Source organism: Pseudomonas sp. B21-053 (assembly GCF_026016365.1).
Taxonomy (GTDB): Bacteria; Pseudomonadota; Gammaproteobacteria; order Pseudomonadales; family Pseudomonadaceae; genus Aquipseudomonas; species Aquipseudomonas nunensis.
In genome coordinates this window covers 3327287-3384957 of sequence record NZ_CP087205.1, presented here as the reverse complement: position 1 = coordinate 3384957, position 57671 = coordinate 3327287, and the positions used below count along the sequence as shown (strand labels likewise).

Below are 57671 nucleotides of genomic sequence, written 5' to 3'. Positions count from 1 at the left end.
GAATCACCATGAAACCTTCGATGGCAATCAAGCCTCTGGTTTTCGCAATTGCTGCGGTCATGGCTGTTGCTGTACAAGCTGGACAGCGTGATGACGATCACAATGGTCACCACAATGGCCATAATAACAACGGTCAACACACCCCTCCTCCAACCAAAATCCCTGTGTACGCGACGGCGAATGCGTGGGATACCCAAAGCAGCACCAACAACCGCATCAGCAATAACGGGACGATCAATGAAGCAGAGATGAACAACTCTGCTACAGGCACCAGCGGCAACGTCGGCGTCAACGTGGCAGCCGGCGACGGCAACCAACAAGACAACGCGGCTGCTATTGCCAACGCCGCCGCTGCGGCCCCCGATAACGCGTTCGTGTTCGGCACTGCCAGCGCCACCGCCGAGGTCACGCAAACCAGCAGCAATAACCGCGTCAACAACTATGGCAGCACTGCTTCTGCCACGATGAGCGGTTCGGCTAATGGCGGCAGCGGCAACATGGGTGTCAACATTGCTGGTGGCGATCTTAACCAACAGAAAAACACCATGGCCATTGCTAACACCAATGCTCCACTGGGTAACGCAACCGCTACTGCCTCTGCCAATCAAAGTGGTCCTGGCCTGGTCGTCAGAAACGACGCCGACCGGACATATCGCGTGGATACGATTACCGTCACCAGAACGGCCAGCGGTAGTGCCGATTACAGCAAGTCAAGCGCAGCGGCCGGCAGTAAAAGCTCTTCTTCGAGCTTTGACGTAAGCGGTTCGAAAAGCTTCGATGCCAGCGGTTCAAAAAGCTTCGAGAAGAGCAGTGCTTCTAACTCTTCTTTGAATGCTTCGTTGAACGCTACGCTGGATGCTTCCGCCGAGGCTTCGAGAAACGCTTCCTGGGACTATGGCCGTCACCACTCGGGCGAAAGCAGTTCGTCTTCCGATGCTTCTCTGAACGCATCACTTGATGCAACGCTCAACGTAACGATCGATAAATCGCACGAAAAATCGGGCAGCTCGTCGTTCGATAAATCGTTCGATTCCTCGTTCGAGAAATCGGGCAGCAAATCTCACGAGTCCGAGTACGCAAAAGCGAAAGCCTACACCGAGAGCAGTTCATTTGATCTGAGCAACACCTATTCCTATCAAGTGCTGACTCCAACTGGCTGGGCTAACCCTGTGACCAATACTGCAACCCTTAGCGGTTCGGTAAATGGTGGCAGCGGCAACCTGGGCGTCAACGTAGCTGCTGGTGTGGGCAACCAACAAAGCAACTCGCTGGCCATTTCCAACAACTCGTTCTAATGACTGTCTTTGGGGCCCCCTCACGGGGGCCTTTTTCAACAACAACCAGAAGGCATCCCACCATGCGCATTATCGCCTTGGCAATTTTGCTTTGCGTGGCCAGTGTGTGCGAGGCAGCACGCATGCCGCTTTCCGTCCTGCCGGGCGGCGCGGTGGTGTACAAGCCGATCCAGAGCGTACGCGAGCGTAAATTTGCCGATCTGGTGCAACAGAAAACCGACTTCAGTTGCGGCGCCGCTGCGCTGGCAACCATCTTGCGTCAGGCCTATTGGCTTGATGTGAATGAAGATCAGATCATCGAAGGCATGCTGGCCCACTCGGACCAAAATCTTGTCCGCGTCCAGGGCTTCTCCATGCTCGACATGAAGCGTTACGTGGAAAGTATCGGCATGCGGGCCCGTGGCTACCGGGTAGCGACGGAAACCTTGAGTGACATCAAGATTCCGGTCGTGGTGCTCATGGACATCCGTGGCTACAAACATTTTGTGGTGTTGCAAAGGGTTAGTAAGGGCTGGGTCTATATCGGCGATCCGGTACTCGGTCACAAGCGTTTCACCGTCGATGACTTTGTCAAAGGCTGGAACGGCATCATCTTTGCCGTCATCGGCCAGGGCTACGACAAAAACAACGCGTTGCTCGACCCTCCAATGCCGCTGACCGCCAAGAACCGCATCAACGCATTCAGCCCGGTGCAAGACGCAGAGTTGATGGATTTCGGATTCATCCAAAGCGACTTCTTCTAATAACAAGGGAGCACGAAGCTCCGGGAGCATCCAATGAAAACTTCAACCTGGCTGGCTGTGGTTTGCCTGGCCGCCAGCCTTCCCACCCAGGCAGAGATATTCAAACCCATTGAACTGAAGGATCAGGAATTGGCGAACCTGCGAGGCCGGTATGTGATGCCGGGGCGGATCGTCAGTTTTGGCATCGTCATGACCACCACTTGGCAGAATGCCAACGGTGCATTGATCGGGGCGACCACCGCGATGCAAGTCCAGCAATCGACCATCAAACCCCAGTTCTATGTGTCGATGATCGATGAAAAACCCGCTAGTCCAACAAGCTCGCAAAGCTCCGTCGCAAACACAAACACAAGCACTAATACCAACATCAACACCAATACGAACATCAACACAAATACCAACACCAACACCAACACTAATACCGGGACCGGTATCGTTTCTGGCGGCAACGGCCTCAACAGCACCGAAGGCGTTACTCAAGTCGTGCGTGCGGCCGGCGACAACAACACCGCCTATAACAACGTTGATATCAACGTCGCGAAAGCCAGCCAGGTCAATCAGGCACCGGTAACGCAACCACAGGGCCAGGCATTGACCGCAGGTTCGACGCTGGTCGGCAACAATGAAGCGGGCTCGCTCGCGGTTTCCTCAACCAATGCAGGAGTGCAACTTAACATCGTCGCAAACAACAACCAGGGCAGTACCGTGCAACGCCTGGCCCAGGGTGGACTGATGCAGAACACGACTTTGCTCGGCAGCAGCAACCAGGTGCGCAACCTCACTTCCCTCAATGTCGTGCTGCGTGACAACGTGCCGACAGCCGGGGCTTTGAGCGGCAATCTGGAGCAGCTCAAAGGTCTTCGCACAATCGGATTCTGATCTACGCTCAGTCTCATCGGATCTAATCAGAAGGGACGGCTAACCCATGCACCGATCGTTAACGTTCAGAGCTATCGTCTGTTTGAGTAGCCTGACCCCGGCGACACTGCTTTACGCAGCCCCGGACCCTCAGGTCGAAGCATTAAAACAAGAACTCATGGAGTTAAAACAACGTTACGAAGCACAACAGAACGCGTTGATGGTTCTTGAGCAACGTGTTCGCCAGGTCGAAGCAGCACCTGCGGCACCGGCTCCCAAACGCCTGACCAAATCCCCCGCCGAACCGGTAAGAGGCCAGACGGTGGCCGCCGGTGCGCCTGGCACCACAGGCAGTTCTTACGGCCAATCGCTAAAGGATGATTCGGAGCCTGCACAAAGCGTATCCAACCTGTATGACGAAGCCAGCGGATTCTTCGGTGGTGGCAAGTTCAGCGTCGAAACCGGCCTGACCTACACGCACTACGATACCCGGGCATTAACGCTCAATGGCTTCCTGGCACTGGATTCGATTTTTCTCGGCAACATCAACCTCGACCGCATCAAGGCCGATAACTGGACCCTGGACCTGACCGCCCGCTACAACGTGGCGCAGCGTTGGCAGTTCGACATCAACGTGCCGATTGTATATCGCGAATCGACGTATTCCTCCGGTGGCGCTGGTGGCGCAGGCCCGGTGACGTCTGACGCAAGCGTCACCCGCGATCCGACCATCGGCGATGTGAACGTTGGCGTGGCTTACAAGTTTCTGGATGAGTCGGCCAACTGGCCCGACGCGGTCGCGACACTGCGCATCAAGGCCCCGACCGGCAAGGACCCTTACGGCATCAAGCTGGTCAGCGACCCGACCAACGACAACCTCTCGGTACCCGAGGACTTGCCTACCGGTAACGGTGTCTGGGCGATCACGCCGGGGATCTCGCTGGTCAAGACCTTCGACCCGGCCGTGCTGTTCGGCACATTGTCCTACACCTACAACATGCAGGACTCTTTCAGCGACATCAGCCCTCAGGTCGGCTCGAAGGTGAAAGGCGATGTGAAACTGGGTGATTCCTGGCAGATCGGCGCCGGTATTGCGTTCGCCTTGAACGAGAAGATGAGTATGTCGTTCTCCTTCACCGATCAGTTCGCAAGCAAGAGCAAGATCAAGCCGGACGGTGGCGAGTGGCAATCGATTTCCAACAGCGATTACAACTCGGCCAACTTCAACATCGGCATGACCATGGCGGTTTCGGATAACCTGACGATCGTGCCTAACCTGGCCATTGGCCTGACCGAGGACTCTCCAGACTTTTCCTTCAGCCTGAAATTCCCTTACTACTTCTGATCCATAACAACGGCAAAGCCCCGCCAGGACTTCAATCCTGGCGGGGCTTTTTTGTGTGGGTCGTTAAAAGATCGCAGCCTCGTTGCACTCGACAGCTCCTACACGAATCCGGGTAGACCTGTAGGAGCTGTCGAGTAAAACGAGGCTGCGATCCTTTGATCTTGCGTCTAACGAATCTGATGCTTGTGCAACAACCGGTAGAAGGTAGGCCTGGAGATCCCCAGTACCTTGGCAGCAATACTCAAATTGTCGCTATGGCGGTTAAGCACATCGCACAACGCCTGGCGTTCGGCGCGGGTTTTGTAGTCTTCCAGCGTGCCCATCGGCGCGGCAATGGTCTGTTGGCTGATCAGCCCCAGGTCTCTTGCTTCGATCTGGCGCCCTTCGGCCAGTACCAACCCGCGACGTACCCGGTTGGCCAGCTCACGAACATTGCCCGGCCAGTCATGCTTGCCCATGGCGATCAGCGCGTCTTCGCTGAAGCTGCGCGGGCGGCGACCGGTTTCATGGCTGTAAAAATGCGAAAAGTGGTTGGCCAGCATCGATAGATCGCCGTGGCGTTCACGCAGCGGCGCGGTGACCACTTGCAGCACGTTGAGGCGATAGTACAAATCTTCGCGAAAGCGTTTCTTCTCGATGGCCGCCTCAAGGTCGACGTGAGTCGCGGCCAATACCCGCACATCCACCGGAATCGGCGTACTGCCGCCCACATGCTCGATGTGTTTTTCCTGCAGGAAGCGCAGCAGATTGGCTTGCAGTTCCAACGGCAGATCGCCGATTTCATCAAGAAACAGCGTGCCGCCATTCGCGGCTTCGATCCGTCCGATCTTGCGTTGATGCGCGCCGGTGAAGGCGCCTTTCTCGTGGCCAAACAGTTCGGACTGGATCAGGTGTTCGGGAATCGCACCGCAGTTGATCGCCACGAACGGCTTGCTGTGGCGTTGGGATTGTCGATGCAGGGTGCGGGCGACCAATTCTTTACCGGTGCCGCTTTCGCCGCGGATCAATACCGGCGACTCGGTGGGCGCCAGTTTGCTCAATAACTTGCGCAGCTCACGGATCGGTTTGCTGTCACCCAGCAACTCGTGCTCCGGCTGATCGATGTGAATCGTGCCCTGCCCGCGCAGCCGCGCCATGCCGAATGCGCGCCCCAGAGTCACCTGGACCCGGGAGACGTCGAACGGCAAGGTATGGAAGTCAAAAAACCATTCGCATACAAAATCCCCGACGTTTTGCAGTCGCAGGACTTCCTGGTTAAGCACGGCAATCCATTCGGTGCCGCTGCGGCTGATCAATTCTTTGACGGCTTCGGGCCGTTCCAGGTGAAACGGCTGCAACCGCAAGAGCCCGACATCGCAGGTCCGATCAGCGGCGTTTTCCAGCGTGCAGCTGTCAACGTCCCATCCTACAGAGCGCAATCCCGGCAAAAGACGATGGCAATCATCGCAAGGATCAACCACTAACAGACGTCGTAAGGCAGGCGCTTCGATCATGACTGTTCCTTGGCGCCAAATTTAAGGAAATATTATTAAAAACAGTCATTTGGCGGACCTGGCTGTAACATTAGCAAGAATTTGACGTGAGCTTGTATCGTTTGATTATAGGAGTCTTAACTAATTAGTTATAAGAAGGAAGTTTGTTAGTTACCTAACGACTGAAGCTTTCAGCCAGCTTTCAAAAACTGCCTGAATATTGAGTATATGAAAGAAAGTTGAATTTTCTTTGGATTGTGTGTGACCCAACCCCCCATTGAGGGCATCAGTACAAGTAACCAGCCGAACGGTAAGCCCAACCGACGGCACATCACTTGATTGGGCATATAGAGAGAAGATCCCATGACCGCCCCGCTCCGTATCAACGAAGCTCTTTTGATTGCCGACCGCGCGTTCAAGCCATTTCAATGCGTGGCCTGGGCCCCACAAGACGGCAACGGCGAACTCTGCCTGAGCGTGATCGACCGCACCAATACGCGCATTGGCCGCGCGCAGATCCCAAGCAGCGCTTACTCCGATCCGGTGCAACTTGAACATCTGCTGGAACAGGCGCGTGCTGCACTCAGCGAAGATGGCTACACGTTGCAATCGTGGTCCATGCCTCATTAATTAAAGATCAAAAGATCGCCGCTTTCGGCAGCGCCTACAAGGAAACGCGTATTCCAATGTAGGCGCTGCCGAAAGCGGCGATCTTTTGCTTTATAAAGGCTCGATTGTTGGCACCCTCTTCAGTGGTTCCAAAAGACACTGTTCTGGCACAAAGCGACCCTCCGCCTGTTAGTTATGACAGTTGTGCATCCAGGCATTCAGGGATTGAATGTTTCGCACGCACAGTCACCCTCCCGGTTACCGGAATGAGGTCGACTGGCAAGGAGATGCGTGCATGTCAAACCAGACCGCTTTCGCCTGCCCCGCCACCGTCAATTCAGCCGGGCACCTCGATCCGGAATTTGCCGCCGCCGGCAAGACCCAAGTCTATTTCGCCGGCAGTTCCTCAAGCATGGCCAACGGTGTCGCCATCGATCCGCAAGGCCGTTTGCTGGTCGCGGCCAAGGTCGGCACCCATGCCGGCAGCCGCTTTGGCCTGGCCCGTCTGCTGGAGGATGGCTCTGCGGACCTCGGTTTTGGCAATCAGGGAAGCCTGATCGGCCAATTCGCCCTGGGCTTTGAAGCCATGGGCAGCAACGTGCATGTCTTGCCCTGCGGCTCTATTCTGCTGGCTGGCCTGCACTACGAAGACGCTCACCGCACCCTGCCCGCTCTGGCGCTATTCGATCCCCACGGCCAACCGGTTCGAAGCTTTGGCGACAATGGCCGCCAGGTTGTGCGCCTACCTGGTGAGCTGTCCCGGGGCTTGCGCGACGACTGGCTGCCACCGGGCGTACCGGGCGCCGAAGTCTGCGCTATCGCCGTACAGCCGGACGGTCGAATCCTGTTGCTGGCCAATCATCATTTCGAACTCGCCGATCACGTCGGCCTGCTGATCCGCCTCAACGTCGACGGCAGCCTGGACAGCGATTTCAACGGTCGTGGGTTCGTGGTTGTCAGGCATTTGATGATGAACACCTGGCTTGCCTGCCTGATGCTGCAACGGGACGGGCGAATCCTGGCGGGTGGCTCGATCAATTTCCCTGCCGAAGGCTTGCTGGCGCGCTATCACGCCGACGGCCGACTGGACGACAGCTTCGCCGTGGATGGCTTCATGACCTTCATGGCACAGGGGCGCGGAGCTCAGGTCAGCCAGATTGTCCAGCAGGACAATGGCGACTTGCATTGTTTGGGCAGCAGTCGCGACCCAATGCATTGCCTGTCGCTGAAACTGCACAGTAACGGTCGCCCGGACAAGCATTGCAACGGCGGTCAACCGCAACACCTGGAAATCGGCCACAGCGGCAGCCAATGGACCGCCGCCCAGGTTCAGGCGGATGGCAGCGTACTGGCGGTCGGTGCAACGATTGGCGGGGTCGAAGCCGATTTCATCCTGGCCCGCTATCTGCCCCAAGGTACGCTTGATCGCAGCTTTGCCAATGGCATCGGCTGGGTTCGTACCCGTCTGGGCCGCAGCCTGAATACCGCCACTTCCGTGGCCGTGCAGGACAACGGTCGAATCGTCGTCGGTGGCTACTCGCTGGATGGCAACTATCGGGCGGTGGTGGCGCGCTACCTGAGCTGATACGGGTTGATCTTCCCCGACGCTTCCGGCAAGTTGCGCGCTTCTTAATACAAGGAGTAGCCGATGTCCGGTTCAATGGCCCAGGCGTTCGCGCATAACTTTCTCGGTCACTCGCCCCGCTGGTACAAGGCGAGCATTGTCGGCTTCCTGATTCTTAACGCGCTGGTGCTGTGGACCGTAGGGCCGGTGGCTGCGGGATGGTTGCTGGTCCTGGAGTTCATTTTCACCCTGGCCATGGCGCTCAAGTGTTATCCACTGATGCCCGGCGGCCTGTTGCTGATCGAAGCGCTGCTGCTGAAGATGACCACGCCCCAGGCGCTGTACGACGAACTGGTGCATAACTTCCCGGTGATCCTGCTGCTGATGTTTATGGTGGCAGGCATCTACTTCATGAAAGACCTGTTGCTGTTTCTGTTCTCGCGCCTGTTGCTCGGGGTGCGTTCCAAGGCGTTGCTGTCCTTGATGTTCTGTTTTCTCTCGGCCTTCCTGTCGGCGTTTCTAGACGCTTTGACCGTCACTGCGGTGATCATCAGCGCGGCCGTGGGGTTTTACTCGGTTTATCACCGCGTCGCCTCGGGCAACGATCCGCGTCAGGACAGCCAATTCAGCGACGATCAGCACCTGCCGACTCTGCACCATGAAGACCTCGAACAATTCCGCGCCTTTCTGCGCAGCCTGCTGATGCATGGCGCCGTGGGCACGGCACTCGGTGGTGTGTGCACGCTGGTTGGCGAGCCGCAGAACCTGTTGATCGGCCATGAGATGGGTTGGCATTTCACCGAGTTCTTCCTGAAGATTGCCCCGGTTTCATTGCCGGTACTGGCCGCCGGCCTGGTGACCTGCGTACTGCTGGAAAAGCTGCGTTGGTTCGGATACGGCACGCTGCTGCCGGACAATGTGCGCGCCGTACTGGCCAACTACGCCGCCGAAGACAATGCCGAGCGCACCGCGCGCCAGCGTGCGGCGCTGCTGGTCCAGGGCGCGGCGGCGTTGATCCTGATTGCCGGGCTGGCGTTTCACATTGCAGAAGTCGGGCTGATCGGTTTGATGGTGATTGTGTTGATCACCGCGTTCACCGGCATTACTGACGAACATCGTATTGGCAACGCGTTTAAAGATGCGATGCCGTTCACCGCGCTGCTGGTGGTGTTCTTCGCCGTGGTGGCAGTGATTCATGACCAGCAACTGTTCACACCGCTGATTCAGTGGGTGCTGGCCCTGCCGGCGGAGCAACAGCCGGGCATGTTGTTTATTGCCAATGGCTTGTTATCCGCGATCAGCGACAACGTGTTTGTGGCGACGATTTACATCACCGAAGTGAAACAGGCGTTCATCGCCGGCCATATGAGCCGCGAGCATTTCGAAACGTTGGCGATCGCGATCAATACCGGGACCAATTTGCCGAGCGTAGCGACACCGAATGGTCAGGCAGCGTTTCTGTTTTTGCTGACCTCGGCGATTGCACCGCTGATTCGCCTGTCGTATGGGCGGATGGTGTGGATGGCGTTGCCGTATACGGTGGTGATGGGGGTTTTGGGGTGGTATGCGGTGAGTTATTGGCTGTAAACACCGGCCCAATGTGGGAGCGGGCTTGCTCGCGAAGAGGCCGTGTCAGACAACATTGATGTTGAATGACATACCGCTTTCGCGAGCAAGCCCGCTCCCACAGGGTGAATGGGGTGTTATTGGGGGAGAATGTACTTCTCAATCGCCTGCGCCGCGCCGTCTTCGGTGTTGGCACCGGTGACCACATCGGCCTGGCGTTTCACCGCTTCCTCCGCCTGGCCCATGGCAATCGACAAGCCGGCGCGATGGAACATCGCCGGGTCATTGCCGCCGTCGCCCAGTGCGGCGGTCTGCTCCAGCGGCACGCCGAGAAACTCGGCCAGTGTCGCCAGCGCCGCGCCCTTGTTGGCTTGCATCGCGGTCACGTCGAGGTAAATCGGCTGTGAACGGGACACCTGGGCCTGGCCTTCAACCTTGGGCAGCAACAGCGCTTCGAGTTCGATCAACAGGTCAGTGTTGTTGCTGGTGGCGACGATCTTGTCGATGTGTTCCAGATACGGCTCAAAACTCTCGACCACCACCGGCGGATAACCCAGACCGTGCTGTTCACGAGGCACCATCGGGCCGTTCGGATCTTTCAGCAGCCAGTCGCCGCCACTGAACACCCAGATTTCGATGTCTGGCCGATCAGCGAACAGCGCCAGTGCGGTCAGCGCAGCGGTGGCCGGCAAATAATGCGCGACCAGCAAACTGCCGTCCGGGTTGACGATGGTGCCGCCATTGAACGCAGCGGTCGGAAGGTCCACGCCCAGGGCTTCGATCTGCTGCAACATGGCTTTCGGCGGCCGGCCGGTAGCCAGGCTGAACAGCACGCCGGCCTCACGCAATGCGCGAACCGCGTCGATGGTCCGCTGGCTGAGGCTGTGATCGGGCAGCAGCAAGGTGCCGTCCATGTCACTTAGCAGAAAACGGATGGGTTGTTTCAGCGCTTCACTCATCCGAGGCTGTGCCAGACGCGACCGTCACGGGTCAGCAGGTCTTCGGCGGCTTGTGGGCCGTTCTCTCCCGCCGGGTAGCTCTCGACGCTCGCGTCCTGCTGCCAGGCGTCGAGGAACGGCTGCACGGCGCGCCAGCCGTTCTCGATGTTGTCAGCGCGCTGGAACAGCGTCTGGTCGCCGGTCAGGCAATCGTAGATCAGGGTTTCGTAGCCGGTGGACGGCTGCATCTCGAAGAAGTCCTTGTAGGCGAACCCCAGCTCGATGTTGGCCATCTTCAGCGCCGGCCCCGGCCGCTTGGCCAGCAGGTCAAACCACATGCCTTCGTTGGGCTGGATCTGGATCCGCAGATAGGTCGGCTGCAACTCCTCGACTTCGGTGTCGCGGAACTGCGCGTACGGCGCCGGTTTGAAGCAGATGACGATCTCGGTGTCGCGCACGCTCATGCGCTTGCCGGTGCGCAGGTAGAACGGCACGCCGACCCAGCGCCAGTTGTCGATCATGACTTTCAGCGCGACGTAGGTTTCGGTGTTGCTGTCCGGCGCCACGTTGCCTTCCTGGCGGTAACCGGCCAATGGCTTGCCATCGACTTCGCCAGCGGCGTACTGGCCGCGCACCGAGTTGGCCCGCGCATCTTCAACCGACCATGGGCGGATCGCGCCGACCACTTTGGCTTTTTCGCCACGTACCGCATCGGCGCCAAACGCGGCCGGCGGTTCCATGGCCACCATCGCCAGCAACTGGAACAGGTGATTGGGCACCATGTCCCGCAAGGCGCCGGTGTGCTCGTAAAAACTGCCACGGGTTTCCACGCCGACGGTTTCGGCGGCGGTGATCTGCACGTGGTCGATGTAATGGTTGTTCCAGAATGCTTCGAACAGGCTGTTGGAGAACCGGCTGACCAGAATGTTCTGCACGGTTTCCTTGCCCAGATAGTGATCGATCCGGTAGATCTGCTTTTCCGACATGACCTTGAGCAAGCATGCGTTCAAGGCTTCGGCGGTTTGCAGGTCGGAGCCGAACGGTTTTTCGATCACCACCCTTCTGAAAGCTTCCGGGGTTTCTTCGAGCAAGCCGGCGCTGCCGAGTCGGCGCACCACTTCACTGAAGAAACGTGGCGCGGTGGCCAGGTAGAACACCGCATTGCCAGTGCCGCTGTCGGCGATTTTTGCCGCCAGGGCTTGATAGGTGCTGTCGTCCAGGAAGTCGCCCTGGACGTAGCTGATGCCTTTGGCCAATTTGGCCCACAAGTCCGGATCAAGGGCTGCATCGCCCTTGCCGATCTTGGCGGCCGCTTCGGTGCGAATGAAGTCTTCGAGCTTCTGCGCGAAGGCTTCATCGCTGATGGCGTTGTGGTCAACGCCGATGATCCGCAGTCCATCGCCAAGCAGGCCGTCGCGACTGAGGTTGTACAGGGCCGGCATCAACAGACGCTTGACCAGATCACCATGGGCACCGAACAGGAACAGCGTGGTCGGTGGTGCGGGTTCTGCCTTGGATTTCCTGCGGATCGTATTACTCATTTTTTCGATGTCTCCACATGGCCGCCGAAGCCGAAGCGCTGGGCCGAGAGAATTTTGTCGCCAAAGGTGCCTTGGCCGCGGGAACGGTAGCGCGAGAACAGCGAGTTCGACAGCACAGGCACCGGCACCGATTGCTCCATGGCGGCTTCGATGGTCCAGCGACCTTCACCGCTGTCAGCCACGGAGCCTGAGTAACCGTCGAGTTTCGGGTCGCTGGCCAGGGCATCGGCGGTCAGGTCAAGCAACCACGACGACACCACGCTGCCACGACGCCAGACTTCGGCGATGTCAGCGACGTTCAGGTCGAAACGCTGGTCTTCCGGCAGGTTTTCGCTGGATTTGGTCTTGAGGATGTCAAAACCTTCGGCGAAGGCCTGCATCATTCCGTATTCGATGCCGTTATGGATCATCTTCACGAAATGGCCAGAGCCTGCGGGGCCGGCGTGGATGTAGCCACGTTCGGCGCGATCGTCGTCGGACTTGCGGTCCTTGGTGCGCGGGATGTCGCCCAGGCCCGGGGCCAGGCTTTCAAACAGCGGATCAAGGCGCTTCACGGTCTCGGCGTCACCGCCGATCATCATGCAGTAACCGCGTTCCAGGCCCCAGACGCCGCCGGAGGTGCCGACGTCGATGTAGTGCAGGCCTTTTTCCGACAGGGTCTTGGCCCGGCGGATGTCATCTTTATAGAAGGTGTTGCCGCCGTCGATGATGGTATCGCCGGCTTCGAGCAGGCTGCTCAGGGTGTCGATGGTGTCTTCGGTCGGTGCGCCGGCCGGCAGCATGACCCAGATCGCACGCGGTTTGGCCAGGCCTGCGACCAGCGCCGGCAGGTCGGCAACGCCGGTGGAGCCTTCTTCGGCCAGGTTCTCGACGAAGGCGGTATTGCGGTCGTAAACAACGGTGGTATGCCCGTTGAGCATCAGGCGCCGCGCAATATTACCGCCCATGCGGCCCAGTCCAATAATCCCGAGTTGCATGTGCTGATGCTCCTTACTGCAAATAATGTGTGTCAAAGGTTATAGCCCAACGCGACTAATGTGGGTTAGTCCAGAGCGCCGGGATGAAGTTTCCGGGCATTGTGCCCGATTCACACTGATAACGTCGGGAATCGTGTTGAAGACACACCGACCATGAAAAATAAAAAAGTTCCCATCATGGGCAAAAGAAATCAAAATCGGTGCCGATAGTGTTTATGTCGCTCGCAAGAACGGCACAACCACAGTTGATGCAGGCCATTTGCGAGGTGAGCAATGGACACAATCGTTACCGCACGTCCCCCACAAACTCTCTACGTCACGATTCGTCGTGATGAACTGCGCCAATTGAAAGATGAGCGTGACACCTTGAAGACTCAGGTGGCCCAGCTCAGGCAATTGTTGCAGCAACAGGCTCAACTCTCCGGGCAACCGATGCCCTCGCTTAGCGCCTGATTCCCCCTCAGTACCCCCGCCATCCCCTGTGAGAGCGGGTTTGCTCGCGAAAGCGGTGTGTCAGCTATACAAATGCTGACTGACCGGAGGCATTCGCGAGTAAGCCCGCTCCCACATGAAATGCCATCGACGCCTGCGCTTCCTGTCGCGTTCCTGAACGAAACTCACAAAGTTTTCACATCCCCCTAGCGATACTCCCGATCCTTGTGGCTGTTCGGTTCTCGGGCAGCGGTTTCTCGTGGGTTCGTTTGATGACGCCGGTGACTCCATGACGCCGGTGGGAGTACGTACTTAATGGCATTGCTCAAACGCAGCAAAACGTCTGCGACAGGTTTCGATTGGGCCGGGTTCATCTGGCTATTTGTATTCTTCTGGTACTTCTCCGGCATTACCCAGCTGCTGATCCAACTGACAGGCACCTCCGGTTTCACCGGGTTTCGCCAGGCGTTTGTGATGAGTGCCATCTGGCTGGCGCCGATGCTGCTGTTCCCCAAGCGCACCCGCCTCATGGCCGCGCTGATCGGCGTCGTGCTGTGGGCCTGTTCGATGGCCAGCCTGGGCTACTTCTTCATCTATCAGCAGGAGTTTTCCCAGAGCGTCATCTTCATCATGTTCGAGTCGAACATCTCTGAAGCCGGCGAGTACATGACCCAGTACTTTGCCTGGTGGATGGTGGCGGCGTTCCTCGCTCACACCGCGTTCGCCTACTTCCTGTGGACCCGCCTGCGCCCGGTGTACATGCCGCGCGGACGAGCGCTGGTCGCGGCAACCGCCATCCTGGTGGCCGTTGTCGGTTATCCGCTGATCAAGCAAACCGCCCGCACCGGCAGCCTTGCCGGCGGCTTCGAGAAATTCGAAACCCGTATCGAGCCAGCCGTGCCTTGGCAGATGGCCGTGGCGTATCACCGTTACCTCGACACCCTGGCCGGCATGCAAGACATGCTCGACAGTGCGAGCAAGATCGCGCCGCTGAAAAACCTCAAGAACACCATGGCCGACCAACCGTCGACCCTGGTGCTGGTGATCGGCGAGTCCACCAACCGTCAGCGCATGAGCCTTTACGGCTACAATCGCGAGACCACGCCGGAACTGGACAAGCTCAAGGATCAACTGGCGGTCTTCAATAACGTCATCACCCCGCGCCCCTACACCATCGAGGCGTTGCAACAGGTGCTGACCTTCGCCGACGAAGAGAACCCGGACCTGTACCTGACGACGCCGTCGCTGGTCAGCATGATGAAACAGGCAGGCTACAAGACCTTCTGGATCACCAACCAGCAGACCATGACCAAGCGCAACACCATGCTCACCACGTTCTCCGAACAGGCTGACGAGCAGGTGTACCTGAACAACAACCGCAACCAGAACGCCGCCCAGTACGATGGCGACGTGATCGAGCCGTTCAACAAGGCCCTGAGTGATCCGGCGGCGCACAAGCTGATCGTCGTGCATCTGCTCGGTACGCACATGAGCTACCAGTACCGTTACCCGCCGACCTTCGACAAGTTCAACGACCGCACCGGGGTTCCGGCCGGCGTAAAAGACGCCGAAGTGCCGACCTACAACAGCTATGACAACGCGGTGCTGTACAACGACTTCGTGGTGTCGAGCCTGATCAAGGATTACGCCAAGGCCGATCCGAACGGCTTCCTGATGTACCTCTCCGACCACGGCGAAGACGTCTTCGACTCCCCGGGCCACAACACCCTGGGGCGTAACGAGAACAAACCGACGGCGCCGATGTACACCATTCCGTTCATGGCCTGGGCTTCGCCGAAATGGCGTGACACCCACGACTGGAATTTTGCCGCCGACCTGAGCCGCCCTTACAGCAGCTCGCAGTTGATCCACACCTGGGCCGACATGGCGGGCCTGAGTTTCGATGAACTGGACCACAGCAAGAGCCTGGTCAGCGACAGCTTCAAGCCACGACCGTTGCTGATCGGCAACCCGTACGAGCGTCAGCAGCGTCCGCTGATCGACTTCAGCCTGATGAAACCCAAGGCTGCCGTGACGGAAGTGCCAGCGGTCGTCAAGCAGTAACAGCGCAAAACCCCCATGTGGGAGCGAGCCTGCTCGCGAAGGTGCCAGCACATTCAACATTGATGTTGAAGCTGCCGACCTCTTCGCGAGCAAGCCCGCTCCCACATTTTTTTGCGCGCCGAAACATCCAGAGATGACAATTATTCTCGTTTAACGCTAAATCCCCCCGCTCCCCTTCGTCTTTGAGCAAACGGAATTTTTCCCTCGAAGACAAGGAGTCGGCTGCGATGTTCGCGCCTATCACCCGTTCCATGACCTTGACCCTTGGGCTGTGCAGTGCAGCCTTGAGCCCGGATTTGCTGGCCGAAACCGACCCCGACAAGGATCCGGCCACCAGTGCGCTGGAACTCGCCAGCACCAGCGTCACCGCCGAAGGCTTGGGCAGCACCACCGAAAATACCGAGTCCTACACCACCGGCGCCATGAGCACCGCCACGCGGCTGAACCTGTCGATCAAGGAAACCCCACAATCGGTGTCCGTGGTCACTCGCCAGCAAATGGACGACTTCAAGCTCGGCACCCTCTCCGAAGCCATGAGCCAGACCACGGGCGTGGTGGTCCAGCACAACGACTCGGACCGTGTGAGCTATTCGTCCCGTGGCTACGAGATCAACAACTTCCAGATTGATGGCATGCTCAACACCTTCGGGCGCATGAAGTCCGATTCCGACACCATCATCTACGACCGCATCGAAGTGGTTCGCGGCGCTACCGGGTTGACCACCGGCGCGGGCGACCCATCGGCCACCATCAACATGGTGCGCAAGCGACCGACCGCGCAATGGCAAGCCCAGACCGGCGTCAGCGGCGGCAGCTATGACGATTACTACAGCTACGTGGACATCGGCGGCCCATTGGCGTTCGACGGGCGTTTGCGCGGGCGCAGCGTGCTGGCCTATCGCGACAGTCAGTCGTTCCGCGATCACTACCAGTTGCAACGGGAAGTCGGTTACGGCGTGCTGGAAGCCGATCTCACCGACGACACGCTGCTGGCGGTGGGTTACGACTATCAGGATAAACAGGTCCAGGGCACGTCCTGGGGCACGGTGCCGTATTGGAACTCGTCCGGTGGCAAGGCCAACCTGGGGCGTTCGACCCACATGGCGACGTCGTGGAGTTCCTGGCCGCTGAAGGACAAGACCGCTTTCGCCAACCTCGACCAGCAACTGGGCGGCGGCTGGCACCTGAAAGCGGCCTACACCCACCGCGACAGCGATACCGACGGCAAGGTCTACTACGGCGGCGGTGGCTTCCCGAATGACGACCGCAGCGGCATGAGTGCTTACAGCAGCCACATGCTCGGCACGCAGAAAATGGACACCTATGACATCAACGTGGCCGGTCCTTATGCGCTGTTCGGGCGGGAGCATGAACTGATGTTCGGCTACGGCGAGGCGGAGCGCAGCTCGGAATCACCCCACACCGTGGGCGGCGCCGTGCCTGCGGGCTACGGCAACATCCCCGACTGGAAATACATGGGCGGCATCGCCAAATTTCCCGACACCGTCACCAGTCTCACCGGTGCATCGGACAGCACCCGGCAAAAGGCGGGCTACCTGGCCACGCGCCTGAATCTGACGGACCGCTTTCACGCGGTACTCGGCAGCCGATATGGCAGCTGGAAAACCTCGAACAAGAACTACAGCTACGATAAAAACCTGCAACTGACCGGCGTCGAAATCACTGCCCAGCAACAAAGCGATATCTGGACGCCGTATGCCGGATTGCTCTACGACCTCACGCCCGAGTACACCGTCTACGTCAGCTACACCGACATTTTCAAGCCTCAGGACAATCGCGACGCCAACCGCAAATACCTGGAACCGGTGGTCGGCAGCAACTATGAACTCGGTCTGAAGGGCAGCTTGCTGGACGAACGACTGAACGTCGCCACGGCGTTGTTCTGGAGCAAGCAGGATAACGTCGCCGAGCTCGACGACTCGGTGCCGCAAGACCCGCTGACGGGTGAACAGTTCTATAAATCCGGGGGCAAGGGGCAGAAAGTCCAGGGCTTCGAAGTCGAAGTCTCCGGCGAAGTCATGACCGACTGGAACATGACCGCCGGCTACACCTACACCCACGCGGCGAACGGCGATAAGCAGCGCGCGAACACCAATGAACCGTTGAACATGCTGCGGCTGTCCACGGCCTATCGCCTGCCCGGCGACTGGCACGCGCTGACCGTCGGCGGTGCGGTGAACTGGCAGAGCGATATCTGGGGCAATTCCAATCGCCCGATCGGTCGGGACGCCCAGGGAGACCTGATCACTGAAAACGCGAAGATCCGCCAAGGCGCCTACACCGTGGTCAAGTTGATGTCGCGTTATGAGTTCGACAAGCACCTGTCGGCCTCGCTGAACGTGGATAACCTGTTCGACAAAAAGTATTACGACAACGTCGGCTTCTACAACGGCGTGTTCTGGGGCGACCCGCGCACGGTGACGTTGAGCCTGGACTGGAAACTCTGAGCTGTAACCGCAATCTACCGAGGGAGTGAGCTTGCTCACTCTCACAGGGATCTGCGTCGAACGCAGTACTGATGTACACCAAAGATCCACTGTGGGAGCGGGCTTGCTCGCGAAAGCGGTGTGTCATTCAAATAAATGCTGGCTGACACACCCCCTTCGCGAGCAAGCCCGCTCCCACAGGTTGATCCCGGTTAACCCCGGCTTAATGAACTCTGCCGATACTGCGCCCACGCCCTTGAATCACGGATGAAAGGCACCCCGTCATTCTTAGTGGGAGATACACCATGAAACGAGTCAGCCTGATCTTCGCCGGCCTGCTGCTTGTCGGTTCCGCCAGCGCGTTTGCCGAAGGCGGCGCAGAGCGGATGAAGCATCATTGGGACAACTTTCCGGTCCACACGGCGCAAAGCCAGACCGATCAACGACAAAGCCATGAGCTGCGGGTCCCGGACGATCAAACCGCGCAAGTGACCGAATATTACAAACCCTGAACCCATGGACCTCTGACGGCCCCTGCTCCGCCGTCAGAGCTGACACTTCGGGCGTCCTGATGGACGCCCTTTTTTATGTCCGGGATTTACAACGCCTTGATCCAGAACAGCATGCGCCCATGGGCTGGATCAAACATGCCGGGGCAAAACCGAACTTGGCATAGGACGCCTGGGCGACGTCATTGCCTTCCAGGACTTCGAGGGTGATCTTGCAGCAACCGCGCTGGCGGGCGATGTCTTCGACCTTTTGCAGCATTTTCTGGCTCAGCCCCAGGCCGCGAAATTTCGGCACCACCGCCACATCGTGCACGTTGACCAGTGGCCGGCAGGCAAAGGTCGAAAAGCCTTCAAAGCAATTGACCAGCCCCGCCGGTTCGCCGCCGACGAACGCCAACACGCTGAACGCAAAGGATCGCTTGGCCAGTTCCGCCGGCAGTTGCCGCAGGACTTCGGCGTCCAGCGGTTCGCCGCCGCCCATCGGGTCTTCGGCATAGCTGTTCAACACCAGGCAAATAGCCTCGGCATGCACCGGGTTGGTGTAGCTGGCTTGAAGGACAAGTATTTCTGCGGATTCCATTTCCACCCTCGATCACACATCAAATTGGCCACGGACATTAGCGTGATGGTGGCGCGGGGACAACCGGGGCAAGATCAAAAGATCGCAGCCTTCGGCGGCGCCCACAGGCGCGTAAGAGCTGCCGAAGGCTGCGATCTTTTGATCTCAGTGGCCCCACACCAACTCTTCAGTCCAACCCAACTCGGCAAAATCCTTCGCCCGCAACCCCGCCTCCCCAGCGCAAAAAAACTCGTCCAGTTGCGGCGGTTTGACTGATGTGCCGCTGAGCATGGCGTGAACCTGCCCACGGTGATGAATCTGGTGTTCAAACAGATGAGAAAGCATGCGTAAACGGCTGTCGTGTTGCGGCGTATCCCGGGCGATGGTCACCATCTGCCCGAGATCCGCGTCACGCAGTTGTTCGCAATAAGCAATCAGCCGTCGGTCCACGCTGGCCTGCTCGTGCTTGAGGTCATCGGCGTCCGTGAACGGTTGTTCATCCTTGAAAAACACGTAGCAATCGGGATGCGGCACATCACCGCGCAACTCGCGCTCCAGTGCGTCCACGTAGAACCAGTCACAGGTCAGAATGTGATTGAGGGTCGCACAGAGGCTCGGGAAAAAACTGACACGCGGCGCCGCCAATTCCGACGCGCTCAACTGGCCCCAGGCCTTGGCCAGTCGATGATTGGCCCAGGCGTTCTGGTAGGCCATGGTCAGCAAGTGGTGAGACAGAGGCTGATTCATCGTCGCTCCTCCTGGTGCTCAAGCGTCGGCAAAGCGTTGCAGCTGCATTTCCTGCAAACGGCTGAGGGTGCGGCGGAACGGGAATTCCAGGTAACCCTCGGTGTACAAGGCGTCCATCGGCACCCGGGCTTCGAGGTACAGCGGCACCTTACGGTCGTAGCATTCGTCCACCAGCGCGATGAAGCGCCGCACGCCGTCATCGTGTACCGACAACTGCGGCAGCTCGCGGTCGCCGGCCACCACCCGTTCCACCCCGTCTTCCGTGCCCCGGGCAATCCGCCCGTCGCGTTTTTGCGCGCTGAGGTTGGGCACTTCACTCATCAGGATAGCGCTGAAGGTGTCGCACAGGGCCATGAAGTCCATGGCGGCAAAAGGTTGCTCGCACAGGTCGGCGTAGCGACACCAAAGCACCGTGGCACTGGCCTGCACCACGTGGACGCTACGGTAACCAACCTGGATCGGATCACTGGATACCGACTGGCCAGCGGTCAGGGCCTTGAACGCTTCGGCCAGGCCGCTGGGCTGATCGAGTGCCCCGACCCAATACCGCTGCAACGCCGTGCCGGGATGCAGGCGATGATCTTCCCCGCCATCCACCGCGATTACTTGCATGTGCTGCTTGATCGCCTCGATGGCAGGGGTAAAACGGTCGCGATTGAAGCCATCGGCATACAGTTGATCCGGCGGCTGGTTGGAGGTGCTGACCACCACCACGCCTTCTTCGAACATCACCTGGAACAAGCGGCCGAGAATGATCGCGTCGCCGATGTCGTTGACGAACAACTCATCGAAACACAACACCCGGACTTCGTGGGCCAACTCTTGGGCCAGGGCTTTGAGCGGGTCAGCGGTGCCGGTCAGTTGGAACGAACGCTGATGCACCCAACCCATGAAATGGTGGAAGTGCTGGCGCCGGGCAGGCACCCGCAGGCTTTCGTAGAACTGATCCATCAACCAGGTCTTGCCACGACCGACCGGGCCCCAAAGGTAAACGCCAGTGATCGACTTGTGCGCCTCGTGCAAGGCTTCGTGACACTTTTGCAGGGCCCAGACGGCATGTTCCTGAGCCTCGTCCTGGACGAAGCCCTTCTGTTCAACGGCGTATTGCCAAGCGCTTAACGGGGAGTCGAAAGTCATGAGGGCCGCGCTTCAGGTCTGAAGCCACGCAGTATGCCAGCCGCCCGATTATTTGAAACACCACAAATATCCCCATGTGGGAGCGGGCTTGCTCGCGAAAGCGGTGGGTCAGTCAATATTGATGTCGACTGATACGACGCTTTCGCGAGCAAGCCCGCTCCCACAGGGTTAAGTGGCGGATGTCAGAGGGAGATATCCAACCGCGCGATCTTGCCGTGTTCGTTCAGGCGGAACGTGTAGCGCAGTTCCAACGGGCTACCGGGAAACGTCCCGGAAATCAGGTTGTGCACCAGCACCTTGCCGGTGCGCAGTTGCACGTCGAGCACTTCGACCCGAGGCTGGTAGCGTTGCGCGGTGTCTTGCATCCATTGCGCGATGGCCTGGGTGCCGACCTGATGCTCGCCTTCATCGAAGACGTTGGCGTCCTCAGCGAAAAAACTGGCGACCCGCGAGGTGTCACGGGCGTTGGCGGCGGCGATGTAATCGGCGATGGCCGGTGCCAGTGAAGTGGCTGGATTAGACATGTTGAAGGCTCCTTGTTGTTTGATTCTGGAGCCATGTTAAGACACGTCTGTGTCAGTTCTTGTCAGGAGTGAACCGCCCGGTTTCGTCCAGTTGCATCTGCTTGCGCCAGGTGCGCAGCAAGTCGCTGCGACGGCCCGGATAACGTTCGCCCTGCTCGCTTGCGGCAGAAATACGGTCGGTGCGAAAGGTCCGGTAGGCGCCGCGCAATTCACACCAGGCAACGATGATCCGCACCTCGTTGAGAAACCCCAGGGCCAGCGGCCAGATCAGGCGCTGGGTCGGCACCTGATTGGCATCGGCATAATCGATGTGCAGCTTGGCCTGATTGCGGATCGCCTGGCGAAACACATTCAACGGCACGGCGTTTTGCGCAAAGCCGAATCCCGGTGGGCCGGGCAAGACCGTCGGGTTGTGCAAGGCGTCCAGCGCCTCAGGCGCCAATACGGCGGCAATTTTGGCCAACGCGTCCGCTGCGGCTTTGCTCAGGACCTCATCCCCACGCTGATCGACATAACGTAAACCGAGCACGATGGCTTCGGTTTCGTCGGCGTTGAGCATCAATGGCGGCAGGAACAGCCCGCTGCGCAACACGTAGCCGATCCCCGCCTCGCCATAAATCGGCGCGCCGAGAGCCGTCAGTTCGGCGATGTCGCGGTACAGCGTGCGTTCGGAAATCTCCAGCTCGCTGGCCAGGGTTGCGGCGGTCGCCGGACGGCTTTTACCTCGCAGCACTTGCAGCAAGGTCAGTAATCGGGTGGTTCGCGACACGATCGGCACTCAGTGCGGAAAAGTGCTCGCAGCTTAGCAAAGGCTGCTGTCAGAAACTGGCAGGAGCGAAACCGCCGGTGGTCACTCCCTGAAAAAAGCGTCTTGACGCTGGATATTACTCGCATCATATTAAATACATGTCGATGATCATTTATATTTAACCCAAGCGTATTTCCTCAGGAGTGATCCCATGCATTACAAAGTCTTCGGCCGTAAAACCGGCCTGCGGGTTTCGGAACTGGCGCTGGGCGCCGGCAACTTCGGCACCGGTTGGGGCCACGGCGCGGAGCGCGATGAAGCCAAGCGGATTTTCGACGGCTACCTGGAAGCCGGCGGCAACTTCATCGACACCGCCAACGGTTATCAAAATGGTCAGTCCGAAGTGATGCTCAGCGAGTTCATCGCCGCAGAACGAGATCGTCTGGTCATCGCCACCAAATACACGATGGGCACGGATCGGGTTGCCGGCATTTCCTTCACCGGCAACAATCGCAAGAACATGGTTCGCTCTGTGGAAGAGAGTCTGAAGCGGCTCAAGACCGATCATATCGACCTGTTCTGGGCGCACATCACGGACGGCGTCACGCCGATGGAAGAAATCCTTCGCGGCTTCGATGATCTGGTGCGCGCCGGCAAGATTCACTACACCGGTCTGTCGAACTTCCCGGCCTGGCGCATTGCTCGCGCTGACGTGCTGGCCGAAGTGCGCGGTTTCTCGCCGATTGCCGCGATCCAGACCGAATACAGCCTGGCTGAGCGCACCGCCGAACGTGAATTGCTGCCGATGGCCGAAGCGCTTGGCTTGGCCGCAACCTTGTGGTCACCGCTGGGTGGCGGTTTCCTGACCGGCAAGTACCGCACCAACGACGAGAACAACCGCGCGGCCAAACTCGGCATGCTGATCCACGCCGAGAAAAGCGCCCGGGAAACCGCCCTGCTCGATACCTTGCTGGCGGTGGCTGCCGAACTGGAATCGACCCCGACGCATGTGGCGATTGCCTGGTTGCGTGAGAAAGCCAAGCGGTCGACCACGGCGCTGATTCCGATTCTGGGTTCGCGGACGCGTGAGCAACTGGATGCGACGTTGGGGGCATTGGAGGTGGCGTTGAGTGATGAGCAACTCGCGCGGCTGGATGCGTCGAGTGCTGTGGAACTGGGTGTGCCACATGTGATGATTGCCGGGTCGGCGGCGCGGTATACCGGGGTTGAGACCCTGGATTTGCCGAAGATTCCGGTGGCCTGAAAAAGCTTCGCGGGCAAGCCTCGCTCCTACAGGGACTGTGGAGATCCTGTAGGAGCGAGGCTTGCCCGCGAAGGCGGCTTAACATTCAACAGAGATGCTGACTGAACCACCGCTTTCGCGAGCAGGCTCGCTCCCACATGGTTACCTGTCGACTTTGTGCTTCGCTGCATACAGGCACAGCATCTCCATCGCCAACGTCGCCGCCGCCAGCGAGGTAATGTCCGCGCTGTCATAGGCCGGCGCGACTTCGACCACGTCCATCCCCACCAGATTGATCCCGCGCAAGCCGCCGAGAATCTCCAGCGCCTGCACCGTGCTCAAACCACCGCACACCGGGGTTCCAGTGCCCGGAGCGAATGCCGGATCCAGGCAGTCGATATCAAACGTCAGGTACACCGGGTTATCGCCGACCCGCGCCCGAATCGCTTCGACAATCGCCTCGCAACCCTGCCGATGCACCTGCCGCGCGTCCAGCACCTGAAAACCGATGTGATCGTCGTTGGTGGTGCGCAAACCGATCTGCACCGAACGCGACGGATCCACCAGCCCCTCCTTCGCTGCGTGCCAGAACATCGTGCCGTGATCCACACGCTTGCCCTCCTCGTCCGGCCAGGTGTCGCTGTGGGCGTCGAAGTGGATCAGCGACAACGCGCCATGTTTGCGCGCATGGGCCTTGAGCAGCGGATAGGTGATGAAGTGATCGCCACCGAACGTGAGCATCGCGCTGCCGGCATTCAAGATGTGCTCGGCGTGGGCTTCGATGCTTTCCGGCACCGACTGCGGCGTGCCGTAGTCGAAGTCGCAATCGCCATAATCAATCACCGCCAAGTGATCGAACGGGTCGAAGGTCCACGGCCAGTGGCGTTCCCAGGCGATCCCGGTGGACGCCGCACGAATCCCGCGCGGTCCGAAACGCGCGCCGGGGCGGTTGCTGGTGGCGGTATCGAACGGCACGCCGCTGACGGCCACATCGACCCCGCGCAAGTCGCGGCTGTAGCGCCGGCGCATGAAACTGGTAATACCGGCGTAGGTGCTTTCGGCGGCAGTCCCGTAGAGGCTGTCGCGGGTCATGGCCTGGTCGTTTTGCACAGGGACATCCATGGTGAGTTCCTTATTATTGGCGGCTACGGAAAGTGGTCCAGAGGCGAGTGCGCTGGCGCATGTCCTTGAGGCTCATGCTGCGGTCGGCGTACAAACGGTCGCGAACGTCGGCCAGCGGGTAGATATCCGGGTCGGTACGCACTGCTTCATCCACCAGCGGCGTCGCGGCGGTGTTGGCGGTGGCGAAAAACAGCGTGTTGGTCAGCGCGGCTACCGACTCGGGGCGCAGCATGAATTCGATGAACTGGCGAGCGGCTTCGGGGTGCGGCGCATCCTTGGGAATCGCCAGGTTGTCCTGCCACACCAACGTGCCCTCCTTGGGAATCCGGTAGGCCACTTCGTAAGGCTTGTTGGCCTTGCGCGCCTGATCGGCGGCCATGCTCGCGTCACCGTTGTAAGTCAGGGCCAGGCACACGCTGCCATTGGCGAGGTCATTGATCTGCCGACCGCTGGCGACGTAAAGCACATTCGGCTGCAACTGATGCAACAACGCCTCGGCGGCTGACAGATCCTTCTGATCGGTGCTGTAGGGATCTTTACCCAGGTAATGCAGCGCCAGGCCGATCACTTCCTGTGGTGAGTCGATGATCGCAATCCCGCAGTCTTTCAACTTGCTGGCGTATTCGGGCTTGAACAGCAAATCCAGGCTGTTGAGCGGTACGCCGGGCAAGCGTTGTTTCACCGCCTCGACATTCATCCCGAGGCCCAACGTGCCCCACGTGTACGGCACGCCGTAGCGATTGCCGGGATCGACCGCCGCGAGTTTTTCCAGCAAATCCGGATCGAGGTTGGCGTAACCCTTGAGCCCTTCATGGGGAATCGCCTTCAATGCGCCGGCCGCCAAACCACGGGCCAGGACACTGGAGGACGGCACCACTACGTCATAACCGCTGCCGCCAGTGAGCAATTTGGTTTCCAGCACTTCCGACGCATCGAAGGTGTCGTAGCGCACATGAATACCGGTTTCCTGCTCGAATTTCTGCAGGGTTTCGGGCGCCACGTAATCGGCCCAACTGTAGAGGTTGACGACGTTGTCCTCGGCCTGGGCTGACACGGCCATGGCAAGTAACAGCGCGGGAAAACACAGCTTGGAGAGAGGAGCCATGACAAACACCTGACCAGTTGGAGTGGTTGCAGCGTGCGCCCTCGGATACATTGGTGAAATATCAAGTTTGTTAACCTGACTTTATCCGGGAGTAATGTGATGCTCGGCCAACTGCATGATCTGGACCTGCAATTGCTGCGGCTGTTTGTCAGCGTGGTCGAGTGCGGGGGCTTCAGTGCGGCGCAAGGTGAACTGGGGCTGAGCCAGTCGAGCATCAGCCAGCAAATGGCCAAGCTCGAAACCCGCCTCGGTTATCGCCTGTGCAGTCGCGGCAAGGGCGGTTTTCGCATCACACCCAAGGGCGAGCAACTGTTGATCGCCATCCGTGGCCTGTTTGAATCCATCGAAACCTTTCGTCATCAATCCAATGGCGTCGCCGGACGTTTGATTGGCGAGGTGCGTTTGGGGTTGTCCGAAGCCCTCGATCAGTCGGTGCTGCAACGGGTGGCGGATGCGATCCGGCGCTTTCGCGAGCGGGACGAGTCGGTGCGCATCGAGTTGATCAGCGCCATGCCTGGGGAAATGGAGCGGCTGATGCTGCAACAGCGGCTGGACCTGGCGATCGGATATTTCTCACAGGTGCAAAGTGCTTTTGACTACCGGGAGTTGTTCAGCGAAACCCAGCATTTGTATTGCGCGCCGGGGCATCCATTGTTCAGCAATGAGGCGCCGGATGATCAGGCGTTGCAGGCGAGCGACCGGGTGGATCATCCGTATCGGTTTTTGCGCAGTGATGAGCCGTTTCAGGGGAAGTTATGTTCGGCGCGGTCGGAGCAGGTTGAAGGCACGCTTGCGTTTATTTTGTCCGGTAAGCATGTCGGTTATCTGCCGAGCCACTTTGCTCATAGCTGGGAGGACAAGGGGTTGCTGCGGGCGGTGCGTGTAGGAGAGATGAGTTTTGACGTGGGATTTCACCTGGCCCGGCATCGGGCGCAAGTGCCGGGGGATGCGCAGAAGGCGTTTGAAGAGGATTTGTTGGCGGCGTTTGCTTGAGCCCACCGCAAATTCCCCTTGTGGGAGCGAGCCTGCTCGCGAAAGCGATGTATCAGTTGATAGAGATGCCAGCTGACAGGACGCCTTCGCGAGCAGGCTCGCTCCCACAGGGTTTTGTGTAAGTCGACAAGTTTTCTGGCATCCTGCGCCTCCATTTTCTGACCCGGCCCCTGGCGCTTTCCTCGTGACCCCATCCGAACACGCAAAACCCCAGCCCCGTTCCGACCTGATCTACGGCCTCAACGACCGCCCTCACCTGACCGCCACGGTCTTCGCCGCCCTGCAACACGTGCTCGCCAGTTTCGTCGGCATCATCACCCCGACCCTGATCATGGGCGGCGCGCTGGGGTTGCAAAGCGAAATCCCCTACCTGATCAGCATGGCGCTGTTCGTCTCCGGCCTGGGCACCTTCGTTCAGGCGCGGCGTTTCGGCCCGGTGGGTTCCGGTTTGCTATGCCTGCAAGGCACCAGTTTTTCCTTTATCAGCGTGATCCTCAGCGCCGGGTTCATGGTCAAGGCCAGGGGTGGCGGCACCGATGAGATCCTGTCGACGATCTTCGGCGTGTGCTTTTTCGCCGCGTTCATCGAAGTCGTCCTGAGCCAGTTCATCGGCAAGCTGCGGATGCTGATCACCCCAGTGGTCACCGGGACGATCATCACGTTGATGGGTCTGTCGCTGATCAAAGTCGCGATGACCGACATCGCTGGCGGCTTCGGCGTGGCGGACCTCGGCGCCAGCCATCATCTGCTGTTGGCTGCATTGGTATTAGGGACCATCGTGGTGCTGAACCGCGTCGATGTGCCGTTCCTGCGCCTCGGCGCGATCGTGATTGGCCTGACCCTCGGCTACGTGGTCGCCTGGCTGATGGGCGATGTCGATTTCGCCAGCCTGCCCGCCGTGCCGCTGGTGAGCGTGCCGGTGCCGTTCAAGTACGGCTTCAACTTCGATTGGGTGGCGTTTGTGCCGGTGGCGGTGATTTTCCTGGTGTCACCGCTGGAAGCCGCCGGCGACCTGACCGCCAACTCGATGATTTCCAGACAACCGGTCAAAGGCCCGATCTACATTCGCCGGATCAAGTCCGGCCTGCTCGCTGATGGCCTCAACTCGGCCATGGCCGCGGTGTTCAACAGCATGCCGATGGTCACCTTCGCGCAGAACAACGGCGTGATCCAGCTCACCGGCGTGGCCAGCCGTTACGTCGCGTTTTTCATTGCCGGCCTGTTGGTGTTGCTGGGCCTGTTCCCAATGATCGGCGCGGTGCTGCAACTGATGCCCAAACCGGTGCTCGGCGGCGCGGAGCTGGTGATGTTCGGCACCGTGGCGGTGGCCGGGATCAAGATCCTCGCCGAAGCCGGCCTGCATCGGCGCAACATGCTGATCGTGTCGATTTCCCTGGGCATGGGCCTCGGGATCGCGGCGGTACCGGAAGTGTTGCGGGAATTGCCGCTGGCGCTGCACAACATCTTTGAATCGCCGATCACCGTCGGTGCGTTGTGCGCGATCATCCTCAACGTGTTCCTGCCGGAAGAATTCATGGAGCTGGAAGAGGATGATTTCGACCCGGAAGCCTCGATCCTGCAGGTCATGGAAAACCCGCAAGCCAGCGAATCGGCGCCAAGCCTGAACCGCTGAAAGGACCGTGCTACATTCGCTACGACTCTGTCTGGCACAAGGTTGACCGCACGTTGAACAAGAAGACCGGTATCCGGGCCGCCCAGGCCCAGCAGACCCGCACACGGATTCTCGAAGCGGCGGTGAAAGTGTTCACCCGCGACGGCTATTCCGGAGGGCGGGTCGAGAGCATTTCCCGGGAGGCCGAATCCAACGACCGCATGCTCTATTACTACTTCGGCAGTAAGGAGCAGCTGTTTATCTGCGTGCTGGAACACACCTACGAGCAATTCAACAAGGCCGAAAGCCGATTGAAACTGGACCTGAGCCAGCCGCTGGTGGCGTTGCAGGATTTGGTCGCGTTCGTCTGGCATTACTACGTCAAGCACCCGGAATTCGTCGCGATCCTGAGCAATGAAAACCTGCACAACGGCAAGCATGCACAGCAGTCCAGCGAATTGCGGCGGTTGTCGGGGGAAGCGGTCGGGGTGTTGCGGCCGATCATTGAAGCGGGTCAGGCCCAGGGGCTGTTTCGCGAGGTGCTGGACATCAAGCATGTGTATTTGATGATCGCCTCGCTGTGTTATTTCTATAATTCCAACCGGCATACCCTGAGTTCGTTTCTGGGGGAGGATCTGGCGGATAAGGGGCAGCAGCAGGATTGGTTGGGGTTTATTCAGGATTTGGTGGTGCGGGGGGTGATGAGGTTGCCCGAGCCGGATTTGCGCTGATTGGGACGGCCCCTTCGCGGGCAAGCCTCGCTCCTACTGGGATCGCGCATAACCTGTAGGAGCGAGGCTTGCCCGCGAAGCTCTTAATGGCTGCCGGGATTCGCCCGCAGGTACGCCACCTTCGACTCCAACCCTTCCCACCCCGGCGCATTCCCGGCAAACCGGCTCCGCAAATACGCCGCCAATTCCGCCACCTGAGTATTCGACAGACTGTCCTTGAACCCCGGCATATACCCCAGATCCTTGGTCGCCGGCGTATCGATGCCCTGCAAGATCACCTTGATCAAATTGTCCGGCAGATCACTGTGCACATTGGTGTTAGTCGCCAGCGACGGGCTCACGCCAAACAGCTTCGGCCCCAGGCCATCGGCATGACAGGCCTTGCACGAACCTTCGAAGACTCGCTGGCCGTTGCTCAACGAAAGACTGGGCGCCGGGCGCGTGGCTTTCTCCACCACTTGCGCCTCGGCCTGCGCGCCATTGAGTGACGCCAGGTACACCGCCATCGCACGGATATCATCCTTGGGCAACTTCGCCAATTCCGTGACCACCGGCCCCATCGGCCCGGTCGCCACGCCATGTTCGGCGGAATAACCCGTGCTCAGGTAACCGAACAGTTGATCCTCGGTCCACGGCGTCGGCGATTTGGACAACCCATTCAGCGCCGGCGCCTCCCAGCCATCAACCATCCCGCCCGCGAGGAATGCAGCACCGCCCTTCTCCGCGCCCATCAAATTGCGCGGCGAATGACACGCCGCGCAGTGACCCAAACCATTGACCAGATACGCGCCGCGATTCCATTGCTCGCTGCGTTCAGGCTGCACGCTGATTTCCCCTTTGCGCAGAAACAACGCATTCCACCCCGCCATCAACGGCCGCAGGTTGAACGGGAAGCGCATGTCGTTGGCTTTCGCCGGTTGACTGACCGGGGCCTGCGACATCAGGTACGCGTACAACGCCTGCATGTCCGCATCGTTGATGTTGCGAAACGCCGTGTAAGGAAACGCCGGGTACAGGTTGCGCCCGTCGCGACCAATGCCATCGCGCATCGCCCGTTCGAACGCGGGATAGGACCAACTGCCGATCCCGGTTTTCACGTCGGGTGTGATGTTGCTGCTGTAGAGCGTGCCGAACGGCGTCTGCATCGCCAGGCCACCGGCGTTGGTCGCGCCACCGGGTGCGGTGTGGCACACCGCGCAATCGCCGACCGCCGCCAGCAAACGTCCGCGCTCCAGGGTCGCGGCTGACCAGGTGCCGGCGCTCGGCGGGGCAATCGGCGCGATTTCAGCGTGGAATGGCCACGCGGTCGCGGCCATGCCGAGCACCGCGCCGAACGCGGCAAACAGTGAACCGAACAGCCATTTCGAACGCTTGGTCGGGGATTTCGGCGGCTCATCACAAGTCCCGGCATTCAGCGCGGCCAAGACCCGTTCCGGAGTGATCGGCAGTTCGCGAAAACGAATCCCGGTGGCGTCGTAGATCGCGTTGGCAATCGCTGCCGCGCTGGGCACCGACGCCGATTCGCCGGCGCCCATCGGTGGCTGATCCTGACGCGGCATCATCAGCACGTCGATCTGCGGCACTTCCGGGAAAGTCAGGATCGGGTAACCGCCCCACTCCTTGCTCGCCACCGTGGATTCTTCGAAGGTCACGCGCTCCTTGAGCACGCGGCTGGTGGACTGGATCACGTTGCCGTGAATCTGATGCTGTACGCCTGCGGGATTGATCATCATCCCCGAGTCATGGCCGATCACCACACGGGTGACTGAGACATCGCCGGTCTGGCGGTCAATCGCCACGTCCGCCACCCACGCCGCCCACGCGGCGCCGAAACCGGGGAACTTGCTGTGGATGTAGCGCGCGTAGGCAAAGCCGCGACCGCGCAATAACTGGTCCTCATTCGGGGTTTGCATCGGCGCGGTGCGCGGGGTCCAGGCCGCGCGTTCGGCGGTGGATTTGACCAGGTCGATGGCGCGTTCATCGTGTAGATAACGCAAGCGGTATTCCACCGGATCGACGCCAGCGGCGAATGCCAGTTCATCGATATACGACTCATGGGCGAAGGTATTCGGCAGCGCTGAAACCCCGCGCATCCACGAGGCGCGGACAATCGGCGCCATGTCGTTGATGGTTACGCGCATGTTTTCGAAGTCATAGGGCGGGATTGAGGTGCGGTCGCCCATCTCGAACATCGCCGCCACCGGTTCGACTCGCCCGGTCAGCAGCAAGGCCAGGGTCGGCGCGCCGTTGGATGGGTAGCTGGTCTGGAAGTCATACGCGGCGACGCTGCCATCGGCGTTCAAGCCGCCATCGACGTCCATCAGTTGCGCGGTGCCTTTGGGTTCCCACAAATGCTCTTGCTCGCGAGTCAGTTGCACCCGCACCGGTTTGCCCACGGCGCGGGACAACAGCAACGCATCGGCGCACACGTCGTCGGCACAGTTACGCCCATAACAGCCGGACGCTTCCATGCGAATGACCTCGATGGCTTCTTCTTCGCACTCCAGCAACCAGGCCAGGTCAGCGCGCAACAGATGTGGATTCTGGCTGCCGGACCACACGCGAGAACCCGACAGCTGATAATCCGCCACTCCGCAGGACGGGCCGATTGAACCGTGCATCTGATATGGCCACATATAGGTGCGCGGCATGCGCTGGGCGGCGTTGGCCAGGGCTTCGTCGACATTGCCCTGATCCAGCACTACTCGTTGCACGCGCGGGTTATCGCGGATGGCCTGCTCGACGTTGTTTAAATCCGGCAGCCCTTGGTTCCAGGCTTTCCAGGTGATTTTCAACGCCTGGGCAGCCTTGATCGCCTGTTCTTCGCGCAACGCCACTACGCCGACGAAATCGCGGATCACCACCACCGCAACGATCCCGGCGATGTGCGCGATGGAGGATTCGTCGACTTCCAGCAGGCTGTTGCCGACGAAATCGCCGCAATCGAGCCCGGCATACGGCGGGCGAATCACCCGGCCGTGGAGCATGTCCGGCACGCGCATGTCGTGGACGTAGGTGAGTTCGCCCGTGGCTTTGGCCGGGATATCCACCCGTGCAGCGCCCTTGCCCACCAATCGATAATCGGCGACGGGTTTCAACGGCGCGGTGCCGGAGATGCGCAGTTCTATGTGTTCGCCGCTGACCAACTCGGCGTAAGTCGCGGTTCGACCGTCCGGCGCGAGAATCACCCCGGCTTCGATTTTCAAGACATCTGGCTCCACAGCCCAACGCTCAGCCGTCGTTTCCAGCAGATAGCGCCGTGCTTCGGCGGCGGCATTGCGCAACGGAATCGCGGAAATCTGCAGCGTCGCACTGGCAATCGTCGCGCCCTGATTCGGCGCGCGCTCGGTGTCGCCGAGCACCATGCACACCTGCTCCAGTTGCAGGTCGAGTTCTTCGGCAACGATCTGCGCCAATGAGGTGCGAATGCCGGTGCCGAGGTCGACGTGTCCGTTGAACGCATACACGCGCCCGTCGTCGCTGATGGCAATGAACAGCCCCAGCTCCTTGGGCTTGATCAGCGGCGTACCGCCCTTCGCCACCGGGCCGGACGGCGGCAGGATGTCGTCGACGATCAGCAGCACGCCGGTCTTGGCCAGCAGTTGGTCGCGGGTTGGTGTGGAGAGCGGGATGGAGAGCGGGATGGAGTCAGTCATGGTCATTGATCCACCTTCAAGGCATTTGACGGGCGGCACGCAGCACCGCGCGGAGGATTTCGATGTGGGTGCCGCATCGGCAGAGGTTGGCTGAGAGTTCGTTGCGGATCTGGGTTTCGCTGGGGTGCGGGATGCGGTCGAGCAAGGCCTTGGTGGTCATGATCATGCCGTTCAGGCAATAGCCGCATTGCGCCGCTTGCTCGTCGATAAACGCTTGTTGCACCGGGTGCGGATCGGCGCGGGTGCCGAGGCCTTCGAGGGTGACGATCTGCCGATCCACCGCGCCGGCCAGCGGAAACACGCAAGAACGCGCGGCCACGCCGTCGATGATCACCGTGCACGCGCCGCACTCGCCCAGGCCGCAGCCGTACTTGGGGCCATTGAGTTGGAGGTCATTGCGCAAGATCAGCAATAACGGCGTATCCGCCATGGCGGTGACGGTGGTGGTGAGGCCGTTGACCTCAAGCGCTACGGTGATTTCCTGGCTGCTCATTCGCTTCGCCTGCTTCGTTTGATGAAGTGGCTACTACACCAAAAGGTCGAAAAAAACGTCGCGGGCCGGATGGGGTTGTGGCGTCGCGACACACTCGACTGGTGAAGTGGCTACTACATGAAACAAGAGCAAAAACGATGCCAAAGGCACATGCAAGGTCTGTAGCAGCTGCCGAGGTACGAGGCTGCGTTCGGCTCATGTAGCAGCTGGCGAAGCCTGCGTTCGGCTGCGAAGCAGTCGTGATATCAGCCAGCGCGGTGTTTCAGGAAGACTGTGTGCTCAAATTTCACGACTGCTTCGCAGCCGAACGCAGCCTCGTACCTCGGCAGCTGCTACACAGAGCGCGTTTAGCCTGAGATCAGTCCTGCGGGTCGTCGATCATTTTGCGCAGCAGGAACAGCACCGCGACCCGTTCGGCCGGGTTGAGGTTGCTCAGGGTCAGTTCGGTGATTTTCCCGGCGCAGGGCACGGTTTGCTGCACCAAACGGTCGCCCGCTTCGGACAGGCCGACGATGACTTTGCGCCGGTCTTGCGGGTCGGGTTCGAGGGTGATCAGTTCCCGGGCCTTGAGGCGTTCGACGATGCCACGAATGGTCGCCTGGTCCACGGCAGTGGCCTTGACCAGTTCAGTCAGGGAGCTGGGACCGTGATCGCGCACGGCGCACAGGGTCACGAATTGCACCGCCGTGAGCTGCGAATCACCGACGTTCTGCTGAAAAATCGCCATGTGCCGCTGATAGGCCTTGCGCAGCAAATGCCCGACTTGTTCGGAAAAAACATAGGAAGAATCAGGAGTTTCAGGCACGGCAGACTCGAAAGACGATGAGTGGTGGGGAGGCATGATGGACAGGTTGGGGAGCGGACTCAAGAGAAGCAGTCCTTTTGGATCCGCCACATCCCCTGTAGGAGCTGCCGAAGGCTGCGATCTTTTGATTTTGTTTTTTTAGATCAAGATCAAAAGATCGCAGCCTTCGGCAGCTCCTACAGGGGGGGTGGCCATGCGAATCAGCGAACCCGCGAAGCCTCCGGCGCCACTACATCCCCGCCAATCACCACCGCCTGATCATCCAGGTACACATCGCAATTACGCAACGGGATGTCCAGGTGGCACGGGGTTTTGCGTTTGCCGCCGACTTCGGTGTTCGGCCCGGTGGAGAACAGGAAGTTGCCGTAGAACGCCCGGGCGTCCATGCACATGCCGTCGTTCTTGTCGTGCAGGCCCATGGCGGTCCACTGGGCTTTTGGCTGCAAGCCCCAGCCGATATGGGAGATGCCGTACACCTCCGGATCATTGAAATACTTCATGTAGTCGCGCAGGTATTCAGCCTCGAAGCCACCGTGGATCGAGGTGATAAAACCCTTCTCGATCTCCAGCGTGATCTTCTCCCGGGTGTAGGTCTTGAACGGCAGCACAATGTCGCCGATGTCCAGCACCAGCACGCCTTCGGCGGTTTCTTCGTTGGGCCAGGAGAACAGGAAACCGCTGGGCCAGTGGTCCCAGCGCCCTGGTTCATCGGCGAAACCGTACTCGGTCACCGCCGGATATTGCCCCAGCGCCGCACGGAAATCGCTGCCGGCGCGTGAGGTGACGTGGATCGAACGCGCCTGTGTCAGCAGCTTCTCCGCCGCCATCACCCGCACCTTGTCGGCCTCAGTCGGCAGCATCCGCGCCAGTACTTCCGGGGGCTCGACGGCCAATAGAATCCGCGTGCCGGTCTTGAGGATCTGCTCCTGTTCCGGCGAATGCAGCAGCATCATCGTGTCGACAATCAGGTCCGCCGCTTCCAGCGCCCGTTGCGCCGCGATATTGCCGGTCAGCGCGGTGTCGCCGCAGTAGGCGGTCATGTCGTTGCCCATGGCCGTCGGGTGGTTGAACGACGGCAATTCCACCGCGTAGACCTTGGCCCCCAGGCGCTGCGCGGCGTCCATCGCGGCGCGCACGGTGCGCGGGTCGGAATAGTGGCTCTTGAGCACGGCGACGCTCTGGGTCGCATCGACCTTCGACAGCTTCAACACGTGCTCGAACATCTGGGTCAGTTCGCAATCGCTTACCGGCATTTTCCTGTCTCCTCAATCGTCTGCTGCGCACCAAGTCGAGGCGCCCTGCCTCACCCTAGTGCATTTTTATAGTGTGTACGCCATTTGTTATCGATAAGACATCAAATGCGAGCGGACTGCAAGTACCAGACCACAACGTTACCAACCCACACAAACCCAACAAACAAAGGTTACATTCGGTGTCATTCGCAAAAAACCGCTTAAAATTAATTTTTACCAGCGGCTCTTTCTTTTTGAAAAATACAGCGTATACACTTTAAAAACCTTGCGGCGACCCAGCCAGCGACCATTCGAAGAAGAGGAACAAGCCCCATGGCCAATACGCAAAAAATCGCCATCGTCGGTGCAGGTCTTGGCGGTGCAGCCGCCGCGACATTGTTGCAACAAGCCGGGTTCCAGGTGGACATCTACGAACAGGCCCCGGAGTTCTCCCGCCTCGGCGCCGGAATCCACATGGGCCCGAACATCATGAAAATCTTCCGGCGCATGGGCATCGAGCAGCAGCTCGACCTGATGGGCTCGCACCCGGATCACTGGTTCAGCCGTGACGGCTTGAGCGGCGACTACCTGTCGCGCATCCCGCTGGGGGATTTCGCCCGCAAGGAATACGGCGCGTCCTACGTCACCGTGCACCGCGGCGACCTGCACGCCTTGCAGATGTCGACGATCAAACCCGGCACCGTGCACTTCAACAAACGCCTGGAAACCCTCGAAGAAACCGACACCCAGGTGCGCCTGACTTTCGCCGACGGCGAAGTCACCTACGCCGACATCGTGATCGGTGCCGACGGGATCAATTCGAAGATTCGTGAAGAATTGCTCGGCGCGGAAAAACCGCTGTACAGCGGCTGGGTCGCGCACCGCGCATTGATCCGTGGCGATCAACTGGCCAAGCACGATTTGAAGTTCGAGGACTGCATCAAGTGGTGGACCGAGGACCGGCACATGATGGTCTACTACACCACCGGCAAGCGCGACGAGTACTACTACGTCACCGGCGTGCCGCACCCCGAATGGGATTTCCAGGGCGCGTTCGTCGATAGCAGCCGCGAAGAGATGTTCGAAGCGTTCCAGGGTTATCACCCGACCGTGCAGGCGCTGATCGAGTCCACCGAAAGCGTGACCAAATGGCCGCTGCGCAACCGCAACCCGCTGCCGCTGTGGAGCCGTGGTCGCCTGGTGTTGCTCGGCGATGCCTGCCACCCGATGAAACCGCACATGGCCCAAGGCGCCGGCATGGCCATCGAAGACGCCGCGATGCTGACCCGTTGCTTGCAGGAAACCGGCCTCGGCGACTACCGCACCGCGTTCGAACTCTATGAAGCCAACCGCAAGGAACGCGCCTCCCGCGTGCAGTCCGTGTCCAACGCCAACACCTGGCTGCGCACCCAGGAAGATCCGGCCTGGGTCTACGGGTATGACCTGTACGCCCAACCGCTGAAATCGGGGGTGGCCGCGTGAGCACTTTCGTCCATGGCGGCAACGTCCAGGCCAACGGGATTCGCCAGCACTACTTGCGCTACGGCGGCAAAGGCCCGGCAATGGTGCTGATTCCTGGCATTACCAGCCCGGCGATCACCTGGGGGTTTGTTGCGGAGCGTCTCGGCGAGCATTTCGACACTTACGTGCTCGACGTGCGTGGCCGCGGCCTCTCCTCCACCGGCCCGGATCTGGATTACAGCGCCGACACTTGCGCCGACGATATCGGCGCGTTTGCCCAAGCGATGAAGCTCGACAGTTATCACTTGGTCGGCCACTCCATGGGCGCGCGCTTTGCCGTGCACAGTGCCGTGAAGCATCCGGCTGGAGTGAACCGTTTAGTGCTGATCGACCCGCCCGTGTCCGGCCCCGGTCGCCGTGAATACCCGAGCAAATTGCCGTGGTACGTCGATTCGATCCGCCAGTCATTGATCGGAATGGATGCCGAGGCGATGCGCGCCTTCTGCGCCACCTGGACCGATGAGCAACTGCAGCTGCGCGCCGAATGGCTGCACACCTGCTACGAACCGGCGATCGTGCGCGCCTTCAACGATTTCCATGACGTGGATTTCCATCAGGACCTGCCGAAACTCCAGCAACCCGCATTGCTGATGATCGCCGGCCGTGGCGGTGTGATCCAGCCCGAGGACGAAGCGGAAATCCTCGACCTGCAACCGAACATTCGCAGCGTCCACGTCGCCAACGCCGGGCACATGATTCCCTGGGATGACCTCAACGGTTTCTTCGCGGCATTCGGTGATTTCCTCGGCCCACGTCTGACCTCTCATTTGAATTAAAAGCAATCCGGGAGACATTTATGCTCAAGCCTTACCGCATCGGCCAGATCGTGCCGAGCTCCAACACCACCATGGAAACCGAGATCCCGGCGATGCTCACCGCGCGCCAGTTGATCCGCCCGGAGCGCTTCACTTTTCACTCCAGCCGCATGCGCATGAAGCAGGTGCGCAAAGAAGAACTGGCAGCGATGGACGGCGAATCCGACCGTTGCGCCGTGGAGCTGTCCGACGCCAAGGTCGATGTGCTGGGTTATGCCTGTCTGGTGGCGATCATGGCCATGGGGCTCGGTTATCATCGCCAGTCCGAGCAGCGGCTGCGCAAGGCTACCGCCGATAACGATGCGAATGCCCCGGTGATCACCAGTGCCGGTGCCTTGATCGAAGGGCTGAAAGTCATGGGCGCGAAACGCATCGCCATCGTCGCGCCGTACATGAAACCGCTGACCGAACTGGTGGTGGATTACATTCGCGAAGAAGGCTTTGAAGTGGTGGATTGGCGTGCTTTGGAGATCCCCGACAACCTCGCCGTTGCGCAGCACGACCCGGCGAACCTGCCCGGCATCGTGGCCGGCATGAATCTGGAAGGTGTGGATGTGATCGTGCTCTCGGCCTGCGTGCAGATGCAGTCGTTGCCGGTGGTGGCGCAAGTCGAAGCGCAAACCGGCAAACCGGTGCTCACAGCGGCCATCGCCACCACCTACGCCATGCTCAAGGCCCTGGACCTGGAACCCATCGTTCCCGGCGCAGGCGCCCTGCTCTCCGGCGCTTATTAAGAGGTGCGCGACATGAGCGAACAAACCGCCAACGACAATTATCAGGGCGTGTGGGGTCAGCGTATCGGGTTCGGGCAGAAAGCCGCGTTGCTGATGATCGATTTCATGCGCGGCTACACCACCGAAGGCGCGCCGCTGTTTGCGCCCGGTGTGGTCAGTGCGGTGGCTGAAAGTGTTGAGTTGCTGGCCAGCGCCCGGCGCGTGGGCATCCCGGTGGTGCACACCAATATCCGCTACCATCCCGGCCATTTCGCCGATGGCGGGATCTGGGTGAAAAAAGCCCCGGTGATGAAGGACATGGTCGAGGGCAATCCCTTGGCGGCGTTTTGCGAAGAGGTGTTGCCTCAGGAAAATGAAGTGGTGATCAGCAAACAATACGCCAGTGCGTTTTTCGGCAGCAGCCTGGCCTCGATGCTGCACGCCCAAGGCATCGACACCGTAGTGCTGGCCGGTTGCTCGACCAGTGGCTGCATTCGGGCGACAGCGGTGGATGCGGTGCAACACGGTTTCCGCACCATCGTCGTGCGCGAGTGCGTCGGCGACCGACACCCGGCGCCCCACGAAGCCAACCTGTTCGACATCGATAGCAAGTACGGCGATGTCGTCAGCAAACAGGAGGCCATCGCCCACTTCGAAAAAATGTAATGCGTGCCACAAGAACCGCGCCATTTAGAGCGTTGGTCTTGGTAAAAAACTGAGGCCCAAACCCTGTATGCGACCTGTAGGAGCAAGGCTTGCCCGCGATGGCGACTTCAAAGACGCCTTCGCGAGCAAGCTTTGCTCCTACACAGGGTGTGTGACCTCAGTCTTCTGACACTGCCTTTGGACGTCGCTTTTGCAGCGCGCCAGAGCGCTGGAAAAAGCGGCTGTATAAAAACCATAAGTCACCGCCAGGAGACATCCGATGCCCATTGCGAACGCAGCACCCGCGACCACGGTCGCCGACCCGATTCAAGCGCTGTACCACAAGATCACCTGGAAGCTGATTCCGTTCCTGTGCTTCTGCTACCTGGCCGCGTACCTCGACCGGATCAACATCGGCTTCGCCAAACTGCAGATGCTCGATCAACTGCACTTCAGCGAAACCGCGTTCGGCCTCGGCGCCGGGCTGTTTTTTGTCGGCTACATCCTGTTCGAAGTGCCGAGCAACCTGGTGCTGGAAAAGGTCGGCGCGAAAATCTGGATCGCCCGGATCATGATCACCTGGGGCCTGCTCTCGGCCTGCACCATGCTCGTGACCTCCACCACCCAGTTCTACGTTCTGCGCTTCCTGCTCGGCGCCGCCGAAGCGGGTTTCCTGCCGGGCGTGCTGTATTACCTGACCACCTGGTTCCCGACCTATCGACGCGGCCGCATCATCGCGCTGTTCATGATCGGTTTGCCACTGTCCAGCGTGATTGGCGGGCCATTGTCCGGTTGGGTGATGAGCCATTTCGACAGCCTCGGCGGTTTGCGTGGCTGGCAGTGGCTGTTCTTGATCGAAGCGGTGCCAAGTGTGTTGCTCGGCGTGCTGACCTTCTGGGCGCTGCCGAACAGCTACCAGCAAGCCAAGTGGCTCAACGATGATGAGAAAGCCCTGCTGGAACAGGAACTGCGCGCCGACGAAGCGAGTGCCGGCGACAGTAAACACAGCTTTCGCGACGGCTTCTTCAACCTGAAAGTGTGGATGCTCGGTGGTATCGATTTCTCGATTCTGCTCAGCGCCTACGCCATGGGTTTCTGGATGCCGACCTTCATCCGCAACGCCGGGATCGTCGACACCTTCCACATCGGCATTCTCACCGCATTGCCGAGCGTCGCCGCGCTGCTGGGCATGCTGCTGATCGGCGCCAGTTCGGACAAACACCGCGAACGCCGCTGGCACATCATCGTGCCGTTCCTGGTCGGCGCGGCGGCCATGGCCACTGCACCGTTCTTCGTGCACAACGTGGTTGCGACCGTGGCGCTGTTCGCCATTGCTTCGGCGGCGATCATCGGCGCGGTGCCGGTGTTCTTCAGCCTGCCGGCGACCTTCCTCAAAGGTACGGCGGCGGCTACCGGGTTTGCGCTTGCCTGCTCGCTGGCGAACATTGCCGGGTTGGTGAGCAACTCGCTGATGGGAGTGGCGATTGATGTCACGGGCAGCAGTGCCGGGGCGCTGTGGTTCTTTGCCGGGTGTTTGATCCTCAGCAGTTTCCTGGTGATCGCCCTGCCGGCCAAACTGGTAAACCGCTGACACACTCAGCCCCGTAGGAGCTGCCGCAGGCTGCGATCTTTTGATCTTGCTTTCAAAGGCAAAATCAAAAGATCGCAGCCTTCGGCAGCTCCTACATGGAATGTGTCAGCCGCCCAATACAAATGATCAGGTGAGTATCCATGCAAGGTTTGATCAAACGCTGTGCCCTGCTTGTCGCCGCCGGCCTGTGCGCCGGTTCTTTGCAAGCAGCGGAAAAAGTCATCTTCGACACCGACTTCAACGTGCTCAACGATGACGGCCAGGCCTTCATCATGCTTGCCCAGTTGCACGCGCAAAAACGCATCGACCTGCTCGGCATGACCCTGGTCAGCGGCAATGCCTGGGTCGATCAGGAACAGGTCGACGCGCTCAAGGCTGTGGAGCGCATGGGCGTGGAAAAGGACATCGGCGTGTATTCCGGCGCGGCGTATCCGCTGCTGCATGACTTCGCCACGTATCCGCAGGAGCAATCCCTGTTCGGCGCCGGCTGGCCGGGAGCGTTCAAGGCGCCGCGTCCGACCTCCGCCGCGCAATTGGTCGCACCACCGGACGGCCTCGCTACCCACACGAAACTGCGCAAGGAAACCGCCGCGCAGTTCATCGTCGACAGCGTGCGCGCCAATCCGCATGAAGTGACGTTGCTGGCAGTCGGGCCGCTGACCAATATTGCGCTGGCGATCCGTTCCGCGCCGGACATCGTGCCGCTGATCAAACGCATCGTATACATGGGTGGCGCCCTGGAGATTCCGGGCAACACCACCCCGGCTGCCGAGTTCAACTGGTGGTTCGACCCCGAGGCGGCGAAGATCGTCCTGCGCTCGCCTGTCGAACATGTGATCTTCCCCAACGACGTCTGCGAGAAAGTCACCTTCGATGCCTCGGTGTACAAACGGGTGATCGCGAAACCGGGGGCCATTGCCGACCTGTACAAACACGAATTCGGCCCGCTGTTCGACAAGGATCCGGCGTATCACAGCTTCACCTGGGACAGCCTGCCAGCGTTGTTTCTGGTGCAGCCGGACATCGTCACCGAATCCCGGGATTTGTGGGTGGATGTCGACGCGCAGTTCGGCGCCGATTACGGCCGCGCGCTGGGCTACAAGAAAAGCCCGCCGGTGGGCACGCAAAAAGCCAAAGTGGTGTTCGCCATCGACCAGCAGAAATTCTGGGACGGCTACGTCAACCTCGTGACCTTGCCGACCCCGGTCAAGGGCCGCTGAAACCCCAAGCAATCATGAACAAGTGACAGCCTCGGGCGAACCCCTCACAGTGAGCGTGGTCGCACAGGTGAACCGCCAGTTTTTGCCCGATGGCGGTTCAGTCCCTTTTTCTGTCGAGAGCCCTTCATGCGCAGACTTCTTGCCCTGTCCCTTTCCCTGCTGTTGCTCTCCCTGAGCGCCTGCGCGCTGTTCCCGAATCGCGATCCGCTGAACATCAATGTGGTCGGCATCGAACCTTTGCAAAGCCAGGACCTGGAAGTGCGCTTCGCGGTGAAGATCCGCGTGCAAAACCCGAATGAAACTCCCATCGATTACAACGGCGTGGCGCTGGACCTGGAAGTCAACGGCCAGCCATTGGCGTCCGGTGTCAGCGATCAGTCGGGAACGATCCAGCGGTTTTCCGAAACCGTGCTGACGGTGCCGGTGAGCGTCTCGGCGTTCTCGGTGTTGCGCCAGACCCTCGGGCTGAGCCAGACCCAAACCCTCGACAACCTGCCCTACGTGCTGCGCGGAAAATTGGCGGGCGGATTGTTTGGCACGATGCGGTTTGTGGATACCGGGAAGCTCAGATTGCCGGGGCCAAACGCTGCCACCTGGTAATCCCGCCGAGCGCCGTCCCTCGTAGGAGCTGCCGAAGGCTGCGATCTTTTGATCTTGATTTTCAAAGGCAAGATCAAAAGATCGCAGCCTTCGGCAGCTCCTACAGGGTTTCAGCGGTCCACCATGGGTTACGCGGTGAATCGCACGCCCGGTTTGGCCCGCCCATCCACACTCAGCTCGAACACATCCGGCCGCGCATAGTGCCCGACCACATCGAAGTCGTAGCGCGCACGAATCAGATCGTCGGTATCGATTTCCGCCGTCAACAACCCCGGCCCACCCCGCAACGGCCCGGCCAACACATCACCCATCGGCCCGACAATCACGCTGCCCCCCGCAATCAATGGCCGATCCGCCGGCCAGTTGGCGATTTCTAAACCCAGGGCTTGCGGCGATTCCTGCACCTGGCACGCGCCGACCACAAAGCAGCGGCCTTCATGGGCGATGTGGCGCATGCTCACTTGCCACATCTCGCGCTCGTCCACGGTCGGCGCACACCAGACCTCCACGCCCTTGGCGTACATCGCGGTGCGCAGCAGCGGCATCATGTTTTCCCAGCACACCACCGCCGCGAGACGCCCGACCTGGCTGTCGATCACCGGCAGCGTCGAGCCATCGCCCTTGCCCCAGATCAGCCGTTCGGTGCCGGTCGGCATCAGTTTGCGGTGCTTAGCGACCAACCCGGCCTGCGGATCGAAGTACAGCGCAGTGCAATACAACGTGCTGCCCGCGCGCTCGATCACGCCAATCACCAGGTTGGCCCCGGTGCGCGCCGACAGCCCGGCCAACGCTTCGGTTTCGACGCCAGGCACGTCGATGGCATTGGCGAAGTACCGCGCAAACGCCTCACGACCCTCCGGCAGGCGATAGCCCAACTGCGTGCCAAAAGCTTCACCTTTGGGATAACCACCCAGCAGCGCTTCCGGCATCACCACCAGCGCGGCGCCGGACTCGATGATCGCGTTTTCCCAAGCGAGGATCTGCTCCAGCGTTTCGCCCTTGCCACCGGGCAAGGCGCCGATTTGCAGGGCGGCAACGATTGACTTGGACATGTCTTTAACTCCGACGGCAATGAGGTGTTGCTGATTTTCCGCCCACGCCGGATCATGAATAAAGCCCCGTTCGCTGCTGAATGATATGAGCACCATGAATATCGCCACCGTCGACCTCAATCTGCTCAAAGTCTTCGAAGCCTTGCATGAGGAGTCCAGTGCCAGCCGCGCGGCCCTGCGCCTGGGCGTTACGCAATCGGCGGTCAGCGCTGCGTTGCGGCGTTTGCGGGAGTTGTATGGTGATCAGTTGTTTGTGCGCACTGGCCGGGGTTTGGCGCCGACGCTCAGGGCCAACCAGTTGAAACCGGTGGTCAGCGATGCGCTGAATAAATGCCGGCAAAGCCTTGCGATGATCGATCCGGCGGCCCAGCACTTCGAGGGACGCTCGGTGACCGTGGGTCTGTCGGATGATTTCGAGATCGCCTACGGGCGGCGGCTGATCGAGGAAATCGCCCGCCGCGCACCGAAACTGCGACTGATTTTCCGCCAGACCCACAGCCAGATCGTCGCCCATGCGCTGCTGGATCGCAGTATCGATCTGGCCATTACCGCTGGGGGGTTTGCCGAGCGTTTGCTCAGCCGTCAGGTGTTGGGTGAAGGGGGTTATTTGTGTTTGGTGGACCCGCTCAGTCTGGCTGAGGGACAGCAAGACATCAGCCTGGACGAGTTCGTCGCGCGGGAACACATTCTGGTGTCGTCGGGTGGTTTTATCGGGATCACCGATGAGGGATTGGCGGCGCTGGGCCTGAGTCGGCGGGTGTGCGCCTCGACCACGCATTTTGCCGCGTTGCCGCATCTGCTCAAGGGCAGTCAGGCGGTGGCGACCATTCCGGCCCACGCCGCGCAAAGCATCGCGGCGCTCACTGGCCTGGCGCTGCTGCCCTGCCCGCTGGCGCTGCCGCGCTACCCGATCGAACTGGGCTGGCGCACCAGCACGCAACTCGATCCGGTGGTGTTGAAGGTGCGCGAAGCGATTGTCGCGAGCTTCGACGCGCCCCTGTAAACGACATGCCCTTGTAGGAGCGAGGCTTGCCCGCGAAGGCGTCCTCGAGATCGCTATCGCGGGCAAGCCTCGCTTCTACAGGGATTGGGGTTATCGGAAATTATTTGGCGGCCATCAAGCGATTAACTTCGCTGCGCACCATGTTGGCGTACTCGGGCGGCGACAGGAGGTCGAGCTCGGAGCGAACCCATTCGGCCCATTTGCCTTTGCGTTTGGCCCGTTCGCCGAACAACCGTGCGGCTTCGCCCTTGGACTTGCCCAGGTTGCTTTGCCAGAGGTCGAACAGACGGGATTTTTCGTCTTCAAGCGCAGCGCGCTCGGCAAGGGGTTTGTCGGCCAGATTGAAGCTCATGGGAAATACCTGCGGCGTAAATAGGCGACATCTTACACTGTAGGAGGATTTCTCCGACCCTGGATTTTTCTCCGGGGTTGAGTCTGCACGCAAATTCACTGCAACTTTTTCAATCGCCGCAGACTCCATTGTTCACTGCCCACTTACCCGCAAGGAGTTACTCAATGGCCCGCAAAACAGCCGTACAAACCGCCGCAGACCAAATCAAGGACCAGGCATTCAGTGAACTTCAGGCGCTGATCGAAGAATCCGACAAACTGCTCAAGAGCAGCGCGTCACTGGTCGGTGAAGAAGCCGATACGCTGCGTGGGCAAGTCGCCCAGAAGCTGCAACTGGCACTGGAATCCGTCACCAGTGTGCGCGAGCGCACCAAGCCTGCGGTCGATGCCACTGAATCCTACATCGGTGGCCATCCGTGGCAGACCGTAGCGATCTCCGCCGGTTTCGGCCTGGTGGTCGGGTTGCTGCTCGGTCGTCGCTAAACCTTTCGGTTAGCCACATCCCCCTGTGGGAGCGGGCTTGCTCGCGAAGGCGGCGTCACAGTCGACATTAATGTTGAATGTAATGCCCTCTTCGCGAGCAGGCTCGCTCCCACAGGTGCGCAATTCAGAGCCCAGCCAACTCCCGCAAATTCGCCAACACTTCCGGTTCCAACCGAATCCCCTCAGCCGCCGACTTGGCACGCTGATGATGCCGCCGATCCCCCGGCAAACGCTTGAGCCCAACCCCATGCATCTGCCGCACCAGTTCCTGGCTGCGCTCGGCGAAGCTTTGCCCGGCGGCCTTGTTCGGATCGATCACGATCAGCAATTGCCCGGTCCACGGCGTCTTGGCGCCTGGATGGTTCGACCAATCGAACTCGAAGGAGAAATTGCCGCCGGTCAACGCCGCTGCCAACAATTCCACCATCATCGACAACGCCGAACCCTTGTGCCCGCCAAACGGCAGCAACGCACCGCCTTCAAGAATCGCTTTCGGGTCCTGGGTCGGCTGGCCGAGGCTGTCCACGCCCATGCCCGGCGGCAAGCGCTCGCCCTTGCGCGCGGCGATCTGCACGTCGCCGTGGGCGATGGCACTGGTGGCCAGGTCGAAGACAATCGGCTCGCCGTCCGCCCGTGGCGCGGCGAAGGCAATCGGGTTGGTGCCGAACAGCGGACGGTCGGCGCCGTGCGGCACTACGCAGGTCATGCTGTTGACCACGCTCAACGCCACCAGGCCTTCATAGGCGAAGGGTTCGACATCCGGCCAGAGCGCGGCGAAGTGATGGGAGTTGCGGATCGCCAGCACGGCAATCCCGGCGCTGCGAGCCTTTTCCACCAGCAAGCCACGGGCAGCGGCGAGCGCTGGTTGAGCGAAACCGTTGGCGGCATCGACCCGGACAAACCCCGAGGCCACGTCCTCGACCACCGGCACGGCTTGACCATTGACCCAGCCGCTTTTCAGCGTCGACACATAACCGGGAATGCGGAACACACCGTGGCTGTGGGCACCGTCGCGCTCGGCACCGGCGCAATTGAGGGCCAGGGTCCGGGCAACGTCGGTGGAGGTGCCATGGCGCAGGAAGACGTGTTCGAGCAACACAACGAGTGAATCGAAATCAAGCGGTTCGGTGTTCGAACTGACGGGTGTTGCGGTCATCTGAGGCTCCAGTTTTATTATTGAGTTCGGGCTACAGGCTGAAATGGGGTTTTGCGGCGACCCGGTAATACATCGGCGATTAATCGCTGTTCTGGAGGGCTCCTGTCAAGCCTCGGCAACAGGATCGACTCAAGCAATATGTACCGCACCAAGGCTTCGTGCCGGCCTTACTGTTTTTCCTCAAACTGACCGAGGAAAAACCATGACAGCTCCCCCGCTCCCGTATTTTTTTGACGAGGCCGAAACGGCGGCCATCGCCCGGCAACCCGGCGATCGCGAAAAAGCCCTGAGCTTCAGCATCGATGACCTCAAGTGGCTGAAGGCGGTTTACCTGGCCACCGATACCGCCCGCCTGGCGCACACGCCCGGCATGCAAGTGCAACGAATATTGTTGACCCCGGACAGCGGAGCGGCGATCTCACTGGCCGGCGCTTTTTCCATGAGCCGGCCCAATGACGGCGAAGCCACGCTCTACACCCCTTGGAAAGGCCTGATCAAATATGCCGACATCAGTGACCTCAAAAGCACAATAAAGCGATGGCTTGGCGAAACGGCCGGCAAACGCGAGTTGCTGCGCTATCTGTCTATCGAGCAGCGTTGCACCGTCCTGGCCGCCAACAACCTGAGCGTTTCCACCCAATCGGTTGAGGGTGCAGTGTTCCAGGATCAGCAGACCGTGATCGAGCGCAATCAGCACCACAACATCACGACAATGCTGGCCGAACTGATCAAGTGCCCAACCCTGCGTAGCATGCTCGACGACGCACTAAAAAACGCGTTGATCCGGCACTTTCCCGGACTGGATCAGCGCCGTACTCGCCTGGACAGCTTTGCCGGCAATGCGCCTCAGCGACAACTGTCGTCACTGTCGCTGAGCGAAGCCGTGCTGCACTACTACCTCAACAACCAGTGGCCGGAGGGCGACACCCGGGTTTTCGTCCACCCGGCCCGTAACGCGAACATCGACGCCGACAATCTGGCGTGGGAAGTGGCGATCAAGGACATCGCGCAAAGCCTGACGCCGCATCTACGCAGCCTGCTCGACACCTTCTGGAACAGCCCCATGGGCAACGGCCTGGCTCGCTCGGAATTTTTCGCGCAAAGCCTCGGCGACACCTATTGCGTGGACCTCATGCTCAAACGCCAGCAAGGCATCCTGAGCAGCGAGGAATACCTGCGGTTGATGGACGTCACCCTGGCGGGCACCGACGATCTGCCCGCCTCGAACGATCCGGTGCGGATCGAGAAAGTTCAGATCACGGCGCCGCTCAAACACTACGTCGAACCGGCCTGCACCTTGATGATCGGCACCGACAAGGCCAACGCGTTCCTGTACACCCAGACCAGAGGGGTCGAAACCAGCGGCAACCTTGGCCAGATCAAGAACACCTTGCTGGGCATGATGAAAAGCGAGGGCCACGATGACAATCTGTTCAACTTCCTGGCCCTCGAAGAACGTGGCCTGTTTCTGTCCTTTGAGGAACAGCAACGGCTGATTGTCGGGGTACCAATTGCCGGCCCGGTGTTCGCACACTGGGTGGCGGACGTGATGGCCAAGCAGCGGCAGAACCTGTCCTACGCCTTGAGCCGTTACCGCGAAAGCGCCGGCGTGCTGGACCCGCATGCATTGCTCGACAACGCGCTAGACGTGCGCGCCTTGCTCGATAAACGGCTGCTGGCAGTCGACGCCCATGGCCGCTGGAGTACCCGCGCCGATCAGCGTTGGAGCGCGCAACCGGCCACCGTGCGTGCAGACTCGGCCAAACAACAGTTGGCGTTGCTGGCCAGCGTCGACAATTCACTGCGACAGCAACTGCAAATACACCCAGCCATTCCTGGTACCGTCACCACGCTTGCGCAGGCTGAAGACAGTGTTCGCGCTTCGCTTGAGCTGCTCAAACCCAAGTTCGCCCATACGCTGTCGACTGCGTTGCGCAGCGAACTAAAATTGCGAAGCTTGAGCCGTACGCTGGGCAGCGTGGAGCAAGCGATGGTGCAGACCGTCCTCGATACGCCGGTGCGCCTCAAGCGCGCTGCCCTGAACGGTTTCCTGCCGGATGTATTTAGCCTGGAGCTGAAGTCCGACGGCGCTGCCCCGTTGAAATTGGCCAGTTGTTTCGCGCTCACCGAACGGGGCGGCCTGGATCCTGAGCATTCCGGCAAAACCGTCCTGTGGACCCCGGCCCTGGGCTTTGAAACCTTTCCCTCACTGACACCGATGCGGGCCGAACTCAACCGCCGCCTGCTCAGTGATTTCGAGCGCCACGCTTTGCTGGAGAACCTGGAGCGTGACGAACGCGTCCCCGGCCGGGCCTTTACGCTTGCGCCGCTGCAACTGATTCAAGAAGATTTTCTTGAACACCTGCAAAAGTCTCATGTTCGACTGGATAAAACCTTCGTCGAGCGCGCACTGGCCTCGAACCTGCCCACCCAACATCGGGCAGACCTGCTGAATCTGACTGCATTGGCGGTGCCCAAGACCGGTCTGCAACAGGCGACGGATATTGCCCAGTCCCTGATCACCAGGCAAAAACTCCCGGCGTGGCTGGCCAACGCATCGCTGGAAGATCAGATCCTGCACACCGAACTGCTGGCGCAGTACCTGAACAACGTCACGGACGACAAGGACTACCTGAGTGGTATCCGCTCTCTGGAACGTACGGCGCATCATGAACTGTACAAACAACTCAAAGCCGACAAGCACGACATCGACCCGGACACCGTGGATATCCGCATCAGCGCCCGCGCAACGTCCGATGCGCGAACCCAGTCCTTGCCGACCTTTGCCTTGATCCACCTGCACAACCTGGACACGCTCAGCTTCAAACCGGCATCGCTGACCCAAAAGGCGCTGCCCGCCGGGCTCGATGAAACCTACATCAAGAACCTGATCCGCAACCTCAAGCCGGGGGAACATCAGCGCGTCGAGCTGACCCAGGCCTTCGCCCCATCCCATGCCGATGCCGCGACCCGCAGACAACGCTTTGCCGCGCAGTTGCCGTGGCAGCTACTGCATTACGCCCATACCGAGAAACTCCAGGAGCGCTTGAGCGCCACCGGGTTTGACCTGATCCGGCAAGTCATCGACATGCCCGATGCGATTGCCCGTGACGCGGTGGAAGGCAGCAACGCGATCATCCGCCCGCTGGAGCTGTCGGGCGCCAGCAATGAGTCGGCGATCAAAGCGCCCGGGGTCTATTTGATCGGGCCAAAAAAAGACGCGGACGGACCTCAGGTCCTGCTGGCGCCCTACAGCCCGGAACACGGGGTCAAGGAGTATCTAAGCGAAAGCACGCTGCTGACCGAACTGAAAACCGGCGGCGCACTGCAACGCTGGGTACTCAACAGCTTGTCCCCGGCAGACCGGGCCCGGTGCAAAACCCGGCTGGCCGCCACCGGCACGCCGGCCAGTCTGGCGTCCAGTCCAATCAAAGGGTCGCTGTTCAAGCAGTTGTTCAAAGACAACGCTGAGCTGCTGGCCCGGTTGCTGGGTTGTCAATCGGACACGAATGGGCAAAGCGAGTGGGCAACGATCAAACATGTGTTGGGCGAAGACCTGGATCAGGCGTTGACCTTCGTTTCCGGCAAGTTGGCCTACCCGATCACCGTGTGGCGAAGTTATCGCGACGTCAAGGCGTCAGCTGACGACCTGCAACAACACAAATGGGCAGCGGCGCTGCAAGCCTTTATCCGCGGCATGGCGCAACTGGCGACGTTGCGCGAATCGATGGACACTCGCGAGCCTTCGACGCCCGACGCCGACACCGCCACAACCAGTGAACGGATCGACATTACCGCCCCCGCACGCACACGCTTGCAGCGTCACGAAAGCACTGACGCCGACCTCGGCACCCTGACGCTGGACAGCAAATCAGGGCTCTACTCGGACGCGACAAACAAGCAGCATTACGCGCCGATCGACGGCAAGGTGTACCCGATCAAGAAGCGCGGCAAGCGCTGGATCATCCGCAGCGACAAGGGCGACGGACCTTATGCGACGCAGAATGCTTCGAAACACTGGATGCTGGACGTGGAGCCTCAGGCGCAGCGCTATAACCTGCTCCGGCGCTTGAAGACTTGGGACACGGTCAATTACGGAATGAATGTCCAGGCCGACGGCATGACTGAGATCCGCCAGCTATTTCCGGTCCGGGCCAGACTGATCGATGAAGGGCTCGACCTGGCGACCACCTACGCCTGGAACAGCTTTCGCAATCTGCAGTTGTTGAAAACCTCACCCACGCGAACGACACCGGTCAATTTAGTGATCCGGGAATTTATGGATGTACCTGAAGTGCTGCCCGAGCACGTGACGATGATTGAAAAAGTCGTGCTGGAAATCCTCGGGGCGTTACTCGATCCGACGCTCAGGCAAGAGAAATCCACGCGATTTGTGATCGGCAGGGCCAAGGAGGATCCGGAAAACGTCTTCGCGTTTGCGATCCCGTCCGATCATCGAAACACGATTTACCTTGCGGAGAAGTTCTTTTTCCCCAAATTCGATTTCTACCGCAATTACCTGAAAGACGCCTCGTTCCCGATCAGTGCCCACGCCCGGGCAGCGACGTTGATCCATGAGCTGTCGCACATGATCTGCAAGACCGAGGACATTGCATACCTGGACGCGCCGAGGCCCTTTGTCGACCTGATCGAAACCACCTCCCTGCGCGCGATAGAACTCAGGACCGCACTGGAGACTCTTCAGAACAAGGCACTGTCGAGCCGAACGCCACTCACGGAATTGTTCACGGTGTTCAATTCCGAAGACGATATCTGGGAAGATTTTGGCGACACGACGTTCGAACTCACTGACCGGCGCCTGAAACACGTATTGAGATTGACCGGTAAAAACACCCTGGACGAAGCCAGGGTAATTTTCATGAGCAATGCAACGGTGAGGCTGGCGGTGCAGTTGGGTAATGCTGACTCGGTATCGTGGCTGATCTGCCAACTGGGGCGCCAGCTCTACACCCGTACACCCTGAAAGCCCGAACGATTCTATTGTGGGAGCGGGCTTGCTCGCGAAAGCGGTGGATCAGTCAGTATCAATATTGACTGTGCCACCGTCTTCGCGAGCAAACCCGCTCCCCCAGAGATCGTCTTCAGTCCTTCTGATCGCGCAGGATATTCCCCGAAGCGCCGTCGATGCGGAACTCATAGACCACACCATCAGCCTTGCGGCCCTCGCCCTTCCAATAACCGTTGTTGTCGGCTTCTACTTCATAGACCTCGACATAACCTGCCTTGGTCTTCGCCGTTTCAATGGCCTTCTCGATCGAGATCCAGCCAGCCCCCGGACGATCAGCCATGGCTGCGCCAGCGCTCAACAACGTTGCAGCGGCAATGACGGCAGCAAAGGTTTTCTTGATCATTTTTTCACTCCATTTGTGGATACTGTGCATTGAGGTCCTATTTTTAGGGCCTTGCGGGGAAAAATAAGTTCCACTTTGATGGGTAATTGCCATGACGGATGTTCTCGATACGTTGCCCTCAAGGTTAGAATGCAGCAAATCAGGATGAGTCAATGACCGAACACACCTTCTCGGAAGCCGAATACGACGCCGTCACCGATGCCGCTGCGCACTGGTGCATGCGTCTGCACGCCATCGACTGCACAGCCGAAGAGCGCCAGGCGTTCGAGCAATGGCGTGATGCGCATCCGCTGCATGCATTCGAATACGAAGCCATGCTGGAGATCTGGGACGTTGCCGGCGATTTGCCGCGTCCAGAGTCCGCCGCCCCGCCTCTGCACGTGCCCCTGCCCAGCAAGCCCTCGACATCCTGGCGCACCTTCGGCCTCAGCGCCGCAGTCTGTGCCCTGGCGCTGCCGCTGGCGGCTTACACCGGATGGAATCTTGGTTGGCTGCCCAACTCCTATCAGCATTTTGAATCCACTGACAACGTGCGCCAGGTCACCCTGAGCGACGGCAGCCAGGTGGAACTGAACCTGAGCAGTGAGCTGACCTTCAGCAACTACAAGGATGAACGCCGGGTCACGCTGAAAAAAGGTGAAGCCTTCTTCAGCGTCAGCCACGACATGAAACACCCCTTCATCGTCAAGGCAGCCGAAGGCCGGATTCGGGTGACCGGAACCAAGTTCAACGTCTGGCTGTATGAAGACCAGGTGCGTGTGAACCTGATTGAAGGCTCGGTGCTGGTGACCAGCAACGACACGCTGAACGGCGACGGGTTGCGCCTTGGGCCGTCGATGCAGGCGCGTTTCCGCCACGGTGACTTTATGCCGCAGATCAGTGAAACCTACGCCAACGACAGCTCCCTGGCGTGGCGCAGCGGCAAACTGGTGCTCGATGACCTGCCGCTGAGCGAGGCATTGCCACTGATCAATCGCTACTTGGCCAAACCTGTGATGGTTGCCGATAAAAGCACCGCTTCGATCCGCCTCGGCGGCATCTACAACATCAAGGAAATCAACAATCTGGTGGCGACCCTGCCCCGGGTGTTGCCGGTGTACCTGACTCGCAACGAGAACGGCAACCCGGTGCTCAATGCAATTCCCAGGCAAACGCCAAAAAGCTGAAGGCCGCTACCCCTGAGGGGTGCGGCCTTCATGTTTGCTGCAGATAGATAGAGCGGCGTTTTACTGCGTCGCCACCTTCTCGGCTTTCTCATCCGACTCGCGAATGGTCTGCACCTGATACTGCGGATCAGCCTTGATCTGCTGCTCGGTGAACGGCAACACACTCAATTGTTTCTTCGAGAAGGCCAGCGTCTGGTCCCGAGCGTACTTCGACGCCGGATCACTGGACAACGAAAACGCCAGCAAGCCTTGGGCGTGCGGACCTTTTTCATCGAAGGTCACGATTTGCAGGTAGCTGGTGCCGCTGACCACTTCCAGCTTGCCGTCGGTTCTCGGCACGCTCTGGATCGCGTTGTAGATCCCCAGCGGGCCCGGTCCTCCGTGGATCGACGTTTGTTGCCCGCCGCTGCTCACCACTTGAATATCGCCCCAGCGAGTGTCCGGCGTGAGCCCCATTTTCGTGGTCAATTCAGCTGACGCGAGCATCGCTTCGCGTATCGCTTTGGCGACTTCCGGCCGCTCGAACGCCAGCCCGCTCGGAGTGTGTTGCGCATCTTTCGGATCGAAAGCCACGCGCCAGATGTCCGGCGATTGTTGCAACGTCTGCATGACATTCTGGAAGTGCACCAGGCCCGGACCACTGTCCAGATTCGCCCGGCCATCCCAGGCTTTCAGGCTGGCACACACCGATGCCTGCGCGGCTGCATCGGCACTGCAGAATTTCAGCAAGTCCGGCAACACCTGCGCCGCCAGATACACCTGATCATCCATCACCATGTGTTGCAGGTCCGCGGCGGCCAGCTTCCCGGTCTTGGCCAGCGCACCCAGGCGATCCAGCGCAAATCGCGAACGCAGGCCCAGCGGCTGGCTGTCCTGACTGATCAATGGCGAGAAACCGGTCAGCGGTTGCGCCGGGTTGGCCAGCCACGCGGAATCGTTGGAGTGCTGCACAAAATCTTTGCGCAGTAATTGCGGCAACTGGTCCGCCGCATAAATGCCCTTTTGCGCGGCGTTCGGATCGATGTCCCAGGCGCAGGCACTGTTGGAGCCGTCGAGCACGATCATCTTCAGCCCGATCCGCGGATCGCTGCACTTGGCGAGCTTGTCGGCATTCACATTCGGCACCACCGACAGGTTCATGTAGAGCGTCTGCCCCTGATCGTCCGCCGCCAGGGTGTTGACCCACGGAATGCCCTGGATCTTGTGCACCGATGCCTGCAAATCCTTGAGGCTGGTGGCGCGGTTCATCGCGTACCACTGCTGCAAGACGCGGTCGTTTTCCAGGTTGGCATCGCGCAGGCTATAGGCGAACTGATTGTCCCAGTCGAGCTTGCCGGGCCATTGCACGATCGGGCCGAACACCGAGCTGTAGACCACGTGGGAAACCGGTTTGACATGGCCATCCGGCTGTTTCACCTGCACCGTCAGAGTCTGTTTATCCAGCGGCAACGACTTGCCATCGAGCAGGTAGCGGGTCGGATCCTTCGGGTCCAGTTGCAGGCGATACAAAGTGAAATGCTTGGACGAATCCACCGTGTGGGTCCAGGCCAGGTGCTGGTTGAAACCGATGTTGATCATCGGCAGGCCAGGCAACGCGGCGCCCATCACATCCAGCTTGCCGGGAATCGTCAGGTGCATCTGGTAGAAGCGCATCCCGCCAACCCAAGGGAAATGCGGGTTGGCCAGGAGCATGCCGCGACCATTGAACGAACGCTCGCTGCCGATGGCCACCGCGTTGCTGCCACGGTCCAGCGCGAAACGCTGCTGACGTTCGGCGGCAAGCTGGAACGACTGCGCGCCGCCCACCGCTTGAGCGACCGCAGCCGGTGGCGTAGCGCCGGCCAAGGCTTCGGCAAACTGCCCGACTCCGCCTTCTACCAACAGGCGTCGCGTGAGTTTCACCAGGTCCTCGGCGGCAATCGGGCGCACCCAGTCGCCCTGGCACTGCGCCGGCAAACCCTGCGCCTGAAGTTCGGCCAGCGAGCGGTTGTAGCCCGCTACGTAACCGTCAATCAGATCGCGCACCTCCGGGGTTTGCGCCTGCCAGAAACCGGCCACCGCTTGTGGGGTATTCAGCCAGTTGAAAAACAGGTCGCTGGCCGGGTTCGCACGTTCTTCGAGGGTGAATTGATCCGGGCCGAAATACCGCGAACGCTCGCCGTTGACGGTGACGATCTCGTTGGCCATCAAGCACAGGTTGTCCTGGGCGTAGGCGTAGCCGATGCCGTAACCGAGTCCACGCTCGTTCTCTGCACGAATGTGCGGCACGCCGAAACTGGTGCGGCGAATGTCCACGGACGAAGGTTCCGGCGCACTGCGCGCGCTCGCCGCAACACTCAGCCCCAGCAAAACACCTGCAAGACTCAACCGGGTTAACTGCCTGCTAATAATCACGCTCGCTCCTGATGGACATGGCCTGGAAAAATCACACCCGCGTTCTACACGGAATGTGCCTGTCCTCAGGAACGAATAAATCATCAGCAAATTTAGGCGGCGCAACGGTTTGCCGATGCCGAATCACATGGCGATCACATGCCGTCGACAAATTTTCTACATCAAAGCCTTCATGATTTGTCGTGCTCGTTCGTCTTAATGATTGAGAGCACCATCACCCTTTCCTGATCAGGCTCTGAAAAGGAGTTTTTGAATGTACAACTCGCAACTGCCAACGGACGGTAGCCATGCGCCAAAAGGTATTTCCATGAGCCAGGGCGCAGGGATCTTCGAACAACGGGCCGAGCGCCACGGAAACGAACGAATCAGAGTACTGCTCAAGAGCTTTGGCCTGCGCACCAGCCTGATTCGCCTGAAAGTCATCGACGCCTTGCTGAGCGCCGCCGAAAGCGAGCGCAACCTGGGTGTGCGCGGCGTGCACACGTATTTGCTGGACCTGGATATTCCCCTGTCCTTCCTGAGTGTGCGCGAAGTGTTGAAGCGGTTATGCAGTGAGGGCGTGATCACGCTCAATCCAGACAAAAGCTACAGCCTGCATCCGCAGGCTATTGCCATTCTCTACAGCGAGTCAGTCTCGGGCGCGTCGCTCAAGGCTTGACCTTGCGGCGCATCACGCCGTTGACGACCACGACGATCACGGCGACGCCAATGGCGATGTACTGAAACAGCTTCTCGCTGATGATCCCTGCGTTTTGCAGATACGAAAGGCCGAACATGATCCCCAGGACCAGCAGGGAGATCAGAATCGAGTATTTCAAACGTTGCGACTGGGTCATTGCGGGTTCCTGAATCTTGAAATGTATCCGGTTTGTATCCGTTTGCATGCCAAGCCCCTACCTTCGGGCGGGGATAAACGCCGGCAAACGCAGTCTCATGTTACAGCCGATGAAGAGTTTTGGCTTCATTGCGGCGATAACCATGAGGATTTTGAAATGCTCCGTCGAATCACACTGCTGATTCCCCTGATCGCTCTGCTTTCCTTGAGCGGCTGTATCATTTTCCCCCACGGCGGCTGGCACGGTGACCACCATTACGATCGTGGCGGACCGGGTTATTACCAACATCGGTAGTCCCGACTGTTAAATCCCGTGTAAGACAAAACAACCTTTTTGATTAAACCTGAACAAATGCCCGCCTTGTCGCGGGCATTTTTCGTACAGCGGATTGTTCGCACTTTTGTAAGTTTGGATCCACATTGCCTTGGATTTTTCGCCGGTCCCGGCCACTTGCAATACGTGGCAAACCATTGAAACCCCCCGTTTCAATCGCTTTATAGAGCGCCGCTCCCTTGATGATTAGTCTTTCGGTACACCGTTACAGGAGCTCCCTCCTCAAACTTTAAGTATCGACAGGAAGTCATGCCGACATCATCCATCACTATCCGCCCTCTCCATTTAACCGGTTTTTGTTTGGCCATCGCGGCCTTCGAACTCCTGACCTATATGGCCAGCGACTTGATCATGCCCGCCATGTTGGGCGTGACCGAGCAACTTGAGGCCAGTCCCGGGCATGTCCCGTATGCCTTCACGCTGTATTTGACTGGCGGTGTCCTGCTGCAATGGCTGGTCGGTCCGTTATCCGATCACTATGGGCGCCGTCCGCTGCTGCTCATGGGTAGCGGGCTATTCGCCTTGGCGTGCGGCGCGGCGTATTGGGTGCAGGGCATTGAGGTGTTCAATGGCTTGCGATTGATCCAGGGCACGGGCCTGGGCTTTGTCATCGCGGTCAGTTATCCCGCCTTGCAAGAGGCGTTCTGCGAGGCCGATGCCGTGCGGATCATGGCGTGGCTGGGGAACATCGCCCTGCTGTCTCCACTGTTCGGTCCCTTGCTGGGCAGCCTGCTATTGCAGTGGTTGTCGTGGCGCGAAATGTTCCTTGCATTGGGGATCGCCGCCCTCGCCGTCTGGCTGGCTTTGTATTCGTTCATGCCGCACAGCCACAGTGCCCAAAGCATCGCCGAACCCTTCGACTTGCGCGCCACCCTGCGCCGCTACGGCCTGTTGTTGCGCAACCGGCCGTTCGTGCTCTCATCCCTCGCCCTGGGGTTGATGAGCTTGCCGTTGATTGCCTGGATTGGCCTCTCGCCACTGCTGTTGATCCACGGCCAAGGCATGTCGTCGCTGCAATACGGGCTCTGGCAGATCCCGGTATTCGGCGCAGTGATTCTCGGCAATCTGCTGCTCGACCGATTGATTGCCAGGGTGGCGCTGGCGCAGTTGATTCGCTATGGGCTGTGGCCATTTTGCGCGGGTCTCGTTGCCCTGCTGATCGTCGGCTTGCAGGGCGTGTCAACGGATTGGTTGGTCAGCTGTCTGGCGCTCTACGCCGTAGGCCTGGGCATGAGCAATGCCGCGCTGTACCGGTTGGCGCTGTTTTCCAGCGCGGACAGCAAAGGACTGGTATCGGCCATGATCGGCATGATTTCAATTTCGATCATGGGCGGCGCCGGGTCGGTGATCGCG

The 57671-nt window shown here is 59.8% G+C and carries 48 protein-coding genes and 1 pseudogene (1 of these 49 cut by a window edge); 28 read left to right on the top strand and 21 right to left on the bottom strand.

Going from position 1 to position 57671, the window contains the following annotated elements; translation table 11 throughout:
• Positions 1 to 8 precede the first annotated feature (8 nt).
• From LOY68_RS15550 to LOY68_RS15535, 4 genes are all read left to right on the top strand, one after another.
• Positions 9 to 1295 carry a heme utilization protein gene (locus tag LOY68_RS15550; RefSeq protein ID WP_163910013.1) on the top strand — a complete coding sequence of 429 codons (1287 nt, stop codon included), beginning with the start codon at positions 9 to 11 and terminating at the stop codon, positions 1293 to 1295.
• 62 nt (positions 1296 to 1357) lie between these two features.
• Positions 1358 to 2038 carry a C39 family peptidase gene (locus LOY68_RS15545; RefSeq protein WP_265045640.1) on the top strand — a complete coding sequence of 227 codons (681 nt, stop codon included), beginning with the start codon at positions 1358 to 1360 and terminating at the stop codon, positions 2036 to 2038.
• Positions 2039 to 2071: 33 nt separating this feature from the next.
• Positions 2072 to 2917, top strand: a complete 846-nt coding sequence (locus LOY68_RS15540; RefSeq protein ID WP_163910011.1) for a hypothetical protein — start codon at positions 2072 to 2074, stop codon at positions 2915 to 2917.
• A gap of 46 nt (positions 2918 to 2963) precedes the next feature.
• Positions 2964 to 4241, top strand: a complete 1278-nt coding sequence (locus LOY68_RS15535) for a hypothetical protein (RefSeq protein ID WP_265045639.1) — start codon at positions 2964 to 2966, stop codon at positions 4239 to 4241.
• 167 nt (positions 4242 to 4408) lie between these two features.
• On the opposite strand, the gene LOY68_RS15530 is transcribed toward LOY68_RS15535, so the two are convergent.
• Positions 4409 to 5734 (bottom strand): sigma-54 dependent transcriptional regulator, encoded by a 1326-nt coding sequence (locus LOY68_RS15530; protein WP_123509581.1) that lies wholly within the window; start codon positions 5732 to 5734, stop codon positions 4409 to 4411.
• 342 nt (positions 5735 to 6076) lie between these two features.
• Here LOY68_RS15530 and LOY68_RS15525 point away from each other — a divergent pair, with 342 nt between their 5' ends.
• The 3 genes from LOY68_RS15525 (at position 6077) to nhaB (ending at position 9473) form a co-directional block, all read left to right on the top strand.
• Positions 6077 to 6343: a hypothetical protein gene (locus tag LOY68_RS15525; RefSeq protein WP_054046315.1), complete on the top strand. Its 267-nt coding sequence runs from the start codon at positions 6077 to 6079 to the stop codon at positions 6341 to 6343.
• Between the two features lie 274 nt (positions 6344 to 6617).
• Positions 6618 to 7907 (top strand): hypothetical protein, encoded by a 1290-nt coding sequence (locus LOY68_RS15520; RefSeq protein ID WP_265045638.1) that lies wholly within the window; start codon positions 6618 to 6620, stop codon positions 7905 to 7907.
• Between the two features lie 63 nt (positions 7908 to 7970).
• Complete coding sequence (gene nhaB, locus LOY68_RS15515) at positions 7971 to 9473, top strand: sodium/proton antiporter NhaB (protein WP_265045637.1); 1503 nt, start codon at positions 7971 to 7973, stop codon at positions 9471 to 9473.
• A gap of 116 nt (positions 9474 to 9589) precedes the next feature.
• On the opposite strand, the gene LOY68_RS15510 is transcribed toward nhaB, so the two are convergent.
• From LOY68_RS15510 to gnd, 3 genes are read right to left on the bottom strand one after another with little or no spacing between them, the layout of a single operon-like run.
• On the bottom strand, positions 9590 to 10411 hold the full coding sequence (locus tag LOY68_RS15510; protein WP_163910006.1) for an HAD family hydrolase: 822 nt from the start codon (positions 10409 to 10411) through the stop codon (positions 9590 to 9592).
• The gene (gene zwf / locus LOY68_RS15505) at positions 10408 to 11931 is read right to left on the bottom strand and encodes a glucose-6-phosphate dehydrogenase (RefSeq protein ID WP_163910005.1); all 1524 of its coding nucleotides are present in this window, start codon (positions 11929 to 11931) and stop codon (positions 10408 to 10410) included. Before zwf ends, LOY68_RS15510 begins: the two co-directional genes overlap by 4 nt.
• Positions 11928 to 12908 (bottom strand): phosphogluconate dehydrogenase (NAD(+)-dependent, decarboxylating), encoded by a 981-nt coding sequence (gnd, locus tag LOY68_RS15500; protein WP_265045636.1) that lies wholly within the window; start codon positions 12906 to 12908, stop codon positions 11928 to 11930. Before gnd ends, zwf begins: the two co-directional genes overlap by 4 nt.
• A 273-nt stretch (positions 12909 to 13181) precedes the next feature.
• Here gnd and LOY68_RS15495 point away from each other — a divergent pair, with 273 nt between their 5' ends.
• The 4 genes from LOY68_RS15495 (at position 13182) to LOY68_RS15480 (ending at position 18363) form a co-directional block, all read left to right on the top strand.
• On the top strand, positions 13182 to 13361 hold the full coding sequence (locus tag LOY68_RS15495) for a DUF6026 family protein (RefSeq protein WP_054614859.1): 180 nt from the start codon (positions 13182 to 13184) through the stop codon (positions 13359 to 13361).
• A 294-nt stretch (positions 13362 to 13655) separates the two neighbouring features.
• Positions 13656 to 15404 carry a phosphoethanolamine transferase CptA gene (locus LOY68_RS15490; protein ID WP_265045635.1) on the top strand — a complete coding sequence of 583 codons (1749 nt, stop codon included), beginning with the start codon at positions 13656 to 13658 and terminating at the stop codon, positions 15402 to 15404.
• A gap of 227 nt (positions 15405 to 15631) precedes the next feature.
• Positions 15632 to 17872, top strand: a complete 2241-nt coding sequence (locus LOY68_RS15485; protein WP_265045634.1) for a TonB-dependent siderophore receptor — start codon at positions 15632 to 15634, stop codon at positions 17870 to 17872.
• A 284-nt stretch (positions 17873 to 18156) separates the two neighbouring features.
• Positions 18157 to 18363 (top strand): hypothetical protein, encoded by a 207-nt coding sequence (locus LOY68_RS15480; protein ID WP_054046333.1) that lies wholly within the window; start codon positions 18157 to 18159, stop codon positions 18361 to 18363.
• Positions 18364 to 18449: 86 nt separating this feature from the next.
• Here LOY68_RS15480 and LOY68_RS15475 read toward each other — a convergent pair.
• The 5 genes and pseudogenes from LOY68_RS15475 to LOY68_RS15455 form a co-directional block, all read right to left on the bottom strand.
• Positions 18450 to 18940: pseudogene (locus tag LOY68_RS15475) on the bottom strand (GNAT family N-acetyltransferase).
• A gap of 144 nt (positions 18941 to 19084) precedes the next feature.
• On the bottom strand, positions 19085 to 19666 hold the full coding sequence (locus tag LOY68_RS15470) for a DinB family protein (protein ID WP_265045633.1): 582 nt from the start codon (positions 19664 to 19666) through the stop codon (positions 19085 to 19087).
• 18 nt (positions 19667 to 19684) lie between these two features.
• The gene (gene zapE, locus LOY68_RS15465; protein WP_265045632.1) at positions 19685 to 20803 is read right to left on the bottom strand and encodes a cell division protein ZapE; all 1119 of its coding nucleotides are present in this window, start codon (positions 20801 to 20803) and stop codon (positions 19685 to 19687) included.
• Between the two features lie 182 nt (positions 20804 to 20985).
• Positions 20986 to 21327 (bottom strand): nuclear transport factor 2 family protein, encoded by a 342-nt coding sequence (locus LOY68_RS15460; protein ID WP_265045631.1) that lies wholly within the window; start codon positions 21325 to 21327, stop codon positions 20986 to 20988.
• 52 nt (positions 21328 to 21379) lie between these two features.
• The gene (locus tag LOY68_RS15455; RefSeq protein WP_163909998.1) at positions 21380 to 22096 is read right to left on the bottom strand and encodes a helix-turn-helix transcriptional regulator; all 717 of its coding nucleotides are present in this window, start codon (positions 22094 to 22096) and stop codon (positions 21380 to 21382) included.
• Positions 22097 to 22286: 190 nt separating this feature from the next.
• Between LOY68_RS15455 and LOY68_RS15450 the strand changes: the two genes are divergently transcribed.
• On the top strand, positions 22287 to 23339 hold the full coding sequence (locus LOY68_RS15450; protein WP_163909997.1) for an aldo/keto reductase: 1053 nt from the start codon (positions 22287 to 22289) through the stop codon (positions 23337 to 23339).
• Positions 23340 to 23480: 141 nt separating this feature from the next.
• Here LOY68_RS15450 and speB read toward each other — a convergent pair whose 3' ends face one another.
• Entirely contained in the window at positions 23481 to 24440 is a 960-nt protein-coding gene (gene speB, locus LOY68_RS15445; RefSeq protein ID WP_163909996.1) for an agmatinase, read from the bottom strand.
• Positions 24441 to 24453: 13 nt separating this feature from the next.
• Positions 24454 to 25545 (bottom strand): polyamine ABC transporter substrate-binding protein, encoded by a 1092-nt coding sequence (locus LOY68_RS15440; RefSeq protein ID WP_265045630.1) that lies wholly within the window; start codon positions 25543 to 25545, stop codon positions 24454 to 24456.
• Positions 25546 to 25644: 99 nt separating this feature from the next.
• On the opposite strand from LOY68_RS15440, the gene LOY68_RS15435 reads away from it, so the two are divergent.
• From LOY68_RS15435 to LOY68_RS15420, 3 genes are all read left to right on the top strand, one after another.
• Positions 25645 to 26538, top strand: coding sequence for a LysR family transcriptional regulator (locus LOY68_RS15435; protein WP_265045629.1), 894 nt, complete (start codon positions 25645 to 25647; stop codon positions 26536 to 26538).
• Positions 26539 to 26722: 184 nt separating this feature from the next.
• Positions 26723 to 28171, top strand: a complete 1449-nt coding sequence (locus LOY68_RS15425) for a nucleobase:cation symporter-2 family protein (RefSeq protein WP_265045628.1) — start codon at positions 26723 to 26725, stop codon at positions 28169 to 28171.
• Positions 28172 to 28224: 53 nt separating this feature from the next.
• Complete coding sequence (locus LOY68_RS15420; protein WP_265045627.1) at positions 28225 to 28881, top strand: TetR/AcrR family transcriptional regulator; 657 nt, start codon at positions 28225 to 28227, stop codon at positions 28879 to 28881.
• An 83-nt stretch (positions 28882 to 28964) separates the two neighbouring features.
• Here LOY68_RS15420 and LOY68_RS15415 read toward each other — a convergent pair whose 3' ends face one another.
• From LOY68_RS15415 to LOY68_RS15400, 4 genes are all read right to left on the bottom strand, one after another.
• Entirely contained in the window at positions 28965 to 32543 is a 3579-nt protein-coding gene (locus tag LOY68_RS15415) for a molybdopterin-dependent oxidoreductase (RefSeq protein WP_265045626.1), read from the bottom strand.
• A gap of 10 nt (positions 32544 to 32553) precedes the next feature.
• Positions 32554 to 33030 carry a (2Fe-2S)-binding protein gene (locus LOY68_RS15410; RefSeq protein WP_265045625.1) on the bottom strand — a complete coding sequence of 159 codons (477 nt, stop codon included), beginning with the start codon at positions 33028 to 33030 and terminating at the stop codon, positions 32554 to 32556.
• A 358-nt stretch (positions 33031 to 33388) separates the two neighbouring features.
• A complete protein-coding gene (locus tag LOY68_RS15405; protein ID WP_054046358.1) occupies positions 33389 to 33871 on the bottom strand; it encodes a MarR family winged helix-turn-helix transcriptional regulator in 483 nt (160 codons plus the stop codon).
• A 164-nt stretch (positions 33872 to 34035) separates the two neighbouring features.
• Positions 34036 to 35088, bottom strand: a complete 1053-nt coding sequence (locus LOY68_RS15400; protein ID WP_123509603.1) for a 2,5-dihydroxypyridine 5,6-dioxygenase — start codon at positions 35086 to 35088, stop codon at positions 34036 to 34038.
• A 312-nt stretch (positions 35089 to 35400) separates the two neighbouring features.
• Between LOY68_RS15400 and LOY68_RS15395 the strand changes: the two genes are divergently transcribed.
• The 7 genes from LOY68_RS15395 to LOY68_RS15365 all read left to right on the top strand — a co-directional run bounded on the left by LOY68_RS15395 (position 35401) and on the right by LOY68_RS15365 (position 42172).
• On the top strand, positions 35401 to 36549 hold the full coding sequence (locus tag LOY68_RS15395; RefSeq protein WP_265045624.1) for an FAD-dependent monooxygenase: 1149 nt from the start codon (positions 35401 to 35403) through the stop codon (positions 36547 to 36549).
• A complete protein-coding gene (locus tag LOY68_RS15390) occupies positions 36546 to 37364 on the top strand; it encodes an alpha/beta fold hydrolase (protein ID WP_265045623.1) in 819 nt (272 codons plus the stop codon). The genes LOY68_RS15395 and LOY68_RS15390 overlap by 4 nt, the downstream gene beginning before the upstream one ends.
• Before the next feature lie 20 nt (positions 37365 to 37384).
• Complete coding sequence (locus LOY68_RS15385) at positions 37385 to 38137, top strand: Asp/Glu racemase (protein ID WP_163909988.1); 753 nt, start codon at positions 37385 to 37387, stop codon at positions 38135 to 38137.
• A 12-nt stretch (positions 38138 to 38149) separates the two neighbouring features.
• Complete coding sequence (locus LOY68_RS15380; protein ID WP_265045622.1) at positions 38150 to 38782, top strand: N-carbamoylsarcosine amidohydrolase; 633 nt, start codon at positions 38150 to 38152, stop codon at positions 38780 to 38782.
• 259 nt (positions 38783 to 39041) lie between these two features.
• The gene (locus tag LOY68_RS15375) at positions 39042 to 40352 is read left to right on the top strand and encodes an MFS transporter (RefSeq protein WP_054046370.1); all 1311 of its coding nucleotides are present in this window, start codon (positions 39042 to 39044) and stop codon (positions 40350 to 40352) included.
• A gap of 140 nt (positions 40353 to 40492) precedes the next feature.
• The gene (locus LOY68_RS15370; protein ID WP_265045621.1) at positions 40493 to 41572 is read left to right on the top strand and encodes a nucleoside hydrolase; all 1080 of its coding nucleotides are present in this window, start codon (positions 40493 to 40495) and stop codon (positions 41570 to 41572) included.
• 126 nt (positions 41573 to 41698) lie between these two features.
• A complete protein-coding gene (locus LOY68_RS15365) occupies positions 41699 to 42172 on the top strand; it encodes an LEA type 2 family protein (RefSeq protein ID WP_054046374.1) in 474 nt (157 codons plus the stop codon).
• 128 nt (positions 42173 to 42300) lie between these two features.
• Here LOY68_RS15365 and LOY68_RS15360 read toward each other — a convergent pair whose 3' ends face one another.
• Positions 42301 to 43224 (bottom strand): carbon-nitrogen hydrolase family protein, encoded by a 924-nt coding sequence (locus tag LOY68_RS15360; protein WP_265045620.1) that lies wholly within the window; start codon positions 43222 to 43224, stop codon positions 42301 to 42303.
• A gap of 85 nt (positions 43225 to 43309) precedes the next feature.
• Between LOY68_RS15360 and LOY68_RS15355 the strand changes: the two genes are divergently transcribed.
• Positions 43310 to 44227 carry a LysR family transcriptional regulator gene (locus LOY68_RS15355; protein ID WP_265045619.1) on the top strand — a complete coding sequence of 306 codons (918 nt, stop codon included), beginning with the start codon at positions 43310 to 43312 and terminating at the stop codon, positions 44225 to 44227.
• 100 nt (positions 44228 to 44327) lie between these two features.
• Here the strand turns inward: LOY68_RS15355 and LOY68_RS15350 are convergent, their stop codons facing one another.
• Positions 44328 to 44579, bottom strand: a complete 252-nt coding sequence (locus LOY68_RS15350; protein WP_054046380.1) for a hypothetical protein — start codon at positions 44577 to 44579, stop codon at positions 44328 to 44330.
• 164 nt (positions 44580 to 44743) lie between these two features.
• Here LOY68_RS15350 and LOY68_RS15345 point away from each other — a divergent pair, with 164 nt between their 5' ends.
• On the top strand, positions 44744 to 45061 hold the full coding sequence (locus tag LOY68_RS15345; RefSeq protein ID WP_054046382.1) for a DUF883 family protein: 318 nt from the start codon (positions 44744 to 44746) through the stop codon (positions 45059 to 45061).
• A gap of 124 nt (positions 45062 to 45185) precedes the next feature.
• On the opposite strand, the gene LOY68_RS15340 is transcribed toward LOY68_RS15345, so the two are convergent.
• Positions 45186 to 46217: an Ldh family oxidoreductase gene (locus LOY68_RS15340; RefSeq protein ID WP_265045618.1), complete on the bottom strand. Its 1032-nt coding sequence runs from the start codon at positions 46215 to 46217 to the stop codon at positions 45186 to 45188.
• Positions 46218 to 46419: 202 nt separating this feature from the next.
• Between LOY68_RS15340 and LOY68_RS15335 the strand changes: the two genes are divergently transcribed.
• Positions 46420 to 51201: a dermonecrotic toxin domain-containing protein gene (locus tag LOY68_RS15335; protein ID WP_265045617.1), complete on the top strand. Its 4782-nt coding sequence runs from the start codon at positions 46420 to 46422 to the stop codon at positions 51199 to 51201.
• Positions 51202 to 51319: 118 nt separating this feature from the next.
• Here LOY68_RS15335 and LOY68_RS15330 read toward each other — a convergent pair whose 3' ends face one another.
• A complete protein-coding gene (locus LOY68_RS15330) occupies positions 51320 to 51589 on the bottom strand; it encodes a PepSY domain-containing protein (RefSeq protein ID WP_054046388.1) in 270 nt (89 codons plus the stop codon).
• Between the two features lie 152 nt (positions 51590 to 51741).
• On the opposite strand from LOY68_RS15330, the gene LOY68_RS15325 reads away from it, so the two are divergent.
• Positions 51742 to 52755 (top strand): FecR family protein, encoded by a 1014-nt coding sequence (locus LOY68_RS15325; protein ID WP_265045616.1) that lies wholly within the window; start codon positions 51742 to 51744, stop codon positions 52753 to 52755.
• 60 nt (positions 52756 to 52815) lie between these two features.
• Here LOY68_RS15325 and LOY68_RS15320 read toward each other — a convergent pair whose 3' ends face one another.
• On the bottom strand, positions 52816 to 55149 hold the full coding sequence (locus tag LOY68_RS15320) for an acylase (protein ID WP_265045615.1): 2334 nt from the start codon (positions 55147 to 55149) through the stop codon (positions 52816 to 52818).
• Positions 55150 to 55402: 253 nt separating this feature from the next.
• Between LOY68_RS15320 and LOY68_RS15315 the strand changes: the two genes are divergently transcribed.
• Positions 55403 to 55807 (top strand): fe2+ zn2+ uptake regulation protein, encoded by a 405-nt coding sequence (locus tag LOY68_RS15315; protein ID WP_265045614.1) that lies wholly within the window; start codon positions 55403 to 55405, stop codon positions 55805 to 55807.
• Here the strand turns inward: LOY68_RS15315 and LOY68_RS15310 are convergent.
• Positions 55797 to 55985, bottom strand: a complete 189-nt coding sequence (locus LOY68_RS15310) for a hypothetical protein (RefSeq protein WP_163909977.1) — start codon at positions 55983 to 55985, stop codon at positions 55797 to 55799. The two genes, LOY68_RS15315 and LOY68_RS15310, sit on opposite strands and share 11 nt — an antisense overlap.
• 582 nt (positions 55986 to 56567) lie before the next feature.
• Here LOY68_RS15310 and LOY68_RS15305 point away from each other — a divergent pair.
• Positions 56568 to 57671 carry the 5' portion of an MFS transporter gene (locus tag LOY68_RS15305; protein WP_265045613.1) on the top strand. It continues 120 nt past the right edge of the window, so only the first 1104 of its 1224 coding nucleotides appear in the window; the start codon lies at positions 56568 to 56570; its stop codon lies off the right edge, out of view.

Excerpts from the sequence above, each read along its gene's own strand:
- LOY68_RS15550 (WP_163910013.1), top strand. The coding sequence starts at position 9 with ATGAAACCTTCGATGGCAATCAAGCCTCTGGTTTTCGCAATTGCTGCG.
- LOY68_RS15545 (WP_265045640.1), top strand. The coding sequence starts at position 1,358 with ATGCGCATTATCGCCTTGGCAATTTTGCTTTGCGTGGCCAGTGTGTGC.
- LOY68_RS15540 (WP_163910011.1), top strand. The coding sequence starts at position 2,072 with ATGAAAACTTCAACCTGGCTGGCTGTGGTTTGCCTGGCCGCCAGCCTT.
- LOY68_RS15535 (WP_265045639.1), top strand. The coding sequence starts at position 2,964 with ATGCACCGATCGTTAACGTTCAGAGCTATCGTCTGTTTGAGTAGCCTG.
- LOY68_RS15530 (WP_123509581.1), bottom strand. The coding sequence starts at position 5,734 with ATGATCGAAGCGCCTGCCTTACGACGTCTGTTAGTGGTTGATCCTTGC.
- LOY68_RS15525 (WP_054046315.1), top strand. The coding sequence starts at position 6,077 with ATGACCGCCCCGCTCCGTATCAACGAAGCTCTTTTGATTGCCGACCGC.
- LOY68_RS15520 (WP_265045638.1), top strand. The coding sequence starts at position 6,618 with ATGTCAAACCAGACCGCTTTCGCCTGCCCCGCCACCGTCAATTCAGCC.
- nhaB (WP_265045637.1), top strand. The coding sequence starts at position 7,971 with ATGTCCGGTTCAATGGCCCAGGCGTTCGCGCATAACTTTCTCGGTCAC.
- LOY68_RS15510 (WP_163910006.1), bottom strand. The coding sequence starts at position 10,411 with ATGAGTGAAGCGCTGAAACAACCCATCCGTTTTCTGCTAAGTGACATG.
- zwf (WP_163910005.1), bottom strand. The coding sequence starts at position 11,931 with ATGAGTAATACGATCCGCAGGAAATCCAAGGCAGAACCCGCACCACCG.
- gnd (WP_265045636.1), bottom strand. The coding sequence starts at position 12,908 with ATGCAACTCGGGATTATTGGACTGGGCCGCATGGGCGGTAATATTGCG.
- LOY68_RS15495 (WP_054614859.1), top strand. The coding sequence starts at position 13,182 with ATGGACACAATCGTTACCGCACGTCCCCCACAAACTCTCTACGTCACG.
- LOY68_RS15490 (WP_265045635.1), top strand. The coding sequence starts at position 13,656 with ATGGCATTGCTCAAACGCAGCAAAACGTCTGCGACAGGTTTCGATTGG.
- LOY68_RS15485 (WP_265045634.1), top strand. The coding sequence starts at position 15,632 with ATGTTCGCGCCTATCACCCGTTCCATGACCTTGACCCTTGGGCTGTGC.
- LOY68_RS15480 (WP_054046333.1), top strand. The coding sequence starts at position 18,157 with ATGAAACGAGTCAGCCTGATCTTCGCCGGCCTGCTGCTTGTCGGTTCC.
- LOY68_RS15470 (WP_265045633.1), bottom strand. The coding sequence starts at position 19,666 with ATGAATCAGCCTCTGTCTCACCACTTGCTGACCATGGCCTACCAGAAC.
- zapE (WP_265045632.1), bottom strand. The coding sequence starts at position 20,803 with ATGACTTTCGACTCCCCGTTAAGCGCTTGGCAATACGCCGTTGAACAG.
- LOY68_RS15460 (WP_265045631.1), bottom strand. The coding sequence starts at position 21,327 with ATGTCTAATCCAGCCACTTCACTGGCACCGGCCATCGCCGATTACATC.
- LOY68_RS15450 (WP_163909997.1), top strand. The coding sequence starts at position 22,287 with ATGCATTACAAAGTCTTCGGCCGTAAAACCGGCCTGCGGGTTTCGGAA.
- speB (WP_163909996.1), bottom strand. The coding sequence starts at position 24,440 with ATGGATGTCCCTGTGCAAAACGACCAGGCCATGACCCGCGACAGCCTC.
- LOY68_RS15440 (WP_265045630.1), bottom strand. The coding sequence starts at position 25,545 with ATGGCTCCTCTCTCCAAGCTGTGTTTTCCCGCGCTGTTACTTGCCATG.
- LOY68_RS15435 (WP_265045629.1), top strand. The coding sequence starts at position 25,645 with ATGCTCGGCCAACTGCATGATCTGGACCTGCAATTGCTGCGGCTGTTT.
- LOY68_RS15415 (WP_265045626.1), bottom strand. The coding sequence starts at position 32,543 with ATGACCATGACTGACTCCATCCCGCTCTCCATCCCGCTCTCCACACCA.
- LOY68_RS15410 (WP_265045625.1), bottom strand. The coding sequence starts at position 33,030 with ATGAGCAGCCAGGAAATCACCGTAGCGCTTGAGGTCAACGGCCTCACC.
- LOY68_RS15405 (WP_054046358.1), bottom strand. The coding sequence starts at position 33,871 with ATGCCTCCCCACCACTCATCGTCTTTCGAGTCTGCCGTGCCTGAAACT.
- LOY68_RS15400 (WP_123509603.1), bottom strand. The coding sequence starts at position 35,088 with ATGCCGGTAAGCGATTGCGAACTGACCCAGATGTTCGAGCACGTGTTG.
- LOY68_RS15395 (WP_265045624.1), top strand. The coding sequence starts at position 35,401 with ATGGCCAATACGCAAAAAATCGCCATCGTCGGTGCAGGTCTTGGCGGT.
- LOY68_RS15385 (WP_163909988.1), top strand. The coding sequence starts at position 37,385 with ATGCTCAAGCCTTACCGCATCGGCCAGATCGTGCCGAGCTCCAACACC.
- LOY68_RS15380 (WP_265045622.1), top strand. The coding sequence starts at position 38,150 with ATGAGCGAACAAACCGCCAACGACAATTATCAGGGCGTGTGGGGTCAG.
- LOY68_RS15375 (WP_054046370.1), top strand. The coding sequence starts at position 39,042 with ATGCCCATTGCGAACGCAGCACCCGCGACCACGGTCGCCGACCCGATT.
- LOY68_RS15370 (WP_265045621.1), top strand. The coding sequence starts at position 40,493 with ATGCAAGGTTTGATCAAACGCTGTGCCCTGCTTGTCGCCGCCGGCCTG.
- LOY68_RS15365 (WP_054046374.1), top strand. The coding sequence starts at position 41,699 with ATGCGCAGACTTCTTGCCCTGTCCCTTTCCCTGCTGTTGCTCTCCCTG.
- LOY68_RS15360 (WP_265045620.1), bottom strand. The coding sequence starts at position 43,224 with ATGTCCAAGTCAATCGTTGCCGCCCTGCAAATCGGCGCCTTGCCCGGT.
- LOY68_RS15355 (WP_265045619.1), top strand. The coding sequence starts at position 43,310 with ATGAGCACCATGAATATCGCCACCGTCGACCTCAATCTGCTCAAAGTC.
- LOY68_RS15350 (WP_054046380.1), bottom strand. The coding sequence starts at position 44,579 with ATGAGCTTCAATCTGGCCGACAAACCCCTTGCCGAGCGCGCTGCGCTT.
- LOY68_RS15345 (WP_054046382.1), top strand. The coding sequence starts at position 44,744 with ATGGCCCGCAAAACAGCCGTACAAACCGCCGCAGACCAAATCAAGGAC.
- LOY68_RS15340 (WP_265045618.1), bottom strand. The coding sequence starts at position 46,217 with ATGACCGCAACACCCGTCAGTTCGAACACCGAACCGCTTGATTTCGAT.
- LOY68_RS15335 (WP_265045617.1), top strand. The coding sequence starts at position 46,420 with ATGACAGCTCCCCCGCTCCCGTATTTTTTTGACGAGGCCGAAACGGCG.
- LOY68_RS15330 (WP_054046388.1), bottom strand. The coding sequence starts at position 51,589 with ATGATCAAGAAAACCTTTGCTGCCGTCATTGCCGCTGCAACGTTGTTG.
- LOY68_RS15325 (WP_265045616.1), top strand. The coding sequence starts at position 51,742 with ATGACCGAACACACCTTCTCGGAAGCCGAATACGACGCCGTCACCGAT.
- LOY68_RS15315 (WP_265045614.1), top strand. The coding sequence starts at position 55,403 with ATGTACAACTCGCAACTGCCAACGGACGGTAGCCATGCGCCAAAAGGT.
- LOY68_RS15310 (WP_163909977.1), bottom strand. The coding sequence starts at position 55,985 with ATGACCCAGTCGCAACGTTTGAAATACTCGATTCTGATCTCCCTGCTG.